Source organism: Streptomyces sp. NPDC001889 (assembly GCF_053594535.1).
In genome coordinates this window covers 57,672-115,342 of record NZ_JBSFER010000022.1, presented here as the reverse complement: position 1 = coordinate 115,342, position 57,671 = coordinate 57,672, and the positions used below count along the sequence as shown (strand labels likewise).

Annotated in this window: 47 protein-coding genes and 1 tRNA gene (2 of these 48 cut by a window edge); 26 read left to right on the top strand and 22 right to left on the bottom strand. The window is 72.2% G+C overall.

From position 1 onward, the window contains the following. Positions 1-707, bottom strand: partial view of a GNAT family N-acetyltransferase gene (locus tag ACWCRA_RS25405; RefSeq protein WP_451068682.1) — the 5' portion only. Its footprint begins 418 nt before the window's first position; only the first 707 of its 1,125 coding nucleotides appear in the window; it begins with the start codon at positions 705-707; its stop codon lies beyond the left edge, outside the window. A 522-nt stretch (positions 708-1,229) separates the two neighbouring features. On the opposite strand from ACWCRA_RS25405, the gene ACWCRA_RS25400 reads away from it, so the two are divergent. From ACWCRA_RS25400 to ACWCRA_RS25370, 7 genes are all read left to right on the top strand, one after another. Next, positions 1,230-3,872: an ATP-binding protein gene (locus ACWCRA_RS25400; protein WP_451068681.1), complete on the top strand. Its 2,643-nt coding sequence runs from the start codon at positions 1,230-1,232 to the stop codon at positions 3,870-3,872. Next, a complete protein-coding gene (locus tag ACWCRA_RS25395; RefSeq protein WP_351557362.1) occupies positions 3,869-4,315 on the top strand; it encodes a roadblock/LC7 domain-containing protein in 447 nt (148 codons plus the stop codon). Before ACWCRA_RS25400 ends, ACWCRA_RS25395 begins: the two co-directional genes overlap by 4 nt. Further along, entirely contained in the window at positions 4,312-4,671 is a 360-nt protein-coding gene (locus ACWCRA_RS25390) for a DUF742 domain-containing protein (RefSeq protein ID WP_351557359.1), read from the top strand. Before ACWCRA_RS25395 ends, ACWCRA_RS25390 begins: the two co-directional genes overlap by 4 nt. Continuing rightward, complete coding sequence (locus ACWCRA_RS25385) at positions 4,649-5,386, top strand: GTP-binding protein (protein ID WP_351557356.1); 738 nt, start codon at positions 4,649-4,651, stop codon at positions 5,384-5,386. Before ACWCRA_RS25390 ends, ACWCRA_RS25385 begins: the two co-directional genes overlap by 23 nt. Then, on the top strand, positions 5,383-6,672 hold the full coding sequence (locus ACWCRA_RS25380) for a cytochrome P450 (RefSeq protein ID WP_351557353.1): 1,290 nt from the start codon (positions 5,383-5,385) through the stop codon (positions 6,670-6,672). Before ACWCRA_RS25385 ends, ACWCRA_RS25380 begins: the two co-directional genes overlap by 4 nt. A 114-nt stretch (positions 6,673-6,786) precedes the next feature. Further along, a complete protein-coding gene (locus ACWCRA_RS25375) occupies positions 6,787-8,061 on the top strand; it encodes a cytochrome P450 family protein (protein ID WP_451068680.1) in 1,275 nt (424 codons plus the stop codon). A 90-nt stretch (positions 8,062-8,151) separates the two neighbouring features. Continuing rightward, positions 8,152-9,018: an NAD(P)H-binding protein gene (locus tag ACWCRA_RS25370; RefSeq protein WP_451068679.1), complete on the top strand. Its 867-nt coding sequence runs from the start codon at positions 8,152-8,154 to the stop codon at positions 9,016-9,018. A gap of 319 nt (positions 9,019-9,337) precedes the next feature. Here ACWCRA_RS25370 and ACWCRA_RS25365 read toward each other — a convergent pair whose 3' ends face one another. Together ACWCRA_RS25365 and hutI are read right to left on the bottom strand one after the other, a co-directional pair. Further along, positions 9,338-9,706 carry a hypothetical protein gene (locus tag ACWCRA_RS25365; protein ID WP_351557344.1) on the bottom strand — a complete coding sequence of 123 codons (369 nt, stop codon included), beginning with the start codon at positions 9,704-9,706 and terminating at the stop codon, positions 9,338-9,340. Between the two features lie 216 nt (positions 9,707-9,922). Next, positions 9,923-11,101 carry an imidazolonepropionase gene (gene hutI, locus ACWCRA_RS25360; RefSeq protein WP_351557341.1) on the bottom strand — a complete coding sequence of 393 codons (1,179 nt, stop codon included), beginning with the start codon at positions 11,099-11,101 and terminating at the stop codon, positions 9,923-9,925. 243 nt (positions 11,102-11,344) lie between these two features. On the opposite strand from hutI, the gene ACWCRA_RS25355 reads away from it, so the two are divergent. Further along, positions 11,345-12,433 carry a methyltransferase domain-containing protein gene (locus ACWCRA_RS25355; RefSeq protein ID WP_351557339.1) on the top strand — a complete coding sequence of 363 codons (1,089 nt, stop codon included), beginning with the start codon at positions 11,345-11,347 and terminating at the stop codon, positions 12,431-12,433. A gap of 75 nt (positions 12,434-12,508) precedes the next feature. Here the strand turns inward: ACWCRA_RS25355 and ACWCRA_RS25350 are convergent, their stop codons facing one another. The 4 genes from ACWCRA_RS25350 to hutU are packed head-to-tail and all read right to left on the bottom strand — an operon-like array spanning position 12,509 to position 17,188. Continuing rightward, positions 12,509-12,943: a VOC family protein gene (locus ACWCRA_RS25350; protein WP_351557336.1), complete on the bottom strand. Its 435-nt coding sequence runs from the start codon at positions 12,941-12,943 to the stop codon at positions 12,509-12,511. A 20-nt stretch (positions 12,944-12,963) separates the two neighbouring features. Next, positions 12,964-14,313 (bottom strand): formimidoylglutamate deiminase, encoded by a 1,350-nt coding sequence (locus ACWCRA_RS25345; protein WP_451068678.1) that lies wholly within the window; start codon positions 14,311-14,313, stop codon positions 12,964-12,966. After that, a complete protein-coding gene (locus ACWCRA_RS25340; RefSeq protein WP_451068707.1) occupies positions 14,304-15,494 on the bottom strand; it encodes an allantoate amidohydrolase in 1,191 nt (396 codons plus the stop codon). Before ACWCRA_RS25340 ends, ACWCRA_RS25345 begins: the two co-directional genes overlap by 10 nt. A gap of 35 nt (positions 15,495-15,529) precedes the next feature. Further along, complete coding sequence (hutU, locus tag ACWCRA_RS25335; protein WP_451068677.1) at positions 15,530-17,188, bottom strand: urocanate hydratase; 1,659 nt, start codon at positions 17,186-17,188, stop codon at positions 15,530-15,532. A gap of 138 nt (positions 17,189-17,326) precedes the next feature. Here hutU and ACWCRA_RS25330 point away from each other — a divergent pair, with 138 nt between their 5' ends. From ACWCRA_RS25330 to ACWCRA_RS25320, 3 genes are all read left to right on the top strand, one after another. Beyond that, positions 17,327-18,646 carry a type III PLP-dependent enzyme domain-containing protein gene (locus tag ACWCRA_RS25330; RefSeq protein ID WP_351557327.1) on the top strand — a complete coding sequence of 440 codons (1,320 nt, stop codon included), beginning with the start codon at positions 17,327-17,329 and terminating at the stop codon, positions 18,644-18,646. 65 nt (positions 18,647-18,711) lie between these two features. Further along, positions 18,712-19,191 carry an SRPBCC family protein gene (locus tag ACWCRA_RS25325; RefSeq protein WP_451068676.1) on the top strand — a complete coding sequence of 160 codons (480 nt, stop codon included), beginning with the start codon at positions 18,712-18,714 and terminating at the stop codon, positions 19,189-19,191. Between the two features lie 115 nt (positions 19,192-19,306). Continuing rightward, positions 19,307-20,680, top strand: a complete 1,374-nt coding sequence (locus ACWCRA_RS25320) for an APC family permease (protein ID WP_351557321.1) — start codon at positions 19,307-19,309, stop codon at positions 20,678-20,680. Positions 20,681-21,080: 400 nt separating this feature from the next. On the opposite strand, the gene ACWCRA_RS25315 is transcribed toward ACWCRA_RS25320, so the two are convergent. After that, complete coding sequence (locus ACWCRA_RS25315) at positions 21,081-21,656, bottom strand: hypothetical protein (RefSeq protein WP_451068675.1); 576 nt, start codon at positions 21,654-21,656, stop codon at positions 21,081-21,083. Positions 21,657-21,763: 107 nt separating this feature from the next. Continuing rightward, complete coding sequence (locus ACWCRA_RS25310) at positions 21,764-22,600, bottom strand: MurR/RpiR family transcriptional regulator (RefSeq protein WP_351554414.1); 837 nt, start codon at positions 22,598-22,600, stop codon at positions 21,764-21,766. Between the two features lie 206 nt (positions 22,601-22,806). Here ACWCRA_RS25310 and ACWCRA_RS25305 point away from each other — a divergent pair, with 206 nt between their 5' ends. The 5 genes from ACWCRA_RS25305 (at position 22,807) to ACWCRA_RS25285 (ending at position 26,932) form a co-directional block, all read left to right on the top strand. Continuing rightward, entirely contained in the window at positions 22,807-23,856 is a 1,050-nt protein-coding gene (locus ACWCRA_RS25305; protein WP_351554417.1) for an ABC transporter ATP-binding protein, read from the top strand. Between the two features lie 178 nt (positions 23,857-24,034). Further along, positions 24,035-24,739, top strand: a complete 705-nt coding sequence (locus ACWCRA_RS25300) for an ABC transporter permease (RefSeq protein WP_451068674.1) — start codon at positions 24,035-24,037, stop codon at positions 24,737-24,739. Beyond that, complete coding sequence (locus ACWCRA_RS25295; protein WP_451068673.1) at positions 24,732-25,505, top strand: ABC transporter permease; 774 nt, start codon at positions 24,732-24,734, stop codon at positions 25,503-25,505. Before ACWCRA_RS25300 ends, ACWCRA_RS25295 begins: the two co-directional genes overlap by 8 nt. Next, on the top strand, positions 25,502-26,452 hold the full coding sequence (locus ACWCRA_RS25290; RefSeq protein ID WP_451068672.1) for an ABC transporter substrate-binding protein: 951 nt from the start codon (positions 25,502-25,504) through the stop codon (positions 26,450-26,452). The genes ACWCRA_RS25295 and ACWCRA_RS25290 overlap by 4 nt, the downstream gene beginning before the upstream one ends. A gap of 42 nt (positions 26,453-26,494) precedes the next feature. Further along, positions 26,495-26,932 (top strand): hypothetical protein, encoded by a 438-nt coding sequence (locus tag ACWCRA_RS25285; RefSeq protein ID WP_351554426.1) that lies wholly within the window; start codon positions 26,495-26,497, stop codon positions 26,930-26,932. 432 nt (positions 26,933-27,364) lie between these two features. Here ACWCRA_RS25285 and ACWCRA_RS25280 read toward each other — a convergent pair whose 3' ends face one another. Further along, complete coding sequence (locus ACWCRA_RS25280) at positions 27,365-28,762, bottom strand: cystathionine beta-synthase (protein ID WP_351554429.1); 1,398 nt, start codon at positions 28,760-28,762, stop codon at positions 27,365-27,367. 171 nt (positions 28,763-28,933) lie between these two features. Between ACWCRA_RS25280 and ACWCRA_RS25275 the strand changes: the two genes are divergently transcribed. The 3 genes from ACWCRA_RS25275 (at position 28,934) to ACWCRA_RS25265 (ending at position 33,019) form a co-directional block, all read left to right on the top strand. Beyond that, positions 28,934-29,914: an SGNH/GDSL hydrolase family protein gene (locus tag ACWCRA_RS25275; protein WP_351554539.1), complete on the top strand. Its 981-nt coding sequence runs from the start codon at positions 28,934-28,936 to the stop codon at positions 29,912-29,914. 726 nt (positions 29,915-30,640) lie between these two features. Beyond that, positions 30,641-31,861 carry an acetyl-CoA C-acetyltransferase gene (locus tag ACWCRA_RS25270; protein ID WP_351554432.1) on the top strand — a complete coding sequence of 407 codons (1,221 nt, stop codon included), beginning with the start codon at positions 30,641-30,643 and terminating at the stop codon, positions 31,859-31,861. Between the two features lie 228 nt (positions 31,862-32,089). Beyond that, entirely contained in the window at positions 32,090-33,019 is a 930-nt protein-coding gene (locus ACWCRA_RS25265; RefSeq protein ID WP_451068706.1) for a hypothetical protein, read from the top strand. A 25-nt stretch (positions 33,020-33,044) separates the two neighbouring features. On the opposite strand, the gene ACWCRA_RS25260 is transcribed toward ACWCRA_RS25265, so the two are convergent. After that, a complete protein-coding gene (locus ACWCRA_RS25260; protein ID WP_351554438.1) occupies positions 33,045-33,371 on the bottom strand; it encodes a hypothetical protein in 327 nt (108 codons plus the stop codon). A 98-nt stretch (positions 33,372-33,469) separates the two neighbouring features. Here ACWCRA_RS25260 and ACWCRA_RS25255 point away from each other — a divergent pair, with 98 nt between their 5' ends. After that, the gene (locus ACWCRA_RS25255) at positions 33,470-33,700 is read left to right on the top strand and encodes a DUF4287 domain-containing protein (RefSeq protein WP_351554441.1); all 231 of its coding nucleotides are present in this window, start codon (positions 33,470-33,472) and stop codon (positions 33,698-33,700) included. A gap of 105 nt (positions 33,701-33,805) precedes the next feature. On the opposite strand, the gene ACWCRA_RS25250 is transcribed toward ACWCRA_RS25255, so the two are convergent. The 3 genes from ACWCRA_RS25250 to ACWCRA_RS25240 all read right to left on the bottom strand — a co-directional run bounded on the left by ACWCRA_RS25250 (position 33,806) and on the right by ACWCRA_RS25240 (position 42,692). Further along, complete coding sequence (locus tag ACWCRA_RS25250) at positions 33,806-34,690, bottom strand: Bax inhibitor-1/YccA family protein (RefSeq protein ID WP_451068671.1); 885 nt, start codon at positions 34,688-34,690, stop codon at positions 33,806-33,808. Positions 34,691-35,196: 506 nt separating this feature from the next. After that, positions 35,197-35,769, bottom strand: coding sequence for a suppressor of fused domain protein (locus tag ACWCRA_RS25245; protein ID WP_451068670.1), 573 nt, complete (start codon positions 35,767-35,769; stop codon positions 35,197-35,199). After that, complete coding sequence (locus ACWCRA_RS25240; RefSeq protein ID WP_451068669.1) at positions 35,766-42,692, bottom strand: RHS repeat-associated core domain-containing protein; 6,927 nt, start codon at positions 42,690-42,692, stop codon at positions 35,766-35,768. The genes ACWCRA_RS25245 and ACWCRA_RS25240 overlap by 4 nt, the downstream gene beginning before the upstream one ends. Before the next feature lie 281 nt (positions 42,693-42,973). On the opposite strand from ACWCRA_RS25240, the gene ACWCRA_RS25235 reads away from it, so the two are divergent. After that, complete coding sequence (locus ACWCRA_RS25235) at positions 42,974-46,111, top strand: FG-GAP repeat domain-containing protein (protein ID WP_451068668.1); 3,138 nt, start codon at positions 42,974-42,976, stop codon at positions 46,109-46,111. A 246-nt stretch (positions 46,112-46,357) separates the two neighbouring features. Here the strand turns inward: ACWCRA_RS25235 and ACWCRA_RS25230 are convergent. Then, positions 46,358-46,440, bottom strand: a tRNA-Leu gene (locus ACWCRA_RS25230). A gap of 604 nt (positions 46,441-47,044) precedes the next feature. Between ACWCRA_RS25230 and ACWCRA_RS25225 the strand changes: the two genes are divergently transcribed. Together ACWCRA_RS25225 and ACWCRA_RS25220 are read left to right on the top strand one after the other, a co-directional pair. Beyond that, the gene (locus ACWCRA_RS25225; protein WP_351554542.1) at positions 47,045-47,821 is read left to right on the top strand and encodes an ABC transporter ATP-binding protein; all 777 of its coding nucleotides are present in this window, start codon (positions 47,045-47,047) and stop codon (positions 47,819-47,821) included. Between the two features lie 67 nt (positions 47,822-47,888). Then, entirely contained in the window at positions 47,889-50,441 is a 2,553-nt protein-coding gene (locus ACWCRA_RS25220) for an ABC transporter permease (RefSeq protein WP_451068667.1), read from the top strand. Positions 50,442-50,570: 129 nt separating this feature from the next. Here the strand turns inward: ACWCRA_RS25220 and ACWCRA_RS25215 are convergent, their stop codons facing one another. The 5 genes from ACWCRA_RS25215 to ACWCRA_RS25195 all read right to left on the bottom strand — a co-directional run bounded on the left by ACWCRA_RS25215 (position 50,571) and on the right by ACWCRA_RS25195 (position 55,192). Further along, positions 50,571-51,851 (bottom strand): cyclopropane-fatty-acyl-phospholipid synthase family protein, encoded by a 1,281-nt coding sequence (locus tag ACWCRA_RS25215; protein WP_351554459.1) that lies wholly within the window; start codon positions 51,849-51,851, stop codon positions 50,571-50,573. 278 nt (positions 51,852-52,129) lie between these two features. Then, entirely contained in the window at positions 52,130-53,518 is a 1,389-nt protein-coding gene (locus tag ACWCRA_RS25210) for an NAD(P)/FAD-dependent oxidoreductase (protein WP_351554462.1), read from the bottom strand. A gap of 456 nt (positions 53,519-53,974) precedes the next feature. Further along, positions 53,975-54,163: a DUF397 domain-containing protein gene (locus ACWCRA_RS25205; protein WP_451068666.1), complete on the bottom strand. Its 189-nt coding sequence runs from the start codon at positions 54,161-54,163 to the stop codon at positions 53,975-53,977. Then, complete coding sequence (locus tag ACWCRA_RS25200) at positions 54,160-54,369, bottom strand: DUF397 domain-containing protein (protein ID WP_451068665.1); 210 nt, start codon at positions 54,367-54,369, stop codon at positions 54,160-54,162. The genes ACWCRA_RS25205 and ACWCRA_RS25200 overlap by 4 nt, the downstream gene beginning before the upstream one ends. Next, complete coding sequence (locus ACWCRA_RS25195; protein ID WP_451068664.1) at positions 54,362-55,192, bottom strand: helix-turn-helix domain-containing protein; 831 nt, start codon at positions 55,190-55,192, stop codon at positions 54,362-54,364. Before ACWCRA_RS25195 ends, ACWCRA_RS25200 begins: the two co-directional genes overlap by 8 nt. A 324-nt stretch (positions 55,193-55,516) precedes the next feature. Between ACWCRA_RS25195 and ACWCRA_RS25190 the strand changes: the two genes are divergently transcribed. The 3 genes from ACWCRA_RS25190 to ACWCRA_RS25180 all read left to right on the top strand — a co-directional run bounded on the left by ACWCRA_RS25190 (position 55,517) and on the right by ACWCRA_RS25180 (position 56,455). Further along, entirely contained in the window at positions 55,517-55,735 is a 219-nt protein-coding gene (locus ACWCRA_RS25190; protein WP_351554467.1) for a hypothetical protein, read from the top strand. Positions 55,736-55,916: 181 nt separating this feature from the next. Further along, positions 55,917-56,189: a type II toxin-antitoxin system Phd/YefM family antitoxin gene (locus ACWCRA_RS25185; RefSeq protein WP_351554469.1), complete on the top strand. Its 273-nt coding sequence runs from the start codon at positions 55,917-55,919 to the stop codon at positions 56,187-56,189. After that, positions 56,186-56,455 (top strand): type II toxin-antitoxin system RelE family toxin, encoded by a 270-nt coding sequence (locus ACWCRA_RS25180; protein ID WP_351554472.1) that lies wholly within the window; start codon positions 56,186-56,188, stop codon positions 56,453-56,455. The genes ACWCRA_RS25185 and ACWCRA_RS25180 overlap by 4 nt, the downstream gene beginning before the upstream one ends. A gap of 24 nt (positions 56,456-56,479) precedes the next feature. Here the strand turns inward: ACWCRA_RS25180 and ACWCRA_RS25175 are convergent, their stop codons facing one another. Beyond that, a complete protein-coding gene (locus ACWCRA_RS25175) occupies positions 56,480-57,397 on the bottom strand; it encodes a Ppx/GppA phosphatase family protein (protein WP_351554475.1) in 918 nt (305 codons plus the stop codon). A 30-nt stretch (positions 57,398-57,427) separates the two neighbouring features. After that, positions 57,428-57,671 carry the final stretch of a DUF501 domain-containing protein gene (locus tag ACWCRA_RS25170; RefSeq protein WP_351554478.1) on the bottom strand. It continues 287 nt past the right edge of the window, so the window shows 244 of its 531 coding nt (coding positions 288-531); the start codon falls outside the window, past its right edge — the gene reads right to left on this strand; the stop codon is at positions 57,428-57,430.

Here is a 57,671-nt window from a genome sequence, read left to right as displayed (position 1 = left end):
CGGGTCTTGTGCAGCAGCCGGACGAGATCGCTGATCCACCGCTGGGCGAAGCGGTCGCCGCGGCCGGTTCTGCGGTACTGGGCGGACTTCCACTCCATCAGGGTGCGCAGGGCCGCGGGGTCGCGCTCGTCGAAGACGAACCGGACCCCGCCCTGCGCCCGGCCGAGCCGGCGCTCCTTGGCGAGGGTGGAGCGGAGGAAGGTGGGCGACTGGGCGCGCAGCTCCTTCTCGTACGTCTCGTACCCCGCGCCGAGGTCGATCACCGGGGAGTCGAATCCCTCGGCGCCGCCGGGGAGGAAGAGGTCCTGGCCGGCCTCCAGGTTGTCGTACCGCCAGGCGGAGAGGGAGCAGGCGCGCAGCAGCCGGGGCGCGGTGATCTCCAGACCGGGGCGCAGGACCGCGCCCTGGCTGTCGGAGACACCGAGGCCGATCGCCCGGCCCTGGCCCCAGGGGCCGGTCTCGTACGGGAAGTAGCCGGCCCGCTCGCCGCCGAGGCCGAGCAGCGCGACCCGGGCGGCGGGGCGCACCCGGCCCACGGCGACGGTGAACTCGGGTTCCATGAAGGGGCTCGCGGGCATCCTCGACTCCGCGCGCAGCAGCCGCCAGGAGGCCAGTTCGCCGGGGCCCAGCTCCCCCGGCCGCACCACATCGACCCGTACGTCCCCGTGTCCCCGGGCACCGCTGTCCCGAACGCCGCTCACCCTCATCCCCCCGGTCCTCCCGAGCCTTCCCCCACGGCCCGGCCCGCCCGGCTCCCCGGACGCGACCGTACCGGCCCGTACCCCTCCAGGGTAGGGAACCCCGGCCGCATTGTGGCGAATTCGTGAAGACAGCGATGCCTGAGTGACACCTGATGTTCAAGTGGCGGATGTGACATAGCACGAATGGCCGCCGAGCGCAGCAATAATCCGACGTGACTTGCTCAACCAATATTCGAACGCGGTCAGTTGATCGTAGGATTCGGAATGCTCCCGATATCCCCCGCGGGAGGCGTGCGTGTCCCGGCCCCGTGTCCCGTGGGGCCCGGACGTTCCGCAAGTCCTCGTGAAAGGCTCGGTCTCCGTGGTCGTGGTCTACGTCGTGGTCTCCTCGGACATCAGGTCGAGCAGGTCGAACAGGTCGGGGCGGTCGAACAGGCCGGGCCGGACGCATGAGCCGGGAGGCTCGCCGGTCCGGCGGGCGGGGGCGCCGGCCGGGTGTGCGGGCGCGCCGGCCGGCCCGGGGCGCTCATGGTGAGGCCGAAGGGCGCCGGACCGGGGCGGGACGCCCGGGGCCCCTCCCTGTGGTGGCCGCTGGCGGTCCTCGCCGCGGTCGCCGGGGCCACCGCCCTGGCCGACCAGTACACCCGCACCGGCACCCGTCAGCTGCTGGCCTGGGCGTGCGCCGCCCTCGCCGTGCTGGCGCCGCTCTGGGCCCTCGGCCTGGTCCGGCGGCTGCGCGCCGAGCGGGCCCGCCACGCCGAGTCCCGCGCGACGGCGGAGGCCAGGGCCGCCGAGGTGGTCCATCTGGCGGCGGTGCGGCTGCCCGCGATCAGCGAACGGCTGCGCACCGGCCGCCGCCCCGACTCCGTGCCCGGCCCTCTCGCGCCGGCCGCCGACACCGGCGACGCGTTCGCCCGGGCACTGGAGACGGTCGTGGAGGCGCTCGGCTCGGACGAGGGGGTGCGCAGGGAGCGGGTGCTGCGGGACTCCGTCCAGGCCGCGTTCGAGTCCGTCGCCCGCAATATGCACGCCATGGCCACGGTGCAGCAGCAGGTGCTCGACCGGGTCGAGCGGACCATCGAGGACCCCCGGCTCATGGCGGAGGTGATGAAGGCCGACCACGCCGCCGCGCAGATGACCCGCAAGGCCCAGACCCTGCTGGTGATGTGCGGCATCTGGCCGGCCCGCCGGGAGACCCGGCCGGTCTCGCTGTTCGACTGCGTCCGGGGGGCGCAGTCGCGGATCGTGGAGTTCACCCGGATCGAGGTGCACGGCGGGCAGACACTGTACGTGGTGCCGCCGGCCGTCGAGGGGCTGATGCACGCCATCGCCGAACTCCTGGAGAACGCGACGGTGTTCTCGCCCTCGCGCACCCAGGTCGTGGTGACTGTGCGCGAGGTGGGCGCCGGGGCGGTGGTGGAGATCGACGACGCGGGGCTCGGCATGCCGCCGGACGTGCTGCGCCAGTCGACGGCCCGGCTCCGCGACGAACTGGACCTGGCGGAGCTGGGCGCGGTGCCCCGGCTGGGGCTCGCGTGCGTGGGCCGCTGGGCGCGGGAGCTGGGGTTCACGGTGGAGCTGACGGGGACCTCGGCGTACGGGGGGACCCGCGCGGTGGCCTTCGTGCCGTACCGCCTGCTGACGGAACCGCTCTCCCACTTCGCGGGCGGGGCGTCGGGGCTGCCCCGGCGCGGGAGGGTCGCCTCCGGCGCGGGCCGGGTGAACGGCTCGGGGGGCGGGCCGTGGGCCTCCGAGGCGGGTGCGGGTGCCGGTGCCGGTGAGGCGGGCTACCCGAAGGCGGTTCCGCCGCCGTTCCCGGGCGCGTACCGGGACACGGGCCCGGGCTCCGGCTCCGGGTCCCACCAGGGCCCGGGGGCAGCGGGCCCGAACACGGACTCGGCCGAGGGCCCGGGCGCCTACCGTGACGCGCCGGCGGCCGGGCTTCCGGAGGCGTACCGGGAGATGCCCTTGGGCGGGCAGCCGGACACGAACTGGGAGACACCCTCCGGGGGACAACCGAACACGTACCGGGAGACACCCTCCGGCGGACAACCGGACACGAACTGGGGTGCGGACGCTCACCCCGGTGCCGGCCGGGGCGCGGGCCCGGGCCCGGGGGGATACCCCGGCACCCACCGGGACACGGACGCCGGCGGGCGCGACGGCACGTACCCGGACAGCGGCCGGGGCGCGGGCACCGGCGAGTACCCCGGCGACGGCCGGCACACGGACCCCGGCGAACAGCAGAACGGCTACCGACGCACGACAGCGGACCAACACCCGGACGCCCACCAGGACCCGGACGCGTACCCCGGAACCGGCCGGAGCGCGGGCCCGGGCCCCGGGGGATACCCCGGCACCCACCGGGACGCGGACGCCGGCGGGCGCGACGGCGCGTACCCGCGCACCGGCTCCGACGGGCAGCCGGGCAGCCAACGCCCCGGCGGGGGGCCCGGCGCGGGCCCGGACAGCGGCCGGAGCGCGGGCCCGGGCCCGGGGGGATACCCCGGCACCCACCGGGACGCGGACGCCGGCGGGCGCGACGGCACGTACCCGCGCACCGGCCCCGGCGGGCGCGGCGGCGGCGAGCAGCGCGGCCCCGACGGGGCGCGGGCTCGTGAGGCGCGCTTCGGGGAGTTCGGGGAGTACGCCGACAACGGCTCCCCGGGGGCCTCCGGGGTGTTCCGGAGCGGCCGGGCGGACGACGGGTCCGGGGCCGGGGGGCGTGAGGGGGCCGACGGGCCGCGGCACGCCGCGCCGCCCCGGCAGCACGAGCGGGACGGCGGCCAGGACCGGCACCCCGGCGCCTACCTCGGGACCGTGCGGGTCTCCGGGTCCTACCCGGACACCCCCCAGCACTCCACCGCCCACCACGAACTCCCCCACCGCCCGGCCGCCCAGCACCCGCCCGAGGCCGGGACGGGCGCCGGGACAGGGGCGCTGCCCCGCAGGCGCAGCCGCCGGGGCGCCGCCGTGGAGGCCGCCGCCCAGACGGCCCTCCAGCCGCAGCCCCCCGCCGCCCCTCCCCTCCCGGAGGACCGCCCCGCCTGGACCCCCGAGGCCGCGCGGGCGTCGGTCGCCAGCGTGGTCTCCGGCTCCCGGCGCGGTCGCGCGGCGCTCGCCGCCACCGACCCCACCCACCCCGACACGCACCATGGAGGCCGGCCTTGACCGGGACCATCACCAGACTCCCCGACCTGGGCTGGATGCTCCGCCCGCTGACCGAGATCCCGGGTGTCCGGCACGCCGTGGTCGTGTCGGAGGACGGTCTGCGGCTCGGCCACGCCTCCGCCGAGAAGCTCACCGGGCCCGTGGCCTCGCTCAGCGTGGGCGAGGCCGAGGCGCTCTCCGCCGCCTGCGCGGCGATGACCATGACCGGCCGGTCCACCGCGGCGCTGCTCTTCGGCCGGGGCGCGGGCGTGCGGCAGCTGATGCTGGAGTCCGAGCACGGCTTCGTCCTCTTCACCCACGCGGGGATCGGCGCGCACCTGGGCGTGGCCACGGACACCGAGGCGGATGTCGGCCTGGTGGCCCAGCGGATGCAGCTCCTGGTGGCGAAGATCGGCGCCCATCTGAGCAGCCAGCCCAGAGACCCGGTGACCGGCTCCTCATGACGGGCCGTCCGGAGGATCGGACCCCCTCGGCGGTGCGCCCGTACGTGATCACCAGAGGCCGCTCGGACACCGGCGGTGAGCCGCTGGCCTGGGAGACCCTGGTGATGGCGACGGACGCCGCGTTCCCGCCGTCCCTCCAGCCGGAGCACCACCGCATCCTGACGCTCTGCCAGGGCCTGCTGTCGGTCGCCGAGGTGGCCGCCCATCTCGGCCAGCCGCCGTCGGTGGTCCAGATACTCCTCTCCGATCTGGTCGAGTGGGGGCTGATCGTGATCCGCCCGCCCATCCCACCGGCCGAACACACCGATGTGACCATGCTCAGAAAGGTCCTCCATGGCCTCGAAAGCCGTCTCTGACGACCCGGACCGGGCGTCGGGACAACCGGGCCCGCACCAGGCGCCGTTCCGGGACATCCCCGGCCCGGGCCCCCAGCCCGGGAAGTACGTCAGCGCCAGTGTGGTGGGCGCGGCGAAGATCCTGGTGGTCGGCCCACTGGGGGTGGGCAAGACCACGCTCATCGGCACCGTCTCGGAGATCAAGCCGCTCTCCACCGAGGCGATGATGACGCAGGCGTCGGCCGGGGTGGACACGGTCACGACCCCGGGGAAGACCACCACCACGGTCGCCCTGGACTTCGGGCGGATCACCATCGACGGCGCGCTGGTGCTCTATCTCTTCGGCACGCCGGGCCAGCAGCGGTTCCTGCCCGCCTGGCGGGACCTGGCCCGGGGGTCGCTGGGCGCGCTGGCCCTGGTCGACACCCGCGATCTGGCGGCGTCCTTCGACGCGCTGGGCAATCTGGAGGACCTCGGGCTGCCGTTCGCGGTGGCGGTCAATGTCTTCCCCGGCAGCCCGCAGTACACGGAGGGCGAGCTGCGGGCGGCGCTGGATCTGCTGCCGGAGACCCCGCTGGTGGCGTGTGACGCGCGGAGCGTGCGCTCCTCGGTGCAGGCGCTGATCGCGCTGCTCGGCCATCTCATCGACACCGTCCCCCCGGAACCGGGCCCGGGCGGCCCCTCGCCGGCGGCGGCCCCGCCGCCCGTCGGCACGACCGTCACGGAGTCCTCATGAGCCTGCCGCCGCACTCCCGGCCGCCCGGGACCGGCGGTGGCCGCTCCCCGGCCGCGACCGCGCTCTATGGGCCGGACCTCGACGGGGACGCGATGCCCGCGCTGTACGAGCGGCTGCGCCGGGCGCACGGCCCGGTGGCGCCGGTGACCATCGCGCCGGGGGTGGGGGCGTGGCTGGTCCTCGGTCACCGGGAGCTGCTCCGGCTCACCCGCGAGGAGCAGGACTTCTCGCACGACCCGCGCCGGTGGACCCTGCTGCGGGAGGGCCGGGTGCCGCCGGACTCCCCGATCATGCCGATCATCGGCTGGCGCCCGGCGCTGCTCTTCGCCGACGGGCAGCAGCACCGGCGGATGCGCACGGCGGTGTCCGACGCGCTCGCCGGGATCAACGGGCACGAGCTGCGCCGCACCGTGAAGGCGGCGGCCGAGCGGCTGATCGCGGACTTCGCCGACCGCCGCGAGGCCGATCTGGTGGCGCACTACGCCCGGCGGCTGCCGGTGCTGGTGATCATCGGTCTGCTCGGTCTCGACGAGCGCGTCGGGCAGCGGCTGGCGCAGGCCATCACCGGGATGGTGGTGGCCAACGCGGACTCGGTCAACGCCAGCGAGCGGATGAACACGATCCTGCTGGAGCTGATCAGGGAGAAGCGGGAGCGGCCCGGGGAGGATGTCACCTCGGCGCTGCTGCACCACGCGGCCGGGCTGACGGACGAGGAGGTGCTGCACAACCTGGTGGTGATGTTCGTCGCCGGTCAGCAGACCACCGTGAACTGGATCTCCACCACCCTGCGGGTGCTGCTCTGCGACCCGGCGTTCCGCTCCTCGCTGACGGTCGGTCACCTCAGTGTGGACGACGCCCTGGACCTGGTGCTGTGGCGCCATCCGCCGACCCAGAACTTCCCCGCCCGGTACGCCACCCGCGATCTGGACTTCGGCGGCCAGCGCATCCGGACCGGGGACATGCTGCTGCTGGGGCTCGCGGGGGCCAACCAGGACCCCGCGGTGCTGCCGGAGGACGGGGCCCCGGTGATCGGGAACCGTTCGCATCTGGCGTTCGGCGCCGGTCCGCACTCCTGCCCGGCGCAGGACCCGGCCCGGCTGATCACCCGTACCGCCGTGGACACCATCCGCCACCGGCTGCCGGATCTGGAGCTGGCGGTGCCCGAGTCCCAGCTCTCCTGGGTGAAGTCGCCCTGGAGCAAGGGGCTCGCGGCGCTGCCGGTGCGGTTCACCGAGCCGCAGCTGCCGTACGAGGGGGAGCCGCCGGACCGGTCCGCGGCCCCCTGAAGCACGCCCGAAGCACGCCCGACGCCGTCCGAAGTCCGCCCGAAGCACGCCCGACGCCCGTCCGAAGCCCGTCTGATGCCCTTGCCCGCTTCCCTCGCTGTCAGGAGAGCCGAGTTGAGCACCGAGCCGAGCACTGAGCCGAACACTGAGTCTTCCCGCGCCGCCACCACCGCTCCGTACCGTCTGGACCCGAAGGGCGGCTGCCCGCACGCGGCGAACGCCCGGCTGCTCGCCCGGGGCGCCGTCACCGATGTCGTCCTGCCCGGCGGGATCGCGGGCAAGATGGTGCTGGGCCACGAGGCGCTGAAGGACTTTCTCTCCCGCCCCGATGTCGCCAAGAGCCCGGCGCACTTCACCGCGCTGCGGGAGGGCGCGATCCCCCCGGGGTGGCCGCTGCTCACCTTCGCCGTGGTGCCCGGGATGATCACGGCGGACGGTGACGACCACCGCCGGCTGCGCACGCTGGTGAGCCGGGCGTTCACCGCGCGGCGGGTGGAGGCGATGCGCGCGGGCATCGAGTCGGTGACCGCCGCGCTGCTGGACTCGCTCGCGCGGGAGGCGGCGGCCGGGGACGGGGTGGTGGATCTGCGGACGCGGTTCGCGCTGCCGCTGCCGCTGAGCGTGATCTGCACCCTGCTGGGGCTGGACGAGGAGTACCGGGAGCGGCTGCACGAGCTGTCGAACCAGGTGGTCAGCACCACGATAGAGCCGCAGGCGGCGATCGCCGCGAACAAGGAGATGATCCAGCTCCTGGCGGCCATCGCGGCGATCCGGGCGGAGCGTCCGGGGGACGATCTGACCAGCGCGCTGATCGCCGTCCGCGACGAGGACGGCGACCGGCTCAGCCAGGAGGAGCTGATCGGCACCCTGATGCTGACGGTGGTCGCGGGCCATGAGACCACCCTCAATCTGATCAGCAACGCGGTACGGGCGCTCTGCGGGCACCGCGATCAGCTGGAGGCGGTGCGGTCGGGGAAGGCGGGCTGGACGGATGTGGTGGAGGAGACCCTGCGCTGGGACGCCCCGGTGAGCTACTTCCCGTTCCGCTACCCCGTCGAGGACATCACGGTCGACGGCACCCTGATACCCAAGGGGACCCCGGTCCTGGCCGGTTACTCGGCGGCGGGCCGCGACACGGAGGCGCACGGCCCGGACGCCGGCCGCTTCGACGTCACCCGGTCCGGCGGGTCCCGGCATCTGTCGCTGGGCCACGGCGCGCACTTCTGCCTGGGCGCGCCGCTGGCGCGGCTGGAGGGGGCGATCGCGCTGGAGCGGCTGTTCACCCGCTTCCCCGATCTGGATCTCGCGGTCCCGGAGGCGGAGCTGGAGCGGCACGCCAGCTTCGTGGGCAACGGGGTGGACGAGCTGCCGGTGCGGCTGACGCGCTGAGCGGCCCGCCGCCCGGAGATCCGGGGGCGGCTGGACGACACTTGTCCCGTACGTGTGCGTCCTGACCGCCGAGGAGAGTGGAAGCAGCCCATGCGCCCCGTCATCGCCGTCACCGGAGCGAGCGGAGGGGTCGGCGGCCGGGTGGCCCGCCGGCTCGCCGCCGCCGGAGCCGCTCCCCGTCTGCTGGGCCGCGACCCGGAACGGCTGCCCGTGCTCCCGGGCGGCTCCCTCGCCCCGCCCGCCGCCTATGGGGACGGCGCGGCGATGCGCGCCGCGTGCGACGGCGCGCGGACGCTCTTCCTCGTCTCCGCCCGGGAGGCCCCCGACCGGGTCCACGACCACCGCACCGCCGTGGACGCGGCGGTCGCGGCGGGGGTGGAGCGTGTGGTCTATGTGTCCTTTCTGAGCGCCGCGCCCGACGCCACCTTCACGTTCGCCCGCGACCACTGGCACACGGAGGAGTACATCCGCGCCTCCGGGCTGCGCCACACCTTTCTGCGGGACAGCTTCTACCTCGCGTCGCTGGCGGGGATGGCGGGCGCGGACGGGGTGATCCGGGGTCCGGCGGGCGGGGGTGCCGTCTCCGCCGTGGCGCACGACGACATCGCGGACGCGGCGGTGGGTGTGCTGCTGGGCGAGGGCCACGACGGCCGCACCTACGACATCACCGGCCCCCGGGCGCTGACCCTGGCGGAGGCGGCGGCCGAGCTGAGCCGGTTCGCCGGGCGGGAGATCCGCTATGTCCCCGAGACCCGGGAGGAGGCGTATGCCTCCCGCGCCGGCTACGGCGCCCCGGAGTGGGAGCTGGCAGGGTGGGTGACCTCGTACGAGGCGATCGCGACGGGCGAGATGTCGCTGATCTCGGACGCGGTGCCCCGGCTGGCGGGCCGGGAGGGGATCGGCTTCACGGAGTACCTGCGGGAGAACCCGGAGGCGTACGCCCATCTGCGCGGATGAGCCCACCGGAAACCCGCGCCCCCCGGGCACGGCGAACCGGTCGGTGCCATGCGCCCCACGGCACCGGCACCGGTGGGCCGCCCCGGCCACGCGCCCCACCGGCGCGGGTCGGCCGCCCGGCCCGGGCCCACGGCCCGGTGGGCGGCAGCAGCGGAACACCGTATCGACCGCGCCCCGGAATGCTCTCACCCGGAACACTGAATTCACCGCCGTCGGCCATCACGCGAATTCCGCTTTCCGCCACGAAGGACGCGGCGCGCCACCCCGCACAATTACCGCCGATGCGGGGTGGCGCGCCGCGTCCGGAAAGCGGACGGGATTAGTTGTCGTTCACGAAGTACGCGGTGTCGTCGCAGTACCCGGTCTGGTTCTCCTTGTGGAGACAGACTCTGAGCTTGTAGCGGGCACCCTCGGTCAGATTGTATTTGCCGCCCATGCTGGCGCGGCCGGTCTCGGTGCTGTTCACGCCTCCGACCTGGAGGGTGTAGCGGGTGCTGCCATCGGAGTTGAAGACCCAGCCCTTCACACCCCAGCCGTCGGCCTCCTGGTCCTTGATGGTCACCACGTCGCCGTAGAGCGTGATGGAGATCTTTCCGCCGGGATCTCCGTCATCGGTCTGAACCGAGTAGTCGGCGGCCGACGCCTGGGTGCTCGCGAAGAGCGTGAGCGCCATGGCCGAAGCCGTCACTCCGAGAATCCTTCGAACGTTCATCAAGCAACTCCCGTCCGGTCTTTCTTTCCCCTGTCGAGCGTGCAGAGCGACCGTAGCTTTTTCGGCTGTTGGCCTGAAGCGAACTCCGCGCGTGATAGGCGACCGGTGGGCGCCTCCGGCCGATGACATCGATATACGGGGCTTTTCGGCAGCCGTATCGCCACGGGAGGCGGGCGGTGATATGCCGTGCGATTACCGTGTGATGGTCCTGCGGCCCCGCCGCCAGACCTCGGTGACCAGGGGGACCCCCGGGCGGTACGCGAGATGGACGGGGCTCGGGGCGTCGAGGAGCGCGAGGTCGGCGCGGGTGCCGGGGGTCAGGCGGCCGATGTCCGTGCGGCGCAGGGCGGCGGCGCCGCCCGCCGTGGCCGACCAGAGGGCCTCGTCGGGGGTCATGCCCATGTCCCGTACGGCCAGGGCGACGCAGAACGGCATGGACGAGGTGAAGGAGGAACCGGGGTTGCAGTCCGTGGAGAGCGCCACGGTCACCCCGGCGTCCAGCAGCCTGCGCGCGTCGGGCCACGGGGCGCGGGTGGAGAACTCGGCGCCGGGCAGCAGGGTGGCGACGGTGGTGCCGTTCGCGAGGGCGTCGATGTCCGCGTCAGTGAGATGGGTGCAGTGGTCGGCGCTGGCCGCCTCCAGTTCGACGGCGAGCTGGACACCGGGCCCGGGGCCGAGCTGGTTGGCGTGGACGCGCGGGATCAGCCCCTTCGCCTTCCCCGCGGTGAGCACGGCGCGCGCCTGGTCGCCGTCGAAGGCCCCGCGCTCGCAGAAGACATCGACCCAGCGGGCGTGCGGGGCGCAGGCGTCGAGCATCTCGCCGGTGACGAGGGCGACATAGCCGGCCGGGTCGTCGGCGTGGTCGGGGGGCACGATGTGCGCGCCGAGGTAGGTGACCTCGTCGGTGTGGCGGGCGGCGATCTCCAGGGCGCGGGCCTCGTCGCGGACGGTGAGCCCGTAGCCGGACTTGGTCTCGAAGGTGGTGGTGCCCTGGCGGAGGGCCTCGCCGAGGTAGCGGACGAGACCCGCCTCCAGCTCGGCGTCGGAGGCCGCGCGGGTGGCGGCGACGGTGGTGCGGATGCCGCCGGCCTCGTAGCGGCGCCCGGACATCCGGGCGTTGAACTCCTGGGTGCGGTCGCCGCCGAAGAGCAGATGGGAGTGGGAGTCGACGAACCCGGGGATCACGGCGGCGCCCCCCGCGTCATGGACGGTGTCGGCCGCGGGGGCGGACCCGGCGGGGCCGGCCCAGGCGACGAGGTCCCCGTCGATGAGGAGCGCGGCGTCGGGGATGGCGCCGAGGGGGGACCCGTCGCCGAGGGCCGGATCGTTGGTGACGAGAACGCCGATACGGGTGATGAGGGTGGTGCTCATGAGGTCCTCTCGCTGATCGACCGCCGTCCGTCGCGGCGGGGTCCGGGGCCGCCCGCCCCACGGTACGGGGGAGCCTGCGGCGGTCCGTGGGGCCGGTGTCACCCGGATGGCCGTCTACCCCCGCCGTGTCACCGTGCGCCACCATGTGCTCACAGACCTCTGTTGAAGGGGAAAGCACATGGGCACGGTCGCGCAGTCGCCACCCGGGGGTTCCGCCGTCCGCGAGGCCAAGCGGTAGCGGGGGTGGCCCCCTTCGGCGAGCGGCCCCGGCGCGAAGCGGACACCGCGGCCCGGGGCGTCGCCCGGCCCGAGGACTCGCCGTGGGTCCGTGCGGCGGTGGACGCCCTGCCCCGGCACCTGTTCGCGGCGGACCGGCCGGGGCGGCCGGGCACCACCGCCCCGCCCTGTCCGCGCACGGTGGTGGACCTGCTCGACTCGCTCCGGCTGAAACCGGGCCACCGGGTCCTGGAGCTGGGCACGGGCTCCGGCTGGACCGCCGCCCTGCTGGCCCACCGGGCCGGACCCGGCCGGGTCACCAGCGTCGAGGCGGACCCCGGGCGGGCAGCCGCCGCCCGGAGACGGCTGGCGGCGGCGGGGGCCGGACCGGCGGTGGAGGTGGCCGACTCCGCGGCCGGGTGGCCGCGCGGCGCGCCGTACGACCGGGTCGTCTCGGCCCGCGCGGTGGACCGCGTCCCCTGGGCGTGGGTGGCCCAGACCCGGCCCGGCGGGCGGATCGTCACCCCCTGGGGCCGGCTCGGCCATGTGGCCCTCACCGTCGCCGCGGACGGCCGCTCGGCGAGCGGCTGGGTCCAGGGCGCCGCCTGCCGCACCCCCGCCCGGGCCGAGGACACCGGTTCCGACGGCTTCGCCCGGGTCCGCGGCGCCGGCCCCGCGGCCGGCGAACGCCCCTGGTCCCGCGACCCGGCGGCCCTCCGGGAGGACCGTCATCTGCGGTTCGCCCTGAGCGTCGCCCTCCCGGGGGTCCGGGTCACCGTCGCCGCCGCCGGCCACGGCACGGGCGCGCGGCTCCACGACGGCGTCTCGTCCTGGGCCACCCTCTCCACCCTTCCCGACGCCACCGCCCTGGCCGCCCAGGGCGGCCCGCGCCGCCTCGCCGACGAACTCGAACTGGCCTGGGACGGCTGGCTGGAGGCGGGCAGCCCGGATCTGTACGAGTTCGGCCTGACGGTGGAGTCCGAGGAGCTCCAGTACGCCTGGGCCCTCGACCAGGAGACGGGACCCCGCTGGCTGCTGCCGGCCCCGGCGGACCCGGGCGCGGCGCCCGGGGACGGCCCCTCCCCCGACGACCCGGCCGGACGGCGCCGGCGGTGACGGGGTGAGGCGCGCACGGGGCGGGTGGGGACGGGCGGGGCCGGTACGGGCGATACGGCCCACCGCCCGGCCGGATCAGTGCCCGTCCGGGGTCGGGCGGTGGTGAACGTACTCCACGACCGTCCCGTCCGGGTGGCGGGCGTTGAAGCCCGCCCCGGTGGGGACCTCCTGGAGCGGGAAGAGAATCTCCGCTCCCGCCGCGACCAGGCGGTCGTGGTAGGGGCGCACATCATCGACCAGCAGTGTCCCGACGGTGGAGCGGAAGGGGCGCAGGTCCTCCTCGGAGCCCTCGATGAGGAGGAACGCCCCGACCATCGCGAGCCTGAGGTTCTTCGCCGGGAAGCCGAACCGGCCGTCCGCCTCGACGGCCTGGAGCCTCTCGTGGAAGGCGATGCTGTCGTCCAGCTCCCCCGGTGCGACGAACACCCGGATGAGGACACGGGGTTCGGCGAGGCCGGAGGAGTCGGTGCGCTTGCGCCACACGTCCGGGCGCCCCTGGTCTGCGGTCATCCGGTCAGTCTGGCACGGGCTCACGCGCGCAGCGCCCCGATCGCCGAGGCCAGCTCCCCCGCCGCGTCCGGGATCAGGGTGTGCGCCCCGGACCTGACCACCCGGCGGCCCGCGACCACCACATCGGTGACGTCCGCCGCCGACGCCGCGAACACCGCCGTCTCGGCGGCCAGCCGGGCCACCGGGCCCGCCGTGCGGACGGAGGTGAGGGAGACGGTGGCGAAGTCGGCGGGGGCGCCGGCGCGCAGCCGCCCGGCCTCGGGCCAGCCGAGGGAGGTGTGACCGGTGGCGGTGGCGGCGCGCAGGAGCGCGGCCGCGGTCCAGTGGCCCCGGGTGCGGGTGCGCAGCCGCTCGTCGAGTTCGAGGGCCCGGGCCTCCTCCAGGAGGTCGATGACGGCGTGGCTGTCGCTGCCGAGGGAGAGCGGGGAGCCGGCCCGCTGGAGCGCGGCGGCGGGGCCGATGCCGTCGGCGAGGTCCCGTTCGGTGGTGGGGCACACGCAGACCCCGGCGCCGGCGCCGCCGAGCACCCCGATGTCGTCGTCGGTGAGATGGGTGGCGTGGACGGCGGTCACCGTCGGTTTCCAGAACCCGGCGCGGTCCAGGAGCCGGGTGGGCGTACAGCCGTGGACCGCCTGGCAGGCCGCGTTCTCGGCGGGCTGTTCGGAGAGGTGGAGATGGACGGGCAGACCGTCGGTGCGCTCGGCGAACCGCTCGTACCCGTCGCGGTCGGAGAAGGCGCGGACCGAGTGGAGTGCCGCGCCGATCCGCGCGTGGTCGCGGGGCTCCAGCCGGCTGAACCGCTCCCACCAGCCGTCGGCGCCGCCGTCGCCGAACCGGAGCTGGGGGCCTTCGAGGGGCTGGTAGCCGTCGCGGGTGAGGCCGCCGTGGAGATAGGCGGTGTCGAGCAGGGTGATCCGGATGCCGGCGTCCGCCGCCGCCGCGATCAGCGCCTCCCCCATCGCGTTGGGGTCGGCGTAGGGCACACCGCCGGGCCCGTGGTGCAGATAGTGGAACTCCCCCACCACGGTCACCCCGGCGAGCGCCATCTCCGCGTACACCGCCCGCGCCAGGGCGTGGTACGTCTCCGGGGTGAGCCGGGCCGCCGTCGCGTACATCACCTCCCGCCAGGTCCAGAACGTGCCGGTGCCGACCTGGACGGTGGAGCGCAGGGCGCGGTGGAAGGCGTGCGAGTGGGTGTTGGCGAGGCCGGGGACGGTCAGCCCGCGCAGGATCTCCGCGCCCGGCGGGGGCGCGGGGGTCTCCTGGCGCAGGGCGGCGATCCGGCCGTCGCGCACCTCCAGCAGCACACCGGGTTCGACATGGGTGCCGAGCCAGGCGTGTTCGGCCCAGTACGTCACGGTCAGCGGCACGCGAGCCCTTCCAGTACGTCGGCGAGCGCGAGCACCCCGGCGGCGCAGTCGTCCTCGGCGGCGCTTTCGGCCGGGGAGTGCGAGACGCCGGTGGGGTTGCGCACGAACAGCATGGCGGTCGGTACGGAGGCGGAGAGGATTCCGGCGTCGTGTCCCGCTCCCGTGCCGAGGACGGGGAGGGCGCCGCCGAGGAGCCGGTTCAGCTCGTCCCGGAGCGCGTGCTGGAACTCGACGACCGGGGTGAAGGACTCCCGTACGACGGTGAGGTCGACGCCGTCGCGCCGGGCGTGCTCGCCGGCGGCCCGCTCGATCGCGGCGACGACCGTGTCGAGGCCGTCCTGATCGGCGGCGCGGGCGTCCAGCCAGCCCCGGACCAGGGACGGGATGGCGTTGACGCCGTTGGGTTCGACGGCGACCTTGCCGAAGGTGGCGACCGCGCCCGCGAGCCGGGCCTCGCGGCGGGCGGCGAGGACGGTCTCGGCGTAGGTGAGCATCGGGTCGCGGCGGTCGGCGAGGCGGGTGGTGCCGGCGTGGTTGGCCTCGCCCGCGAAGTCGTACCGCCAGCGGCCGTGGGGCCAGATGGCGGACGCGATGCCGACCGGGTCCCCGGAGAGGTCGAGGGCGCGGCCCTGCTCCACGTGCAGCTCGACGAACGCGCCGACGCGGGCGAGGCGTTCGGGGTCGGGGCCCAGCGCCGACGGGTCCTGTCCCGCGGCCTCCATCGCCTGCGGGAGGGTGGTGCCGCCGGCGTCCCGGAGCGCGTACGCCTGCTCCCGGGTGAGCCGTCCGGCGGTGAGCCGGGAGCCGACGCAGGCGAGGCCGAAGCGGGCGCCCTCCTCGTCGGCGAAGTTGGTGACCGCGATCGGGCGGGTGGGGCGGGCGCCCCGGCGGCGCAGCTCGTCGAGGGCGGCGAGGGCGGAGACGACGCCGAGGGGGCCGTCGAAGGCGCCGCCGTCGGGCACGGAGTCGAGGTGCGAGCCGGTGACCACGGCGTCCGTGCCCCTGGGGTCGCCGAGCCAGGCCCACTGGTTGCCGTTCCGGTCGGTCTCGTGCGCGAGGCCCCGGGCGAGGGCCTGCTCCCGGAACCAGGCCCGGCAGTCGGTGTCGGCCCCGGTCCAGGCGTACCGGCGGTAGCCGCCGGTCGAGGAGGACCGTCCGATGGTGGCGAGTTCTCGCCACATCTCCTGGAAGGAGGCCGCTCCGGGCGCGGGGGAGGTCACTCGGACTCCCTCATGGGGACGCGGACCGCGCGCTCCGCGGCGACGGCCCCGGCGGATTCGTATCCCGCGTCGACATGGCGGATGACCCCCATCCCGGGGTCGTTGGTCAGCACCCGCCGGATCTTCTCCCCGGCCAGCGCGGTCCCGTCCGCCACCGTCACCTGCCCCGCGTGGAGCGAGCGGCCCATCCCGACGCCGCCGCCGTGGTGGATCGAGACCCAGGAGGCGCCCGATGCCACATTCACCATCGCGTTGAGCAGCGGCCAGTCCGCGATGGCGTCCGAGCCGTCGAGCATCGCCTCGGTCTCGCGGTACGGGGAGGCCACCGAGCCGCAGTCCAGGTGGTCGCGGCCGATCGCCAGCGGGGCCGTCAGCTCGCCCGACGCCACCATGTCGTTGAAGCGCTCGCCCGCGCGGTCGCGCTCGCCGTAGCCGAGCCAGCAGATCCGGGCGGGCAGGCCCTGGAAGCGGACCCGTTCGCCCGCCAGGGTGATCCAGCGGCGCAGGGACTCGTTCTCGGGGAAGAGCTCCAGCATCGCCCGGTCGGTCCGGGCGATGTCGGCGGCGTCCCCGGAGAGCGCGGCCCAGCGGAAGGGGCCCTTCCCCTCGCAGAACAGGGGGCGGATGTAGGCGGGGACGAACCCGGGGAAGTCGAAGGCCCGGCCGTATCCGGCGAGCCGGGCCTCGCCCCGGATGGAGTTCCCGTAGTCGAAGACCTCGGCCCCCGCGTCCAGGAACCCCACCATCGCCTCCACATGGCAGGCCATCGACTCGCGCGCCCGGACGGTGAAGTCGGCCGGCTTCTCCGCCGCGAGGGAGGCCATGTCGTCGAAGGGGACCCCGAGCGGGAGGTAGGAGAGGGGGTCGTGGGCCGAGGTCTGGTCGGTCACGATGTCGATGGGGGCGCCCGTCTCCAGGAAGTACGGCAGCACCTCGGCCGCGTTGCCGAGGACCCCGATGGAGAGCGGGCGGCGGGCGTCCCGCGCCTCGGCCGCGAGGCGCAGGGCGTGGTCCGGGGAGTCGGCGCGGACATCGAGGTACCGGTGCCCGATCCGGCGCTCGATGGCGCGCGGGTCGCAGTCGACGCAGATCACGACCCCGTCGTTCATGGTGACGGCGAGCGGCTGCGCGCCGCCCATCCCGCCGAGACCGGCCGTCAGGGTGATCGTCCCCGCCAGGGTGCCGCCGAACTTCTTCGCGGCGACGGCGGCGAAGGTCTCGTAGGTGCCCTGGAGGATGCCCTGGGTGCCGATGTAGATCCAGGACCCGGCGGTCATCTGCCCGTACATGGTCAGCCCGAGGGCCTCCAGGCGCCGGAACTCCTCCCAGTTCGCCCAGTCGCCGACCAGGTTGGAGTTGGCGATGAGAACGCGCGGGGCCCATTCGTGGGTCCGCATCACACCGACCGGGCGGCCGGACTGGACGAGCATCGTCTCGTCCTGTTTCAGCGTCCGCAGGGTGCGCACCATGGCGTCGAAGGAGCGCCAGTCGCGGGCCGCCTTGCCGGTGCCGCCGTAGACGACCAGGCGCTCGGGGTGCTCGGCGACCTCGGGGTCCAGATTGTTCTGGAGCATGCGGAGGGCGGCTTCCTGCTGCCATCCGAGGGTCTGGAGTTCCGTACCGCGCGGGGCCCGGACGGGGCGGGGTCCTGACATGGGCAGTTGCCTCCTCGCGACAGCGGCGGGCATCCGTGGCGGAGCCGGCTGTTCACCTCGGTTATTCACATCCTGACGAGATGAATAGTTCTAGTCAACAGGTGTGCCCCGGCCGCCGGGGGTGGTTGGCTGGCCCATATGACCGCCGAACGAAGGAATCAAGCCGTACGAGCCGCTGTCGCACAGGGGCTTCTCACCGAGGAGCGGCCGGTGGCCGCCCTCCTGGACGTGGCCGGAATACGCGATTCGGCGGCGGAGCTGCGCGCGGCGTTCGCCGCCGTCACCGACGCGCCGGTGCTGCACGCCTTCGCGGTGAAGGCCGCGCCCCTGGTGCCGGTGCTCGCGCTGCTCGGCGCCGAGGGGATCGGGGCGGAGGTCGCCAGCCCCGGGGAGCTGGCACTGGCGCGCGCCGCCGGCATCCCGCCCGAGCGCACCGTGCTCGACTCCCCCGCCAAGACCCCGGGCGAACTGCGCGAGGCGCTCGCCCTCGGGATCGCGATCAACGCCGACAACCCGCAGGAGCTGGCCCGGATCGGTGAACTCGCGGCGGCCGGGGCCGATCCCGGCGCCCGCTCCCCGCTCGGGCTGCGGGTCAATCCGCAGATCGGCGGGGGCTCCATCGGGGCGCTCTCCACCGCGACGGCCACCTCGAAGTTCGGGGTCGCCCTGCGGGACGCGGGGGCGCGCGAGGCCGTCGTACGGATGTATCTGGAGCGGCCCCGGCTGACCCGGCTGCACACCCACTCGGGTTCGCAGGGCGTGCCGCTGGAGCGGATGGCCGAGGGGGTGCGGGAGGTGTACGCGCTCGCCGAGGAGATCAACGCGGCGGCCGGGCGACAGCAGATCGACACCGTCGACATCGGCGGCGGGCTGCCGGTGAACTTCGCGTCCGACGAGGTGACACCCACCTTCGCGGAGTACGCCGAGCTGCTGAAGGAGCAGGTCCCGGGGCTGCTGGACGGGCGGTACGGGCTGGTCACCGAGTTCGGGCGGGCGCTGCTCGCCAAGCACGGCACGATCCTCGCCCGGGTGGAGTACGCCAAGGTCTCGGGCTCGCGCCCGATCGCGGTCACCCACGCGGGGGTGCAGGTCGCCACCCGTACCGTCTACGACCCGGTCTCCTGGCCGCTGCGGATCACCGCCCACGACGGGCGGGGGGTGCCGAAGACCGGGCCGGACGTGGTGCAGGACATCGCCGGGCCGGCGTGTTTCGCGGGCGATCTGCTGGCCGAGGGGCGGGCGCTGCCGCTGCTGGAGCAGGGGGATGTGATCGCGGCCCTGGACACCGGGGCGTACTTCTTCTCCAGCCACTACGGCTACAACAGCCTGCCCCGCGCCGGGGTGCACGGCTTCCGGGTGCGGGACGGGGCGGTGGAGTTCTCGCTCGCCCGGGAGCCGCAGAGCGTGGCGGAGATCGTGGCCGAGTCGGGGGGCGGTCTGGCGGGCGCGCTGCTGTAGCCCGGCCGGGGGCGGTACGGGCTCGTCCGGGGGCGGTTGTCGGTGGCGGCTGGTTTCCTGGAGCCATGGCGGACAGGGAAGTGGTCGTCGAGCGCAGGATCGCGGCGCCCGCCGAGCGGGTCTGGCGGGTGCTGACCGATCTGGCGGGCGCCCCGGCGGTGCTGAGCGGTGTGGAGGCGGTCGAGGTGCTCTCCGATGGGCCCTTCGGGGTCGGCACCCGGTGGCGCGAGACCCGGCGGATGCTGGGGAAGGAGGCCACCGAGGAGATGTGGGTGACCGCGAGCGACCCGCCGCGCGGTTACACGGTGGAGGCCGCCTCGCGCGGGGCGGCCCACCGCTCCCGGTTCACCCTGCGGCCCGCCGGGCCCGGGGCCACCGATGTCCGGATGTCCTTCACGGCCGTCCCGCCCGGCGGCGCCGCCGGGCTGCCGGCGAGGGTGTTCGGCGCGCTGGGAGCGCGGCTCGTGAGCAGGGCCGTCGCACGGGACCTGGCGGATGTGGCGGCGGCGGAACGGGCCGGCCCCGGCTCCCCCGGGACCGTCTGACCCCCCGCGCCCCGCGCAACGGACGCATTTCCTGCACATCCGCGGCGCATCACCCGGGAGCTTCCGGGCAGTCCTCCTCCCGTACCGCATCCGCACCGCCCGGGGGAGGGCCCCTTTGACCAGCGCACCCGCCACCGACCGCAGTACCGGGACGCCCGAGGGCGAGGGCCCGCTCAAAAGGGTCCTCGGGCCGAAGCTGCTGATCCTCTTCGTGATCGGCGACATCCTCGGCACCGGTATCTACGCCACCACCGGCAAGGTCGCCGGGAAGGTCGGAGGTGCGCTGTGGCTGCCGTTCCTGATCGGATTCCTCGTCGCGGTGCTGACCGCGGCGTCCTATGTGGAGCTGGTCGGCAAGTACCCCAGGGCGGCGGGGGCCGCGCTCTACACCCAGAAGGCGTTCAAGGTCCCCTTCGTGACCTTCATCGTCGCCTTCATGGTGATGTGCTCCGGGCTGGCCTCGGCGAGCGCTGCGGCCCGCGCCTTCGGCGGTGACTACTTCCACGAGTTCACCGACGCGGTCCCGCCGACACTGATCGCGGTCGTCTTCATCCTGGTGCTCGCCGCGCTGAATCTGCGCGGGGTCTCGGAGTCCGTGAAGACCAATGTGGTGCTCACCGTCGTGGAGCTGACGGGCCTCGCGGTGATTCTCGCGATCGGCGCGTGGGCGGTGCTCTCGGGTGACGGCGAGCCCGCCCGGCTCACCGAACTGGAGACGTCCGGGACCGGGTTCGCGCTCTTCACCGGGGTGCTGGGGGCAACGGCGCTGGCGTTCTTCGCCTTTGTCGGCTTCGAGGACTCGGTGAACATGGCGGAGGAGACCAAGGACCCCGTCCGCACCTTCCCCAAGGCGATCTTCATCGGGATCGGGGTCACCGGCACGATCTACATCCTGGTGGCCCTGGTCTCCTCGCTGCTGGTCGACCACCGCACCCTCGCGGGGTCCAGCGGGCCGCTCCTGGAGGTGGTCAAGGCGGGCGGGCTCGGCTTCCCGCCCAAACTCTTCGCCCTGATCGCGCTGTTCGCGGTCACCAACTCGGCGCTGATCAACATCATGATGGCCTCGCGGCTCTGCTACGGCATGGCCAATGAGCGGATTCTGCCGAAGGCGATGGCCCGGGTGCTGCCCAACCGGTGCACCCCGGTCGTCGGGATCGTCTTCGTGTCGGTGCTGGCGATCGGTCTCGTGCTGACCGGGGAGATCGAGGGGCTCGGCGACACCACGGCGTTCCTGCTGCTCTGTGTGTTCGCGGTGGTCAACATCGCGGTGCTGGTGCTGCGCCGCGACAAGGTGGAGCACCGGCACTTCCGGACGCCGACGGCGCTCCCGGTGCTGGGCGCGATCACGGCCCTGGTGCTGGCGAGCCCGCTGGCGGACCGGGATGCGGAGGTGTACATCCGGGCGGGGGTGCTGTTGGTGATCGGGGTGGGGTTGTGGTGGGTGAACCGCCTGGTGATGCGCTCACGCGGCGAGTCCCCTTCCCCCTGAGCCCGGGGGCGCCGGGCTCACGCCGGGGGCGCCTCGTGCGGGGTCCTGTGCCCCAGGGTCCGTCCTCAATCTCCCCCAGAGCTGCCTCTGGGAGGTGCCCCCGGACAGGCTGGGTGGTTCAGCCCCTCCGGCGACCTGATCCGCACCACCCCGGCCCCTCCGGCGACCTGAGCAACCCAAGCCCCTCCGGCGATTGAGCCGCACCACCCCGGCCCCTCCTGCGACCTGAGCCGCCCCCCTCCCAGCCCCGCCGGCGACCTGAGCAAACCAAGCCCCTCCGGCGATTGAGGAGCGGGGGTTCGGGGGCCGGCCCCCGACCGTGGCCCGCACCGTGCGGGGCTCCTGGCGCACAGGGTCCGTCCTCAGGCTTCCCCAGAGCCGCCTCCCTGCCGGGCGCGGGTCACGGGCGGCGGCGGGTGCCGCCGGGGCGGGCGTCGCCGGCGGCCGGGCCCGTGGCGCGGAACGACTCCACCCGCCGCCCGGCCGGACTCCCCAGCGCCCGGTCCGCCGAAACCCACAACAACCTCTCCGCACCCCGCTCCCACCACCCGAGCCACACCGCCTTCCCCCACAACCCGGCCCCCGCCCCCGCCAGCACCATCCCCCCGGCCGCCGGCACCACGAAGGCCGACCCCACCGCCACCACGAATCCCCCCAGCAGCCCCCACCGGTGCGCCCGCCGCCACCTCCGCAGGGTCACCCTCCGGTCCTGGAGATAGTCCCCCCGCCCCGCCCGGCCCGCCCCCTCCGCGAGAGCGGCATAGCGGCTCCGGCGCGCCAGCGCCGTCACCGCCGCCGTGACCAGCAGCAGCGCCGCCCCGCTCAGCACCCCGATCCGGCGCCCGGTGAGCCCCGGCACCAGCGCCCCGATCGCCGCGGCCAGGACCCCCAGCCACCACAGGGGCGCCGCCCCGGCCCGTACCACCACCGCGACCCTCGCAAGCGACTGCGACTGCGACTGCGCCCCGCGACCCACGTCCGTACTCCCTCGTCTCCGCGCCCACGTCCTGTTGCGGGCGGAGATTAACCCCGGTTTCTGAGCGGCGTCTGAGAAACCCGGAAACAGCCCCGGAAGAGCCGGTCTCACTCGGCGAAGAGCCCCCGGGCCGCCGCCCTGCCGTCGAACTCCTCGAGGCGCGCCTGCGCGTCGGGCAGCTCGTCGCACATCGCCTCCAGCAGCACCCGCCCCAGCAGCATCGGCGCGCACGCCGTGTCGAAGGAGAGCCCGGTGCCGACGGCCGCCGGGATGAGCAGATCGCTGTGGCCGGCGACCGGGGCGAACGCCGAGTCGGCGACGGTCACCACGGTCAGCCCCGCCGAGCGGGCGGCGGCCAGGGCCTCCAGGACCTCCCGGGGGTGGCGGGGCAGCGCGAAGCAGAGCAGCGCGCTCGCACCCGCGCGCCGGGCGCCCTCGATCCGGTCGGCGAGCAGGCTGCCGCCCTCGTCCAGGAGGCGTACATCCGGGTGAACCTTGGCCGCGAAGTAGGCGAACCCCCGGGCCTGGGCCGCGGCGGCGCGCAGCCCGAGGACCGGCAGCGGGCGGGATGCGGCGAGCAGCCGCCCCGCGCGGAGGACCGGGGCGGGGTCGGCGAGGAGTTCGGCGAGCCGGCCCAGGTTCTCGATCTCGGCCCGGACCGCCTGCTGGTACTCGTTGGGGACGGCCTCGGTGGGCGCGCCCGGCGGCGGCGCGATCTCCCGGAGGTGGCGGCGCAGCGCCGGATACCCGTCGAAGCCGAGGGCTACGGCGAACCGGGTGACGGACGGCTGGCTCACCCCGGCGACCTCGGCCAGCTCCACGCTGGAGAGGAAGGGCACATCGGCGGCCCGGCGCACCATGCTGTGGGCGATCCGCCGCTGGGTGGGGGTGAGCCGGTGGCCCTCGAAGAGCTGCTGGAGCCGTGCGGCGGGGCTCTCGCTCATCCCGTCCCTCTCGTCGTCGGTCTCACCGTGCTCACGGTCCGTCCCCGTCCTTCGTTCCGCCGCCGCCCGGCCCTGGTGCGTTTCACGGCCCGGCCGGGGCATGGAGAACCTGTTCGGACATCGGCTCCGGACAGCTCCAGCGTATTCAGGCATCAAAAACATCAAAAACTCTGCATAACAGTATGCAGCCGGGCGAGGGACGACTGATGATCGAGTTCCATGCGGTGAACAAACGCTTCCCCAACGGCACCACGGCGGTCCACGACCTCACCCTGGAGTTACCGGAGGGCGCCGTCACGGTCCTCGTCGGCCCCTCGGGATGCGGCAAGACCACCACTCTGCGCATGATCAACCGGATGGTCGAGCCGACCTCCGGCACCGTCCGGGTCGGCGGCCGGGACGTACGGCGGCAGGACGCGGCGCTCCTGCGCCGCTCCATCGGGTACGTCATCCAGCAGTCCGGCCTCTTCCCGCACCGCACGGTCGCCGACAACATCGCCACCGTGCCGCTGCTGCTCGGCTGGGGACGCCGCAGGGCGCGGGCGCGGGCGGCGGAGCTGCTGGAGACGGTGGGGCTCCGCCCGGAGACCGGCGCCCGCTATCCGCACCAGCTCTCCGGCGGGCAGCAGCAGCGGGTGGGGGTGGCGCGGGCGCTCGCCGCGGACCCTCCCGTCCTGCTGATGGACGAGCCGTTCGGAGCGGTCGACCCCGTGGTGCGCGGTCAGCTCCAGGACGAACTGCTCAGGCTCCAGGAGGGCCTGGGCAAGACCATCGTCTTCGTCACCCACGACATCGACGAGGCGGTGCGGCTCGGCGACCGGATCGCGGTCTTCGGCACCGGCGGGCGGCTGGTGCAGTGCGCGGGCCCGGCGGAGCTGCTGGCCCGCCCGGCCGACGGCTTCGTGGCGGACTTCTTGGGCGCGGAGCGCGGGCTGAAGCTGCTCTCCCTCTCCCCGCTGGCGGAGCTGGCCCCGTCCCCGGCACCCTCGGGCGGACGCTGGCGGCTGGAGCTGGACGCCGCCGGCGCGCCGCTGGGCTGGCGCGACAGCCGGGCGCCGGGGACCGCGCCGCTGCTGCCGGTGCGCCCGCTGCGGGACACGGACTCGCTGCTGTCCGCGCTGAACGAGTCGGTGGCCTCGCCGGCCGGTCTGGTTGCGCGGGTGGACGCGGCGGGGGCGCTGACCGGGGTCACCTCCCGCGAGGAGATCCACGAACGGGCGGGCGCCGCGCACGCGACGGCCCGGACCGCCCGGTGACCGCCGGCACGGGCCGGGGTCGCCCGCTGACCGCCGGCACGGGCCGGTTCCGCCCGCCTGCTCCGGCCACGGTCACGGGCCCGGTCACGGCCCCGGTCGCGGGCCCGGTCACGGCCCCGACCCCGGCCCCGGTCGCGGGCCCGGTGGCCGGTGGAGCCGGTGCCGGGAGGCCGCTGCCATGACCGTCGATGTCGACTGGGCCTGGATCGCCGACCACAGCGGCGAGCTGGCCGCCCTCACCGTCAACCACCTCCAGGCGGCCCTGACCGCCGTCCTCGTCGGGCTGGCCCTCGCCCTCCCGCTCGCCGTCCTCGCGCACCGCGTCCGGGCGCTGCGCGGGCTGCTGCTCTCCCTCGCGAATGTGCTCTTCACCGTCCCGTCGATCGCGGTCTTCGTGCTGCTGCTGCCGGTCTCGGGCCTGACCCGCACCACCACCGTCATCGGTCTCGCGGTCTACACGCTGGTCGTGCTGCTGCGGAACACCGTCGACGGTCTCGACTCGGTGCCCGCGCACGCCAAGGAGGCCGCCACGGCGATGGGCACCCGCCCGCTGCGGACCCTGCTCACCGTCGAACTGCCGCTCGCCCTGCCGGTGATCGTCGCCGGGGTGCGGATCGCGACGGTCATGTCGATCTCGCTCGTCTCGGTCGCCACGTACATCGGCGACGGCGGTCTCGGCCAGCTCTTCACCGACGGGTTCCAGCGCGACTTCCCCACGCCCGTCGTCGCCGGTGTGGTGCTGACCCTGCTGCTCGCGCTGGCCGCGGACGCGCTCCTGGTGGCCGTGGAGTACCTCCTCACCCCCTGGAACAGGGGCAGGGGCCGGAACAGGGGCCGGCGGCAGCCCGGCGGGAGCGGAAGCGGGGCGGTGCGGGGTGGGTGAACTGCTGAGGGACCTCGGCGCCTGGCTCACCAGCGGCGACCAGTGGTCCGGCGCCGACGGGATCGCCGGCCGCCTCGCCGAGCACCTGGAGTACTCCCTTCTCGCGACCGCCGTCGCCGTGGTGATCGCCCTCCCGGTCGGGCTGCTCATCGGACACACCGGCCGGGGCGCGTTCCTCGCCGTCAACCTGGCCTCGTTCGGCCGGGCGCTGCCCACCGTCGGTCTGGTCGTGCTGGTCTTCCTGGCGGGCGGGCTCTCCATGACCCCGGTGTATGTGGCGCTGGTCGCGCTCGCGGTCCCGGCCGTCGTCACCAACACCTGGGCGGGGATCTCCGCCGTCGACCCGGAGGTGCGCGACGCGGCCCGGGGCCAGGGGATGCGGGCGCACCAGGTGCTGCTGCGGGTGGAGATCCCGCTCGCCCTGCCACTGATCATGACCGGGGTGCGGCTCGCCCTGATCCAGGTGGTGGCGACGGCCACCATCGCCGCCCATGTCAGCTTCGGCGGCCTCGGCCGCTATGTCTTCGACGGGCTGGCCCAGCGCGATCTGGTGCAGGTGCTCGGCGGGGCCGTCCTGGTGGCGGCCCTCGCGATCGCCCTGGACCTGGTGCTCGCCTGCGTACAGCGGCTGCTCTCCCCGCCGCGCGCCCGGAACCACCACCCCGGCACCCACCCGTCCGGGACCCACCCCGCACCGACCCACCCCGCACCGACCCACCGCGCACCCACCCACCGCGCACCCACCCACCGACAGGAGACGTCATGAGACGGCGCACCCTCCTCCGCGGGCTGACGGCCGCCGCCTCCGTCCCCGCGCTCGCGGCCTGCTCCGGCGGCATCACCTCCCTGGAGGGCGGCGGCGAGCTGTCCGGCGGCGGCGGGTCGAGCGAGGGCGGGATCACCATCGGCACCGCCAACTTCACCGAGAACCAGATCCTCGGCCATCTCTACGCCGCCGTGCTGACGGCGGCCGGGGTGCGGACGGCGGTACGCCCGAACCTCGGCACCCGCGAGATCCTCGTCCCGGCCCTGCGCCGGGGGGACATCGATCTGCTCCCCGAGTACCAGGGCGCGCTGCTCCACCACCTCGACCCGCAGGCCCGCGCCACCGAGGAGGGCGAGATGCAGAACGCGCTCGCCATCGCCCTCCCCCGGGGCCTCCAGATCCTCCCGTACGGCCGGGCCGAGAACTCCGATGTCTTCGCCGTCACCCGGGAGACCGCCGCCGCGTACGGCCTGAGAGGCCTCGGCGACCTCGCCCGGCACAACGGGAAGCTGGTGCTGGGCGCCGCCCCCGAGGTCAGGACACGGACCGTGGGCGTGGTGGGGCTGAAGAAGGTGTACGGGGTGGAGTTCGCCGGGTTCCGGTCGCTCGACTCCTCCGGGCCGCTGGTCAAGGGCGCCCTGAAACGGGGCGATGTCGATGTCGCCAACCTCTTCACCACGGACACCGACATCGCGGCCGAGGGGTGGGTGGTGCTCACCGACCCCAGGAACCTCATTCCCGGCCAGCGGGTCGTCCCGCTGATCGCCGACCGCAGGGCCGACTCCCGGGTGCGCAGGGCGCTCGCCCGGATCGGGGCGGCCCTGACGACGGCGGAGCTGACCGAGCTGAACCGCCGGGTCGACAAGGACAAGGAGGACGCCGAGGACGTGGCCCGGGAGTGGGCCCGCGCCAAGGGCCTGACGGGGAAGGGGGAAAGGGGGGGGTAGCCCCACTGACGGCGGGGCCGGCCGTCCGTAGCGTTGAGTCGTATGGAAGCCCGCGACCCGGAGCTCAAGAAGGAGCTCGACGCCACCCTGCACGCCCGCCGGGAGCTGGGGGAGGAGTATGAATCGGCCCTGGTCGAGTCCTTTCTCGCCAAGGTCGAGCAGCGGCTCGACGGCACGGTGGACCGCCGGCTGCGCCGCCAACTCGCCGAACAGCAGATGGCCGTCGCCCGGGGGGTGCGTTCGCCGCAGCACTCCGCCGACCCGAACTTCGGCGAGCGCTTCGGCTTCGGGATCATCTCGCTGATCCTCGCCGTGCCGCTCTCGGCCATCGCGGTGGTGAACGCCGATCTGAAGGGACTGATCGTGACCTGGGCGGGGATCGTGGGGGTGAACGCGATCCACTCCTCGGGCGGGCTCTCCTGGCTGCGGCGCCGGGGTGGCGGGGAGCCGGCATCGCCGTCCTCCGACTGGGAGGACTGACCGGCCGCACGGGTCTCACGGGCCGCACCGGTCGCACGGGTCTCACGGGCCGCAGCGGGCGGAGGAATCGCACCGGCGCGGGGCGGATCGCCACGGACGCGCGGACGGAGGAAGTGGACGGAGGAAGTGGACGCGGGGGCCGCCGCTACCCCTGGCCGCCGGCCAGGGGGCGGGACGGCGACGGTCCCCGCGTGGGACACGCTCCCGGGTCAGGGCCGGTCGCCGCGTCCAGGGCGCCCGGGCTCCGGGAGCCGCTCCGGAGGTCAGGACGCCGTTCGTGGTGCCGGCGGGTCTCCCCACCGGCACCCACCACTGTGCGGGACGTGTGTTAAGCCGGTGCTGCCGGGACGTGACAGCCGCGTACCGAATGCGCGAAGCTCCGGCGTGCGGGCGCGGGCGCCGGCCGGCCCCGCGCGGGCCGGCCCGTGGGGGTCACTTCGTACCGCTCGAACCGCCGGCCAGGAACGACAGCAGGTCCTGGCGGCTGACCACGCCCGTGGGCCTGCCCTCCACCAGGACGATCGCCGCGTCGGCCACGCCCAGCACGGCCATCAGATCGGCGACCGGCTCACCGGAGCCGACCTGCGGGAGCGGGTCGCTCATATGCTTCTCCAGCGGGTCGCCGAGCTGGGCCCGCCCGCCGTAGAGCGCGTCGAGCAGCTCCTTCTCGACGACCGAGCCGATGACCTCGGCGGCCATCACATCGGGGTGCCCGGCGCCGCGCTTGACGATCGGCATCTGGGAGACGCCGTACTCGCGCAGCACCTCGATCGCCTCGCCGACGGTCTCCTCCGGGTGCATGTGCACCAGATTGGGGATCGCGCCGCCCTCCTTGTGGCGGAGCACATCGCCGACGGAGGCGGAGGGTCCGGAGTCCTCCAGGAAGCCGTAGTCCGCCATCCACTCGTCGTTGAAGATCTTCGAGAGATAGCCGCGCCCGCTGTCCGGGAGCAGGACCACGACGACGTCGTCGGGACCGAGCGGCTCCGCGACCCGCAGCGCGGCCACGACCGCCATACCGCAGGAGCCGCCGACGAGGAGGCCCTCCTCCTTGGCCAGCCGGCGGGTCATCTGGAAGGAGTCCTTGTCGGAGACGGCGACGATGTCGTCCGTCACGGACGCGTCGTAGGCGCTCGGCCAGAAGTCCTCGCCGACCCCCTCGACCAGATACGGACGGCCCGAGCCGCCGCTGAAGACGGAGCCCTCGGGGTCGGCGCCGATCACCTTGACCACCCCTCCGCTCGCCTCCTTGAGGAAGCGGCCGGTGCCGGAGATGGTGCCGCCGGAGCCCATACCGGTGACGAAATGGGTGATCTTTCCGTCGGTCTGGTCCCAGATCTCGGGACCGGTGGTCTCATAGTGCGAGCGGGGGTTGTTCGGGTTGGAGTACTGGTCCGGCTTCCAGGCACCCGGGATCTCCCGCACCAGGCGATCGGAGACCTTGTAGTACGAGTCGGGGTGCTCGGGGTCGACGGCGGCGGGGCAGACCACGACCTCGGCGCCGTAGGCGCGGAGCACATTGATCTTGTCGGTGGAGACCTTGTCCGGGCAGACGAAGACACACCGGTAGCCCTTCCGCTGGGCCACGATCGCCAGGCCCACACCGGTGTTGCCGCTGGTGGGCTCCACGATCACACCACCGGGGCGGAGCGCTCCGCTCTCCTCCGCCGCCTCGATCATGCGTACGGCGATGCGGTCCTTGACCGAACCGCCCGGGTTGAAATATTCGATCTTGGCCAGAACAGTCGCCTGGATTCCGGCGGTGACGCTGTTCAGCTTCACCAGCGGGGTATTGCCGATAAGACTGATCATCGAGTCATGAATGCGCACAGTGCTCTCCGGGGTCTCCGTAGTGAATGCGGTCAGAGTATGCCGACCGGGGCGGGATTGGGCGACGGTCTCCACGGGGCAGTTAGCTCATGACCGGCACGGCGGACGAGCGGCAGCGGACTGGCCGGTCGGCGAGGAGCGGAGGTCCGGACGGTGTTGTCGAGAGCGAGGGTGGCGCGGCGCATCGCCGCGGGCGCCGCCTACGGCGGGGGATCGATCGGCCTGATCGGTGTGGCGACGGTGGGGGTGGTGCTGGCGGAGGTGCAGCTGGCGAAGCGTTCGGTGGGCGGCGGGATCGCGCCGCTGCCGCCGCGCGCGGACGGGCTGTACGGGCTGGTCTTCGGGCGCACCGACCCGCTGCTGCTGGGGATGCTGGGGGATTCGACGGCGGCCGGCCAGGGGGTGCGGCGGGCCGGTCAGACGCCCGGGGCGCTGCTGGCGTCGGGGCTGGCGGCGGTGGCCGAGCGGCCGGTGGAGGTGTGCAATGTGGCGCTGCCGGGGGCGCAGTCCGATGACCTGGACCGCCAGGTCACGCTGCTTCTCTCGGATGCCTCCAGGCGGCCGGACATCTGCGTGATCATGGTCGGTGCCAACGATGTCACGCACCGGATGCCGCCGACGCAGTCGGTGCGCCATCTGGCGTCGGCGGTGCGGAGGCTGCGCACGGCGGGGGCGGAGGTGGTGGTGGGGACCTGCCCCGACCTGGGGACGATCGAGCCGGTGTACCAGCCGCTGCGGTGGCTGGCGCGGAGGGTGTCGCGGCAGCTCGCGGCGGCGCAGACGATTGTGGCGGTGGAGCAGGGCGGGCGGACGGTATCGCTCGGGGATCTGCTGGGGCCGGAGTTCGCGGCGAACCCGAGGGAGATGTTCGGGGCGGACAACTACCACCCCTCGGCGGAGGGGTACGCGACGGCGGCGATGGCGCTGCTGCCGACGGTGTGCGCGGCGCTGGAGGTGTGGCCGGAGTCGGACCGGCCGGAGGCGGAGCGGGACGAGGGGGTGTTGCCGGTGGCGCAGGCGGCGGCAGCGGCGGCGCGGGAGGCGGGCACGGAGGTCACCGGCGCTCGCGCGCCGTGGGCCCTCCTGAAACACCGCCGCCGCCGCCACATCCCGGCAAGCCCCCCTCCGAACCTGACCCCCTCCAGCGACTGAGCCCCACCCCCCGAGCCCTTCCGGCACCTGAGCCGCACCACCCGAGCCCTTCCGGGCGGCCCAAGGCACAAAACCCAGCCCCTCCGGCGACTGAGCCGCACCACTCCAGCCCCTCCGGCACCTGAGCCGCACCACCCCCACCCCTCCGGGCGGCCCGAGGCACAAAACCCAGCCCCTCCGGCGACTGAGCCGCACCACCCCCACCCCTTCCGGCGACTGAGGCGCACCACCCCACCCCTCCGAGCGAGCCGAGGCACGAAACCCAGCCCCTCCGGCGACTGAGCCGCACCACCCCCACCCCTCCGGGCGGCCCGAGGCACAAAACCCAGCCCCTCCGGCGACTGAGCCGCACCACTCCAGCCCCTCCGGCGATTGAGGAGCGGGGGTTCGGGGGCTGGCCCCCGACCGGGACCCGCACCGTGCGGGCACCTGTGGACCAGGGTCCGTCCTCAAACGCCGGACAGGCTGAGAACGCTCGGGCCACCCGTGACCCCGGGGCCGTCCTCAAACTCCCCCAGAGCTGCCTCTGGGAGATACCCCCAGACGGGCTGGAGTTGCTCGGGGCACCCGTGGCGTGGGGTGCGCCGGGAATCCCGGCGGGGACGGGCACACAAGTGAGCAACCGCTTAGGATTGAGGCCCTCATCACACCCCGCCCCCCGTGACCCCACCACTACCTACAGGTAACTTCCCACGCAACCCCCTTCCCCTCCCCAGGAGCCCCCCGATGCCCGAAGCCGTCATCGTTTCCGCCGCCCGCTCCCCCATCGGGCGTGCCTTCAAGGGCTCCCTCAAGGAGTTCCGTGCCGACGATCTGACCGCGGCGATCATCCAGGCCGCGCTCGACAAGGTCCCCGGGCTCGACCCGGAGGACATCGACGACCTGATGCTCGGCTGCGGCCTCCCCGGCGGCGAGCAGGGGCACAACCTGGGCCGGATCGTCGCCGTACAGCTCGGCATGGACCATCTCCCCGGCTGTACGGTCACCCGCTACTGCTCCTCCTCCCTCCAGACCTCCCGGATGGCCCTGCACGCCATCCGGGCCGGCGAGGGCGATGTCTTCATCTCCGCCGGCGTCGAGATGGTCTCCCGGTTCGGCAAGGGCTCGTCCGACGGGCTGCCCGACACCCAGAACCCGCTCTTCGCCGAGGCGCAGGCCCGGACCGCGCGGACCGCCGAGGGCGGGGCCGGCTCCTGGCGCGACCCGCGCGAGGACGGCCTGCTCCCCGACGCGTACATCGCCATGGGCCAGACCGCCGAGAACCTCGCCCGGCTCAAGGGCGTCACCCGCCAGGAGATGGACGAGTTCGGCGTACGCTCCCAGAACCTCGCCGAGGAGGCCATCGGGAAGGGCTTCTGGGAGCGGGAGATCACCCCCGTCACCACCCCCGACGGCACCGTCGTCACCCAGGACGACGGCCCCCGCGCGGGCGTCACCCTGGAGGGCGTCCAGGGCCTGAAGCCCGTCTTCCGCCCGGACGGCCTGGTGACCGCCGGCAACTGCTGCCCGCTCAACGACGGCGCCGCGGCCCTGGTGATCATGAGCGACACCAAGGCGGCCGAGCTGGGCCTCACCCCGCTGGCCCGGATCGTCTCCACCGGGGTCTCCGGCCTCTCCCCCGAGATCATGGGGTACGGCCCGGTCGAGGCCTCCCGGCAGGCGCTGACCCGTGCCGGGCTGACCATCGGCGACATCGACCTGGTCGAGATCAACGAGGCCTTCGCCGCCCAGGTCATCCCCTCCTACCGGGACCTCGGCATCGACATCGACAAGCTGAACGTCAACGGCGGGGCGATCGCCGTCGGCCACCCCTACGGCATGACCGGCGCCCGGATCACCACCACCCTGATCAACAGCCTCCAGTTCCACGACAAGCAGTTCGGCCTGGAGACGATGTGCGTGGGCGGCGGCCAGGGCATGGCCATGGTCATCGAGCGGCTCAGCTGAGCCGATCACGGGCCGGAGCCCAAGTCGTGACCGAAACTCCCCCAGGATGTGATCTGACTCCCGGGGGAGCTTCATTTCCCCAGGTCAAACCCATCCCCTGGTAAACACCGGGCCAAAAGACCTGTCCCTTTCGTGACGTAATGCACTGACAGGGGGCGCGCGCTCCCCGCAAGCTGATGTAGGAAGTCGGGGTTGTCGAAAAAATCCGGGAGTACGTCAGTGAGCGCCATGTCTCTTGCCCTGCTGGTGACCACCGCCGCTGCCACGGCCGTGGGCGCCGCCGCCCTGCACGCCGCCCACGGGCTCCGCAAGCAGGTCACGGCCCTGCGCACCGAACTGTCCGCCGCCACCGGGACCGGCCCCCACCTCGCCGCCCGGACCGCCCCGGCCGCCTCCGTGCCCCAGGCCCGGCAGACCCCCGCCGCCGAGATACGCGCCGCTGTCGCCGAGGCCCTCGCCGAGGAGCGGGAGCGGGAACTCGCCGAGGCACGGGCGTTCTGGGCCGCGCAGGAGAGCCGTGAGGGCACGGACACCCCGGTCCGGCTCGGCGGCGAGCCCCCGCTGCCCCTGCTCGGCGGCGCGGGGATGGACGCGCCCGGCGAGGAGCTTCCGTTCTATGTGCCCCGCCAGAGCGACTTCGCGGGGCTGGAGTCGTACCGGCCCGAGACGGACGGGGACGCCATGGAGGTGCTCGACGACCTGGCGGGCCTGGCCGAGCTGGCCGACTTCGCCGACTTCTCCGAGGTCGCGGAGTACGCGGAGTACGCGGAGTACGCCGAGGACTCCCCCGAGCTGGCCGCGGCCCGCCGCCGGCACCCCTCGCACCCGGACTTCGTCCCCGTGCAGACCCCGGTGGTCACCGACCACGAGCGCACGGTCCGCCGCCTGGAGGAACTGTCCGCGGCCCGCACCGAGCTGGCCGATGTGCGGCCCGGACCGCTGGGCACGCTCGACGTCTACGTCTTCGCCGACGGCACGACCCTGTGCATGACCCCGGGCCACCGGGAGACCGCCGAGCGGCTCGCCGGGGCGCTGCGCTCCGGTGACGTCCCGGTGCTGCTGGGCGGCTCCAGCATCTCCGGCGCGTACGCCCTGACCTTCGTCTGCGGCGAGGAGACCGTCTACATCCTCGCGGACCGCGTCATCGCCTCGTTCTGACCGGCGGCGGCCGGGCGCGGGCCCGTCACATCCCCGCGCGCCCGGCGGCCCCGCGTACCAGCCCCACGGCCTCGTCCACATCCGCCCCGGTGCGGGACGGGGCCGTTCTCAGCGCCTCGGCCAGATCGTTTCCCGCCACCATCAGCTGGTCCGCGACCGCGAACACCCCCGCGTCCGGCATGGTCTCCGGGGTCCGGCCGGGCATCTCGACGAGCTGGGCACGGAGTGCCAATTCCCTGGCCAGCCCGAGCGCCTCGGCCGCCGCACCCCGCTGGAGACGGCTCTGCGGGGCGGCCCGCAGCCGGTCGGCGAAGCGTTCCACTGCGGCGGTCAGTTCGGTCGTATCGAGCACACCGCGACCCTATGCGCACCCCGGGGGCTGTTGCCAATACGCGAACGCTCAGGCACGGTGGCGGGAAGAGCACACGCGCAACGCGTCCGGAGGCGCCGATGTCCCCAGTCTTCTCCGAAGAGACCCACCGTAATCTGCTCTCCCGAATCCCCCAATGCACCGGTCGTGAGATCTCCGACTGGCTCCGCGCCGTCGAGGACGGCCCGTCCCTCTTCCGCTTCGAGGAGAAGGTCAGCTGGCTCCGGAGCGAGCACAATCTGTCGCACGGACACGCCAAGGCGATCATCCACGAGTACGACCTGAGGCGGGCCGCGCGCAAGCTGCTGTAGTGCCCGGGACGATCCGGAGGACGCGGAAGGGCCCGCAGGCGGAGTGCCTGCGGGCCCTTCCTGTCGGCCGCCGGTCCGTCGGACGCCGGCCGCCGGGGTGACGCGCTAGTCGTTACCCGTGATGATCGACACCAGTCGCAGCATCTCCAGGTAGATCCACACCAGGGTCATGGTGAGGCCGAAGGCCGCCAGCCAGGACTCCTCGCGGGGCGCGCCGTAGGTGAGACCGTCCTCGACCTGCTTGAAGTCCAGGGCGAGGAAGCAGGCACCGAGGATGACGCCGATCACTCCGAAGAGGATGCCGAGGCCACCGCTGCGGAAGCCCAGGCCGTCGCCGCCGCCGATGACGGCGAACAGCAGGTTGACGGCCATCAGCAGCACGAAGCCGATGGCGGCCGCCATCACGAAGCCGAAGAAGCGGTGGTTGACGCGGATCAGACGCGTCTTGTAGGCGATGAGCACACCGGCGAAGACCGCCATGGTGCCCAGCACCGCCTGCGGGACCGCTCCCGCGCTGATGTGGGTGGTGACCGCGCTGGAGAGCACGCCGAGGAAGACACCCTCGAAGGCGGCGTACGCCAGGATCAGGGCCGGGACGGGCTTGCTCTTGAACGCCTGGATCAGTCCGAAGACCATGGCGATCAGCGCGGCGCCGATCGCGATGCCGTAGGACTTGCCGACGTTGTCGGTGTCCACCGGCAGCATGAACCAGGAGAGCGCGGCGGTCAGGACGACGGTGCCGAGGGTGATCGCGGTGCGCGTCACCACATCGTCGATCGTCATCACACCGCGCGCGGGCGCCTGCGGGCCCGCGCCGAGCTGGGTGTCGGCGGGCGCGTACGGGTTGGTCGCGTACGGGTTGCCGGTGGTGCTCGTGTCGTAGGGGTTTCCTGCGACGGGGCCCCCGGCCTGCGGCTGCGCGTTGAAGCCCGCGGGGCCGTTGTCGCGGCTGAACCCCCGTCGCGAGAAGACCGGGTTGCTGCTCCTCATCTCACTCCTCCATGGCCGCACTGCGCGGCCTTGCGTCAAGAGTAATCGGCGTGCAAAGGAAGCACCCTAGTGCCAGGGGAGGATCTTTCCGGATTGTGACCTCGGATCACGGGTTCGGACGAGCGCGGGGCCGGGCACGGGCGGGTGCCCGAGGCGGACGGGGCGGGTCGCGCGGCGCCCGGCTCCGCCCCCGGACGGGTGAGCAGGTTCACTCCTCGGGCTCGCCCCACGCGCGGGGCATCCGCAGGACGACCACCCCGCCGGAGAGGCCCACCGGCCCCGACGGGGGTCGGTGTCACCCGGGTCGGCGTCGCCCGCCCCGTCGAGGGTGATCTCCAGCAGCAGGGGCGTGAGCAGGCCGAATCGCCGTGGAGCCCCGCCGGAACGTGTTCCGGCGGGGCTCCACGACGGGGTTCTGGATCGCACGGCGGCGATGATCAGCCAACCGTGCGCAACCACTCGCTTGACGGCTCGCGTGACGAGCCGTCAAGCAAGAAGGCTTTCCCTCAGACGATTGGATTTCGTTGGGAATCCAGCACGTTCACGCCTTCCGCGTCCAACCTGGATTCGAACTCCTCAAGACCCTCGCGCCTGACGAACTCGGCTTCACTCTGATAAATCGGAAGAAGCCACAGGAATCGCGCGCTCCCCGCCTCCGCCGGCGCCCATTCAAGTTCGGGACCGTAGGGATAGGGAAGGCTCACCAGAAGACGATCCATGCGGGACTCGGGCATCCACGGACGACCGATATTCACGATCGATCCCACATCCAGCCGATGAGCCTCAAACGAGTGGAAGTGACTCACCATGGCCAAAGTTTCCGAATGGGTTTCGGCAGGCGTGGGCGACATGAGGAAAAACTCGGTTCCACCGGTTTCAGATCCGTCGACCGAGGACCCCACCGTTACGTAGACCCAAGCCTCACCGGCACGCTGAGGGAAGACTCGATAGGCGGTGAAATTCGGAACTCGCTCCAGAATCGGCCCGTGGTCCCATGGCGCGGATTCCACGATATGGCCATCCCAGAATTTCCGCACATGCCTCTCAAGAGCTTCCAGCCGCTCACCTTCTTCGATCACAGATTCAGTTTCCTTTTAATCGTCTTGGAGACCTTTGACATTTCAGCCCCCTGGGCCGTCTGGCAGACCCTGCATGCAGCACCATTGATACCGTCATTCTTGGCATAGGCTCTGCGCTGCTTGTTCGTCATCGCTGCCCCTCCACCACGATAGTAGTGAAGAACCAGCGGCGGGTCGTGTTCAGGAACAGGAGCGTTGGCGGTTCCAGAAACCATCGTTGTGCCGCATTCCGGACACGGTTGCCCCTCCCCCGCAGCTCGCGCCGCGCGCCCGGCGGGCCCAGTCGTCTGGGAGCCACCGTAGTGCTTGGCCCGGTTGTAGGGCTCGGTTGCCGTGACCGGGTTTTCCCGGTCATTGGTGAGCCCGCTGGAATCGACTTCGAACCTGGCCTCGCCACAGTTGTGAACGAGGACCGGGGTCTCGCCCGCGAGCACATAGTACGTGCGCGTGTCATTGACCGTGAGGTTGAAGACAGGCTGCTCGGCAGCCCACGAATCGACCGCCTCAATCCTGACCCACGTACCGAAAGCGGTCTTGAGCGACTGACCCGGTGTGAGTTCACCCGCGTCAACCCACCTGCCCAGGGACTCGACCCAGTAGGGGTGCCCTTCCGTAGCGGTCATCGACGACTGGGGAACCCACTTGTCGCCGTCGCCGGAGACGGCCAGAGCCGTGGAGGCCGGACCATCGGCGCGTTCACGGATGGTGATCTTGACCAGTTGCTTGTACCCACCACCGGTGATCGTGGCGGAGACCTTCTGCGCCCTGGTCTCGCCCGTCTTCGGGTCGGTCGCGAGGACCCGGTCACCGATCTTGACCTTCTCGATCGGCTTCTTCGAACCGTCCGCCATCAGAACCAGGGTTCCCGAGACGAAGCTGTTGATCTCACACGTGGCGTTGGTGGCCTCTTCCCTGACGGCGCTCCGAGCCTCGCTCTTCGCCTCCTTGACCACCCTCTGCGCCGGTCGCTTCGCCTGGGAGGGCTTCGGCCTGGGCTTGGGCTGTGCCCTCGGCCTGGGCTTCGGCTTCGGCCGCGCGGCAGCCTTGCGGGCGGCGGCCCTCTTGGCCGAGGCCTTGCGGGCAGCGGCGCGCTGCGCCTTGGCACGGGCCTGGGCTGCCGCTCTCTTCTGCGCCGCCTTCTTCTGCGCGGCACGCTGGGCGGCGCGTTTGGCGGCGGCGCGCTGGGCCGCGGCCCTCTTACGGGCCGCCTCGCGCTTGGCCTTGGCGGCCGCGCGCTTCTTCGCCTCCAGGGCCTTCTTGCGGGCGAGGGCCGCGGCACGGCGGGCCTTCGCCTGAGCGGCCTTGCGGGCCGCGATCTGGGCGGCCCGGCGGGCCGCCGCCTTGAGCGCGGCGCGGATGGCGATCCGGGCCGCGATACCGATCACGATCGGGAAGAAGAGTCCCGAGGGGTCGGAGAACGTCGCCGGAGCGTTGTTGCTGTAGGCGTACGGGTTCATCGTGGCCGGCTCGTCGTAGTCGACCATGGGGTCGACGGAGATGAACCTGCCGGTCGCCGGGTCGTAGTCCCGGGCACCGACCCTGGTCAGCCCGGTGTCCTTGTCCACGATCCCGCCGACGAAGCCGCGGGAGCCCGGCCAGGTGGTCGGCGCGGCGCCGCGCTCCTCACCGAACGGCATCGACTTGCGCCGGGTGACACTCATGTCCGCGCCGACCATGTCGACCACGGTGTTGGAGGTGCCGTGGTGGTCGGCCAGCAGGAGCTGACGCCCGCCACCGGTGGAACGGACCGTGGTGGACCCGTCGGGGTGGCCGTAGAACCTTTCGGCCTTCTGGCTCTGCAGATTCGCGCTGACCGTTAGTTCCGCCTCGCCCAGATACAGCGTCTTGCTGCCGTCGTGGGCTGTGCGGATCAGTCGGTCGCCACCCGCGTCGTACAGGTACTTCGTCGTCTTGGTGCCGCCGCCCTCGACCGGTTCCGAGATGGAGCGAAGCTGCCCCTCGACGTCCCAGTCGAGCGTCTGCGTGGTGCCGTTGTGCTGACGGGTCTTCGTGTTGCCGGACGTGTCATAGGTGAACTCGTTGTGCCGCTCACCCCCCGGCCCGGCCGACTTGATCGTGGCGAGGGCGTTGGGCCCGCCCACTCCCGGCTTGCCGTAGGCGTACTCACGGGTGACGTTCTGCGTGGTGTCGCCCGTGATGTCGTGCTCGGTCAGCTTGCTGCGGTTGCCCGCCTCGTCGAACTCGTAGCTCTGCCAGTAGGCGTCCGGACCTCCGACGGTCTCCTTCGACGGGCCCGCCGGGTCGCAGGTCTCCTTCGTGGTCGTCCAGGCCGACGTCATCTGACGCAGCTTGTTGTGGACGAAGCACTGGGTGTCGGTCTTGCCCTCAGCCATCACCGCGGCGCCGGGCGTGTCCGAGATCTGGGTGACGTTGCCCGCTTGGTCGTAGGTGTAGCGGGTGTCGCTGATCTGGCCGGGAGCGACGGACCGGTCGTACGTGGTCCGCATCATGCGACGGGTGAACTCGTCGTAGATGTAGGTGCCGTAGACCCGCTTCGTCGCCGGCCCCGCCTCGGTGCGCAGGATCTCGCCGAACGCCGAGTACGAGACGTTGTTGAGGTACGTCGTGGCACCGGCGATGGTCATGGGCAGACCGTCGGGCGTGTAGCGGAAGATCACGCGCTCGGTGGTCAGACCACCGAGACCGGGAACCTGCGCCGTGGCGAGGTTGCCGGTCGGCGTGTACGTGTACTGGTACGCGTACTCACCGCCCAGCCCCTTCTCCTCGGCCGGGATGACGGTCTTGGTCGACTTCACCCGGTAGGCGTTGTCGTAGGCCGTCACCTCGTCGCGGTACTCAAGGCCGTTCTCGTGGCGGATGGTCGCCGTCGGCAGGCCCTTGATGAGCGAGTCGTACGTCCACTCGATGCGCTTCGGCCCGGTGGGGCCGTCCTCGCGGAGGAACCTGGGGCGCCCGTTCTCGTCGTACTCGGTGAAGAGGGTGTTGCCCCGCGCGTCCGTGGTCGAGACGACCTCGTCCGTGTCGTCGTACGTGTAGCTGGTCCGGCCCGCGTCGGGGTCGGTGACCGCCGTCTGACGGCCGCGGCCGTCGTACTCGAAGGTGGTGGCCGCGCCGCCGGGGGCGGTGACCTTCACCAGGTTGTCGAGGTCGTCGTACTCGTAGAGGGTGTCGCGCCACTGGGTGCGGGCCTCGTTCGTGTACTCGCGGAGCTTCTCGACCTGGCCCTCGGCGTTCTCGTAGGTCGCCGTGACCGTGTCGCCGCCGGGCGGGATCGTGGTCGAGACATCGCCGTCGTGCTCGGTGGTCGTCCGGAGCTTCTCGGTGCCCCGGTAGTAGGTGACCTCGGCACGGGGCTGGCCCATGCCGTCGAACTCGGTGCGGTTCTGCGAGGGGACCTCGTTGTCACCGACCTGGAGCAGCTCGGTCTTGGGGTCCAGCTCGTTGTAGTAGCCGTCGTTGGTCTTCCACGCCCGTCCGGCGGTGTCGTAGAAGGTGTCGTTGACGATCCGGCCGGGGCCGACGGCCTCGTCCTGGGTCTGCCGCTCGCGCAGCAGTCCGTCGAGCAGCTCGTAGGAGACGGCGTACTCGCCGTTGTCCTTCAGAGTCCGGCTGGTGACGATCGTCGGCTTGTCGCGGCTGATGGTGTAGTCGTACGTCGCGTTCGGCGTCTGCGTCGCCGGGTCGCGGTCGATCTCCCACACCTTCAGGAGCCGGCCCAGCGGGTCGTACTCCATCGTGGCGCGCTTGCCGTTGGCGTCGATCTCCGCCAGCGGCATACCGCGGGCGTCGTCGAACTCGGTGGTCTCCGTCAGGCCCATCGGGTCCGTGGAGACCTGCTTGGTGGGACGGGCGACCGTGGCCGGGACGTAGTCGACCTTGGTCTTCTTGTCCTTGGCGTCGTACGTGGCCGTCTCGCGGCCGTGGATGTCGTACTCGGTGCGGTCGATGGTGAGGTAGCCGTCGCCGGCGGCGTTCAGCTCCTCCACCTTCGTCGGCAGGCCCTTCGTCGGCGCGACGCCGAACGCCTGGCCGTCGAAGTGCGTCCGGGTGTCCTCGATGACCTTGCCGCCGGTGGTGCCGCAGGCACCGAGGACGGTCTTCTCACGGGACACCGACTCCACCAGATGCGCGCCGGTGTTGCGCAGATAGGTGCTGGTGGAGCACATCCGCTTGCCGCCGGTGGTGGTCTCGTCCACCTCGGTCGGCAGACCGTACGTGTCGTACTTCGTCGTCTCCGTCGAAGTGCGCCAGAGATCGCCCTTGACCCGCTCGCGCGTCGACACCGTCTCCGGACGGGTCATCCACGCCTCCAGCGGCGTGGTGCCGGGGCGGGCGCGGGTCGCGGTCTTCACCGCCTTGGGGGTGGTGAGCGTCGAGGAGTCGACGGCGCCGCCGTCGGACTCGTAGTCGATCTGCTCGCGCAGCTGTCCCTGGTAGTGCGGGAGGTCGTCGTACGAACCGCCGCGGGAGTCCTCGATGACCGAGGTGCGGGTGCCGGTGGGCAGCTTGTCGCCGTGCATGCCGCGGAAGTAGCGGTGCTCGGAGAGCTGCTTGGCATCGGTGCCGGAGCCGAGGCGGGTGCGGACCCGCTCGTAGCCCCGGTACTGCGACCAGGTGCGGTACTTCTTCTCCGCGAACTCCGAGTCGTCGAACGCCCACGCCGGGGAGCCGAGGAACTCATAGCTCGTGACCTTGGCCTGGGCATCGCTGACCAGGTCGATCTCCTGGACCTCGGTGACGAGGTACTTGTGGAACCAGTCCTCCTGCATCTTCAGGGCGCCCTTGGGCATCCAGTACTGCGGGAAGCAGCGCATCGTGTTCGACTCGGGCGACGCGGGCATCTTCCTCGGCGCCAGGGCCGAGCACTCGCGCGGCGAGTACGTCACCCCGATCCGGCCGCCGGTCTCCGTGTCGATCGCGTTGATCCGGTAGCGGGAGAACGGCGGCAGACCCTCGACGCCGTCGACCCGGTTGTCGAGCTGCACACCGGCGAAGGTGACCTTCGGCATCGACGCCGTACCGCCGGCGCCGTGGCCGGTGCGGGTGATGGAGTCCAGCCACAGCGCCGGGGACGTGCCGTCACCGGTCGCCGGGAAGGAGCTCTCCAGCGTCCACGAGTCGACGTTCTTCAGCGCGGTCCCGACCAGCACCTGGGTGGTGATCTTCGCCAGGCGCTTGGTGGACCAGAACGTCGGCGAGAACTTGTCCGTGCACTTCGCCCCCGCCAGGCACTCCTGGTCCAGGGGGGTGTCCGGCCAGTGCTTGGCGTTGGCCTTGGTCCGCTTGGACTCGGCGCAGTCGAAGCCCGTGCTCGGAACACAGCGCTCGGCGACGGTGAAGTTGACCCGGCCCGCCGGCAGCCCGGTGAACAGGGCGTCCGAGCGCTGGCCGTAGTCGATCCGGGCCAGGTAGGAGCCGCGGTCGTACTTCACCTGCTGGTCGGCCTTCATGTTCAGGCCGTAGTGGTTGGTCTCCTTGTTCCACCACAGGGTCATGGCGTCGCCCAGCGGGTCGACGACATAGTCCAGGTTCCAGCGGTACGCCTGGGTGCACTCCGAGTCCGTGAACGCCGCGGCGTAGCAGGGCTCGCCGGGGTGGTTGCTGACCACCGGGACGGTCTGGACCGAGTTGGTCCGCTTGTCGGCGGGCGCGCCCGGGAGCTTGTTCAGGCCGAAGTGGTACTGCACACCGTCGGTGCCGGTGACCACCCAGTACTCGCCGGTCTTGTCGCCGTTGTCGGCGCCGGTCTTGCGCTGGACGCGGGTGCCGTCGTCATCGGCGGGGCGCCAGGAGCCGTCGGCGTCCTTGACCAGCTCGGTGTTGTTGCCGCCGAGCGACATCGACACATGGTCGGAGCCGTAGCAGAGGTCGCCGCTGTCGCCCTTGTTGTTGGGCTTCTTGCCGTCGTCCTCGCCCTTGTCGTCGGAGCAGGAGCGGTAGCGGCGCTCGATGAAGCCGGGCTCGTAGTCCCAGCCCTCGGCGATCCACGACGACTGGCCGTTGGTGGACGCGGTGCGCCCGTCGACGGCCTGCGAGGAGTACGAGAGCGCGACCTCGGGCTGCGGACCGCCCGGAACCTCCTGCGCCTCGATCGGATACGTCCAGGAGAAGCCGCCGGACGAGCTGCCGGCCATCCAGGAACCGGAGGGCTGGAGGGAGGTCGCCGTATGGCTGCCGCCGGGGCCGGAGGCCGAGGCGGTGGCGGCGAGCACCCGGGGTGCGGCGGAGCCGCGGGCCTTCGGGGCGGAGCCGAGGTCCACGGTCGCGCTGACCGTGTGGTCCTCGGGGTCGTTGGCGCCCTTCAGCTCGGTCGGGGTGCGGCACTCCGACTTCTGCGGGGTGGTCAGCGCGCAGGCGGGCAGCTCGACCAGACGGAGCCGGGAGCCCCAGTCGCCGCCGTAGGAGTCCTTGATGGACGCGTAGTCCAGCTCGATGTCCACGGTGCCCGACGCGGCGTCGGCCGTACGGGACGCGGCCGGGGCGGCGGTGAGGAGTACGCCCTCGACGCCGGCCTTGCGGGCCGTCTCCGCGTCCTTGACCTGGATGCGCGCGGTGGTGCCGGGGGCCGCGGGGGCCTTCGGGGACTTCCGCGCCGTGGGCCCCGCGGGGGCCTGGGCGGCCGGCTTCGCGGTGGCCTTCGCCTGGTGGAGGCGGACCGGCAACTCCTCCAGGGAGCGCTCGGACTGACCGAGCGTCGTCCCGGAGGGGGTCTTCAGAGCCGAGCGGGCGGCTTTCCCGGGGGTTCTGCCCTGGGGGCCGGTGACCGGGACCAGATAGTCGCCGGCGGGTATCCGACCGGCGACCGGACGCCAGTCCTTGGCGGCGTCGTTCCTGACCTCGGGCCGCTTCCGCTCGAAGTCCTCGCCGGAGACCGAGGGTTCCCGCTTGAGGTCTTCGAGGTCCGGACCGATACCGGTGGCGGCGGCCGGGTCGTCCGGCACGAAGTTAATCATAAGCGCCATGAAGACGACAAATGAGACAGATCTATGCCAGTGACCCAAATAGCGCAACTGGCGCAAGAGTTGTTGCACGAACCCTTCCATTCTATGCAGATGAACACATGATCGAATTGACCTTAGAGTTAACAAATCCCACGAGCAAGCTGGGCAGACAGCAATACATACGGCCTAGATGGGACATAGAGAGAAATTTGCAGCTTGGGGCCGTGTACTGTTCCGCCGATGTTGCTCTCGAAGCAGAAGGGTTCAAGGGTTTTCCACCCATGTCAGACATACGCATGAAGAGACGGGGCGCGGGTCGCACCGCGCGCGCGGCACTCGCCGCGGTGCTCGTCACCGGCGCGCTGGGGATCGCCCCCGTCGGCCTCACCACCCCGGCGGCGGCCGGGGAGAGGGCGCGGGAAGCCGGGGCGTCCACCGCGCCCGCCGGTTCGGAAGCGCACGCGATGGACGAGGCCAAGCGGACCGGCAAGCCGGTCGAGGTGACGGCCGAGCGCTCCGAGACCAGCGAGACCTACGCCCTCCCGAACGGCAATATCCGCCACACCCAGCACACCTCCCCGGTGCGGGTGAAGCGCGAGGGCTCCTGGCTGCCGGTCGACACCGACCTCACCGAAGCGGCCGGCCGGATCGCCCCCAAGGCCGCCGCAGGCAATGTCACCTTCTCGGCGGGCGGTGACGCCCCCCTGGTCGTCCTCGCCGACCAGGGCCGCAAGCTCTCGCTGAGCTGGCCGCGCCCGCTGCCCGCGCCGGTGCTCGACGGCGCCACCGCCACCTACCGGGAGGTCCTGCCCGGGGTCGATCTGTCGGTCGCCGCGAGCGTCGACGGCTTCAGCCAGGCGCTGATCGTCAAGAACGCCGAGGCCGCGGCCAACCCCGAACTGGCGACGATCGACTTCGGCCTGCGCGCCGACGGTCTGACGATGAAGAAGGACGCCGAGTCCGGTGTCGTCAGCGCGCTCAACCCGGCCGGCCAGACGGTGTTCTCGACCTCCACGGCCCGGATGTGGGACTCGTCCGGCACGGAGGTCCAGCCGCCCGCCCCTCTGATGAAGAGCCGCAAGGCCGCCGCACCGGCGCAGACGCCGCCGTCCGACCTCTCCCCCGGCACCAACAGCGCCGTGGTGGGTGTCCAGGTGACGGACGAGCAGCTGCGGCTGACCCCGGACCAGGCCCTGCTGGACTCCCCGGAGACCACCTACCCGGTCTACATCGACCCCCGGATGACCGGCACCCGCCAGGCCTGGACCATCGCGTACAAGCCCCATCCGACCGACAGCTACTGGAACGGAACCGGCTGGAGCGGCGGCACCACCAGCGAGGCCCGCGTCGGCTACGAGAGCAGCTCGGGAGGGACCGCCCGGTCGTTCTTCCAGGTGGACTCGAAGTTCCTCGCCGGTGTGAAGGTGGTCGACGCGCAGTTCCAGATCACCCAGACCCACTCCTGGTCCTGCACCGCCAAGCCGGTCGAGCTCTGGCTGACCGACCCGATCAGCTCCAAGACGACCTGGAAGGTGCAGCCCACCTGGGACACCCGCCAGGACACCCGCAGCTACGCGCACGGCAACGAGAGCGTCGGCTGCCCGGACAAGGCGATCGACCTGTCCGCCGACCACGCGGCGAAGAAGGCGGCTGCCTCCAAGCTCGGCAACCTCACCTTCGGTCTGCGGGCCCCGCAGAGCGCGGAGGACGCCAAGGACGCGTACAGCTGGAAGAAGTTCAAGCCGGACGCCAAGCTGATCGTCGACTTCAACCGTCCGCCGAAGGCGGCCTGGGGACTGGACACCATCCCCACCACCAAGGTCGGGACCGAGTGCGGCAACGGCAGCACCTATAAGACCCTCGGCAACACCACGGTGCGGCTGGCGGCCCGGGTCTGGGACCCGGACGGCGGCTCGGTCACGGCGCAGTTCCATCTGTGGGCGACCGGTAAGCACGACACCGGGCCCAAGGTGTTCTTCGACGAGAGGGTCACCAGGACCGTCTCGGCGAAGGACCCGAAGGGTTCACCCGTGTACGTCGACGTCCCCAAGGAGCTGCTGGTCAAGCATCTGGCGGCGAGCGGGGGCCAGTTCTCCTGGAAGGTGCAGGCCGAGGACCCGGCCGACTCGGCATTCGCCTCGGACTGGACCCCGACCCAGGGCGCGCCGGGCTGCCGCTTCGGCTATGACCCGCACGGCCCCGGCGAGACCGATCGTCCGAAGGTCACCTCCGCCGACTATCCGGAGCGGAGCCCCGAGTCCGAGGGGGAGGGCAAGGAGGCCGGGACCCCGGGCACCTTCACGTTCACGGCCCCGACCATCCCGGACGTCTCCTACTACATGTGGGGCCTGGACCGGACCCCGCCGAACAACAGGGCCGACCCCGCGGGCAAGGGCAAGCCGGCGGTGGCCACCGTGAAGCCGCTGACCCCGGGAACGCACACGCTCTATGTCGTCGCCTATGACGCGGGCGGCAATGTCAGCAAGCCGTACGAGTATGTGTTCGTGGTGAAGAGCCCCGGCATCGCGGGCACGCCGGGCGATGTCCACGGCGACGGCAAGCCGGACATGTTCGCGATCGACGGCAGCAACCATCTGCGGCTGTACGGAGGCACCGGCAACGGCTCGGTGGCCGCCTCCGTCGTGGTCTCCAGGAGCGAGATCTGGAACGGGGCGCTGGTGGCGCACCGCGGCACCCTGGACGGGACCGAGTCCGAGGATCTGCTCGTCCTCACCGGCAAATCCGCCACCACGGCCGGCCGGAAGGACCTCATGGTCTACCCGAACAACGGGGTGAGCGACTTCGAGGACGCCACGAGGTACTCGGTGGAGCGCCTGCCGAACTGGGAGACCGGTGAGGAGCACGACCTGGACGCGATCAAGCAGATCGTCTCGGTCGGCGACATCACACCGGACGGCGAGAACACGGAGTCGGACCTGGTGGCCGTGATCGGCGACCAGCTCTGGTTCCTGCCCGGCGCTCCCGGCGGTGCCGTCGAGTACGGCTACCCGATCGGTGACAGCGGCTGGGGCAGGATGACCCTCGCCTCCCCCGGTGACATGAACGGTGACGGCCTCACCGATCTGATCGCCCGCGACACCACCAACGGCACGGTCTGGCTCTACGCCGGCAAGGGCAACGACCTCAACGGCAACGGCAAGGCCGACGACGGCACCGAGCCCTCGTCCCTGGGCGAGTCCGCCAACCGGACGGTGTACGCCACCGGCTGGACCCCGGCCGCCCGGCCGCTGATCACCGCGAGCGGTTCCTCCAACGAGGACGCGTTCCCGGACCTCTGGACCACCACGGCGAACGCCACGGCGGGACTGGAGTTCTTCCCCGGCAACAAGGCGGGCACGGTCGGCACCCCGACCGTCGTCGGCTGGGGCGGCTGGCAGGCGATCAAGCTGATCTCCTGACCGCCCGCCCGTGAGGGTCCGCCGCCGAGCGGCGCTCCTCCGGGCCCGCACCCGGGAAACAACGGCCCGGCCCCCGCGATCCACGCGGGGGCCGGGCCTCTCTCCCGAACCACACAGAACGTCCGGTCGGGGGCGTTCCGCACAGGGGTTCACAGGGGTGGGCAACGAGAGGAGGAAATGCGACTATGTGACCCCTGTGACGGTCCAGGTTTCAACTACCCGGTGCCGATATCCGGTCACGGAGAGTGCCCGGAGCCGGACTCGAACCGGCACGGCCATGAAGGCCAGCGAGGTTTAAGCTCGCCGTGTCTGCATTCCACCATCCGGGCCAGGTGCGTGGCTCCGCGTAAGCACATGAGCCTATCCGGGGTGATCCGGAGGCCGGCCGGCCCTTGGCCCGATCTTGTCTTATTTTATTGCCGCTTGAGGGTGCGTCAGCCCAGGTGGCAGAACCCCCGGAGGGGACTGTCCCAACAGGTGGGCCGTCACGCCCCGGGACGTGATTGACGGAAACTCGTCGCATCGGAACCACGCGTCACGCGCAAGCGAGCCATACCGGACAGTCGGCCCGCTCCCGCACGGAGTCCGCCACCGGGTGCTACCCGGCGGGCACCGGGCGCTACCGGGACGCACAGGACCCCCACCGAATCCGCCCTCTCCGCGCGCACCCTGTTCCCCTCCCCGTTCCCCTCTTCGCTCCTGTCTTCGCTCCCCTCTTCGTTCCTCTCCTCACCCGCCCCGGCGCGCGGCCCCGGCGACCGCCCCGGCCTCAGGGGCGCCGTCATACCAGAGGAGGAGGAGCGGCCCGGCCGATGCGACCAAAGAGTGTCCCGGGAACGGGCACGGGGACTGACGTCCGGCGGGCCCGGCGGTACCAGGATGGACATCACACCGACCGAGCGCCACGCCGCCCCGAACCAGGAGTTCACTCTCGTGACCACCACGCCCCTCGCACACCGCGCCACCGCCACCGCCGTGGCCGCCCGCGCCACGGATCTGTCCAAGGTGTACGGACAGGGCGAGACCCAGGTGGTCGCCCTGGACCGGGTCAGCGTCGACTTCCGGCAGGCCGAGTTCACCGCGATCATGGGCCCTTCCGGCTCCGGCAAGTCGACCCTGATGCACTGCGTCGCCGGCCTCGACACCTTCAGCTCCGGATCGGTCCGCATCGGCGAGACCGAACTCGGCTCGCTGAAGGACAAGCAGCTCACCCAGCTCCGCCGGGACAAGATCGGCTTCATCTTCCAGGCGTTCAATCTGCTCCCCACGCTCACCGCGCTGGAGAACATCACGCTTCCGATGGACATCGCCGGCCGCAAGCCCGACAAGCAGTGGCTGGAGAACGTCATCAGCATGGTCGGGCTGCGCGACCGGCTCGGCCACCGGCCCACCGAACTCTCCGGCGGCCAGCAGCAGCGCGTCGCCGTCGCCCGCGCGCTCGCCTCCCAGCCCGAGATCATCTTCGGTGACGAGCCCACCGGAAACCTGGACTCCCGCTCCGGCGCCGAGGTCCTCGGCTTCCTCCGCAACTCCGTGCGCGAGCTGGGCCAGACCGTCGTGATGGTCACCCACGACCCCGTCGCCGCCTCCTACGCCGACCGGGTGATCTTCCTCGCCGACGGCCGGATAGTGAACGAGATGCTCCACCCCACCGCCGACGGCGTCCTCGACCAGATGAAGGCGTTCGACGCCAAGGGCCGGACCAGCTGACCCGGCCGGATCAGCCGACCCGCAGCCGCCCCGCAGAACCCCGGCTCTCACCCCAGGACTGACTGACATGTTCCGTACCGCCCTGCGCAATGTGCTCGCGCACAAAGCCAGGCTGCTGATGACCGTCCTCGCCGTCATGCTCGGCGTCGCCTTCGTCTCCGGCACCCTGGTCTTCACCGACACCCTCGGCAACGCCTTCCGCAACCAGACCGCGAAGAGCTTCGACAACACCGCCGTCGTGGTCACCAGCCCCACCAGCGACAGCGGCGGCGGCGTCACCAGCGACGGGCTGCCCGCCGCCACTCTCAAGAAGATCCAGGGCGCCGACGGGGTCGCCGAGGCCACCGGCCGGGTCTCCGGGTTCGCCGGGGTCGCCGACCCCCAGGGCAAGCTGATCGGCAGCAGCTGGTCCAACACCGGGGCGAACTACTCCCCCGGCAAGGACGGCAAGGACGCCTCGTACGACTTCACCGACGGCACGGGCCCCGCCGAGGCCGGGCAGATCGCCCTCGACCGGAAGACCGCCGGGAAGGGCGAGTACGAGGTCGGCGACACCGTGCGGGTCTCCACCAACGGACCGGTGCAGGAGTACACCCTCTCCGGGATCTTCACCACCGAGGACGGCGCGGTCAACGCGGGCGGCTCGCTGGTGCTGTTCGACACCGCCGTGGCGCAGAAGCTCTACCTCAAGCCGGGGCTCTTCACCGAGATCAACGTCTCCGCCGCGCCGGGCGTCCCGGACGGGAAGGTGCTGGCCGCGATCGAGCCGCTGCTGCCCGAGGGCGCCGGCGCCGACACCGGCACGGCCCTCGCCGACGAGCAGGCCAAGGCCATCGAGGACGGCCTCGGCAACCTCAACACCATGCTGCTCGTCTTCGCGGGCATCGCCCTCTTCGTCGGTGTCTTCCTGATCGCCAACACCTTCACCATGCTGGTAGCCCAGCGCACCAAGGAGCTGGCGCTGCTGCGCGCCGTCGGCGCCTCCCGCGGCCAGGTCAAGCGCTCGGTGATCATGGAGGCCGCGGTGGTCGGCGTGCTCGCCTCCGTCGTCGGCTTCGTCCTCGGGCTCGGGCTCGCGGTCGGACTGCGCGGCGCGATGTCCTCCTTCGGTGCCGAGATGCCCGCGGGTGAGCTGATCGTCGCCCCCACCTCGGTGCTGGCCGCCCTGGTCGTCGGTGTGCTGATCACCGTGTTCGCCGCCTGGCTGCCCGCCCGCCGGGCCGCTCGCATCGCCCCGGTGGCCGCGATGGGCAGCGCCCACGCGGTGGCCACCACCAAGTCCCTGGTGGTCCGGAACTCCATCGGCGGTGTCCTCACCCTGGCCGGCGCCGCCGGGATCGTCGCGGGTGCCGCCTCCGGCGACAGCACGGGACGGATGCTGATCGGCGGCGGGGCCTTCCTCGCCCTGATCGGTGTGATCGTGCTGATCCCGCTGCTCTCCCGCCCGGTGATCGCCCTGGTGCGGCCGGCGCTCCAGCGGCTCTTCGGGGTCTCCGGCAAGCTCGCCGCGCAGAACGCGGTCCGCAACCCCCGCCGTACCGGAGCGACCGCCTCCGCGCTGGCCATCGGGCTCACCCTGGTCACCGGTCTGACCGTCATCGGCGTCACCCTCAGCCAGGCCATCGACAAGGCGACGACGGACAACATCCGCGCCGACTACATGGTGATGATGGCGAACGGCGGCATCATGGACTCCTCGGCGCTCGCCGCCCTGGAGAAGGCCAAGGGCGTCGAGGCGGTCTCCGGCCAGCAGGCGTTCTATCTGAAGGTCAAGGGCGAGGAGCGGGCCGCCTCCGCGGTCAACGGCCCGGACGTCGCGAAGGTCTTCAACCTGGAGCCCGTCTCCGGCTCGCTGGCCGGTCTCGCGGACGGCCAGGTCGCCATCGCCGAGAAGACCGCCGACGAGCACGGCTGGAAGCCCGGCGACACCATCCCGGTCTCCTTCGTCAAGGAAGGCGACGACGCGCGGACCGAGAAGAAGGATCTGAAGGTCGCCGCGGTCTTCGCCGAGAACGAGTTCGTCTCCCCGTACGTCGTCGACGCCTCCGTCACCGCCGCCTACGACTCGACCCCGGACATCCGGGAGGTCTGGCTGACGATGGACGGCGGCGAGACCGGCGCCAATGAGCAGGCCCTGGTGGACGCGCTGGGCAACAACCCCGGCATGACCGTCATGGACAAGCAGGACATCCGCAACTCCTTCGGCGGCATGATCAACCAGATGCTGAACATCATGTACGGCCTGCTGGGCATGGCCCTGATCATCGCGGTCCTCGGCGTCGTCAACACGCTGGCGATGTCGGTCTTCGAGCGCCAGCAGGAGATCGGGATGCTGCGGGCGATCGGCCTGGAGCGCGGCAAGGTCAAGCGCATGATCCGTCTGGAGGCGGTGGTGATCTCGCTCTTCGGCGCCCTGATCGGAGTGGGCCTCGGCTCCTTCCTCGGCTGGGCGATCGGCGAGACCCTCAGGAGCTCCATCCCCGGGTACGCGCTCGTCGTCCCGTGGGAGCGGATCGGACTCTTCCTGCTGCTCGCCGGTGTGGTCGGGGTGCTCGCCTCGCTCTGGCCGGCCCGCAGCGCCGCCCGGCTGAACATGCTGACGGCCATCAAGACCGAGTAGCCGCCCGGTGGGGCGGGCCCGTGGGCGGGAGCTTCGGCTCCCGCCCACGGGGCTTTCGTGGTTCCCCGTACGGGTCTCGTTCCCCGTGCGGTGTCGTTCCCCGTGCGGTGTCGTTCCCCGTGCGGGTGGTCAGTTCCAGGTACGGGTGCGCAGCGGCAGCCCCGCCCCGCCGCCGGCCGGGGTCTTCACGGCCAGGATCTGGTTGACCCCGATCCGGTTGTGCTCGAAGGCGAGGGCGGAGGCGGCCATGTAGAGCCGCCAGACCCTGGCCCTGCCGGGCGAGGTCAGCCGTACCGCCTCGTCCCAGCCGGCCTCCAGACGGCCCACCCAGTGGCGCAGGGTGCGGCCGTAGTGCTCCCGGATCGACTCGACGTCCCGGGCCTCGAAGCCGGCCTGCTCCAGGAGGGAGACGGTCCGGCCGAGGGGGGACAGCTCACCGTCGGGGAAGACATAGCGGTCGATGAAGGAGTCCACCCGGTAGGCGGCCTCGTCGCGCTCCGGGCGGCGGGCGATCTGGTGGTTCAGCAGCCGGCCGCCGGGCCGCAGCAGGGAGTGGAGCCGCTGGGCGTACTCCAGATAGCGGACCGAGCCGACGTGTTCGGCCATGCCGATGGAGGAGATGGCGTCGTAGGGGCCGTCGTGGACGTCCCGGTAGTCCTGGACGCGGATGTCGATCCGGTCGGTGAGCCCGGCCTCGGCGATGCGCTTGCGGGCGTAGGCCGCCTGCTCGCGGGAGAGGGTGACGCCGGTGACCCGGACGCCGTACTCGCGGGCGGCGTGCACGGCCATCGAGCCCCAGCCGCAGCCGACGTCGAGCAGGCGCTCGCCCTCGGTGAGACCGAGCTTGCGGCAGACCAGGTCGAGTTTGGCGGTCTGGGCGTCCTCCAGGGAGGTGGTGTCGTCCGCGAAGTAGGCGCAGGAGTAGACCATGGAGGGCCCGAGGACCAGTTCGTAGAACGGGTTGCCCACGTCGTAGTGGTGGCTGATGGCCTTGCGGTCCCGCCATCTGGTGTGGGACGAGCCGCCGTGCCGGCGGGCCTCCTCGGCGGGCGGGCGCGGCGGGGGCAGGGCGCCGCCGAGCCGGGCGAGGGCGCGGGCGGCGGTGCGCAGCCGGGCGTCGCGCAGGGTCAGGGGCGGGGTGTCGCGCTGCCAGACGAGACCGGCGAGCCGGTCGAGCGCGGTGTAGAGATCGCCCTCGATGTCGATCTCACCGGCGACCCAGGCGCGGGCGAGTCCCAGCTCGCCGGGGCGCCACAGCAGCCGGCGCAGGGCCCGGCGGTGCCGGACGACCAGGACCGGGCCGCCGGGGGGTCCCGACTCGGAGCCGTCCCAGGCCCGGACGCGCAGGGGGACGGGTGATTGGAGCAGTTCCTCGGCGAAGGACGTCAGCCGCAGTGCGGCATCGGCCATGGCGCACACCTCCGTGGTGGTGGTTCCTGAGCGCGGTTCCTGAGCCAGGGGGCGCCGGTCTCCGGCACCCCCGTCCATTTTCATGAACAACTCGACCACTGTGGGTGCTTCCCGCCACGGCGTGATCTCCCACGGATTCCGGCGCGCACCCCCCGCACGGCGGTGATCCGGCACGACCGGCCGGGTGTCCGGGAGCCCGAATCCGGCCAGGGCATGGCGAAGGGCCGTCCGCACCACGGATGGCGGACGGCCCTTCGTTCAGCGCGCTGTCGCGGCGGTCAGGACGCCTTGGCCTTCTCCGGCGCGGGCACGGTGACCGCGGCGGGGGCGGGGGCCGGCTTGGCCGCCTCGTAGAACTCCTCGCGCGGGGACTCGATCGCGCCGAGCGAGACCACCTCGCGCTTGAGGAACATCTGGAGCGTCCAGTCGGCGAAGATCCGGATCTTGCGGTTCCAGGTCGGCATCGCCATGCCGTGGTAGCCACGGTGCATGTACCAGGCGAGACGGCCGCGGAGCTTGATCTTCATCTTGCCCATGACGATCATCGCGACGCCCTTGTGCAGGCCGAGACCGGCGACCGCACCCTTGTTGGCGTGGCTGTACTCCTTCTGCGGGAAGCCCCGCATACCGGAGATCACATTGTCGCCGAGGACCTTCGCCTGACGCAGCGCGTGCTGGGCGTTCGGCGGGCACCAGGCGTTCTCGACCCCGGCCTTGCGGGCGGCGACATCCGGGACCTGGGCGTTGTCGCCGGCGGCCCAGACGTAGTCGGTGCCCTGCACCTGGAGCGTGGTGGCGGTGTCCACGTGGCCGCGGGGGCCGAGCGGGAGGCCGTAGCGGGCGAGCGCCGGGTTGGGCTTGACGCCGGCGGTCCACACGATGGTGCTGGAGTCGACCTCCAGGCCGTTCTTGAGCACCACACGGCCGTCGACACAGGAGTCCATGGAGGTCGAGAGGTAGATCTCGATGCCCCGGCCCTCCAGGTGGTCCTTGCCGTAGGCGCCGAGCTTCGGCCCCACCTCGGGAAGGATTTTGTCGGCGGCGTCGACCAGGATGAAGCGCATGTCCTCGCGCTTGACGTTGGTGTAGTACTTGGCCGCGTCGCGCGCCAGGTCCTCCACCTCGCCGATGGTCTCGGCGCCGGCGAAGCCGCCACCCACGAAGACGAAGGTGAGCGCCTTGCGGCGGACGGCCTCGTCGGTGGTCGAGTCGGCCTTGTCGAGCTGCTCCAGCACGTGGTTGCGCAGCCCGATGGCCTCCTCGATGCCCTTCATGCCGATGCCCTGCTCGGCGAGGCCGGGGATCGGGAAGGTCCGGGAGATCGCGCCCAGCGCGACGACCAGGTAGTCGAAGGGCAGCTCGTAGGCGTCGCCGACCAGCGGGGCGATGGTGGCGACCTTGCGGTCCTGGTCGATGGTGGTGACACGGCCGGTGAGCACTTCAGCCTTCGGCAGCACGCGTCGCAGCGGGACGACGACGTGCCGCGGCGAGATGCTGCCTGCGGCGGCTTCGGGGAGGAACGGCTGGTACGTCATGTACGAGCGCGGGTCGACGACCGTGACGGTCGCCTCGCCGTACCGCATCTTCTTCAGAATGCGGCGCGCCGCGTACAGGCCTACGTACCCACCGCCTACGACGAGGATCCTGGGACGCTCCGTGGTGCTCATGCCATCGAGTATCCACCCCGCCCCCGGGGGGTGCTCGTGAGCCCCTTCACAAGGTGTGGGGTGACCTCTGCTACACTGCGCGGCTCGCTTTGCGCGGATCATGGTGGCGCGAGGGGACCACTGTGCTGGTGAGGGCGGTGTGAACCCCCTGTGAGCTGGCACTTAACCGTTCCTTACAAGGGAACCACCGGCTGGTTTCACATGCCCGTAACACCCCTTGAACCCCGCACTTCTCCCCCCGGAGGGCCCAACGGCCCACGAAAGGGGGGCTTTCGGCCCCCCAGAGCGCCCATCAGGGCGCTTTTCCTTGTGAAGAACTTCACGAACTTGTTCGCGGAAGGGTGCGGGGAGGGGGGCGCCGGCCCCGCTGACCTGCGCTCCACAGCACGGCGGCCCACCCCGGTTCCGGGGTGGGCCGCCGCTGCCGCGCCTTGTCCTGAGCGGTCTTGCTCCGTCTTACGCGGGGGTGCGCCGCGCCATCTCCACGAGCCCGGCGAAGGCGGCCGGGGAGACCATCAGCACCGTGCCGGGTGCCTTACTGTCCCGAACCGGGACGACACCGTGCGCCGAGGCGTGGGCAGGGGCCCATTCGACGCAGTCTCCGCCATTGGGCCCGCTGTAGCTGGACTTGACCCACTCACTCAATGGGTGCCTCGCCGCGCCATCTCCACCAGCCCGGCGAAGGCGGCCGGGGAGACCATCAGCACCGCGCCGGGCGCCTTACTGTCCCGAACCGGGACGACACCGTGTGCCGAGGCGTGGGCAGGGGCCCATTCGACGCACTCTCCGCCGTCGGGCCCGCTGTAGCTGGACTTGACCCACTCAGCGGCTATCGCGAATCCCTTACTCATGGGCGTACTCCTCAGAGAGGTCCTGAATGCGGGCGATTGAAGCATCGCGGCCCAGGGCCTCAGCCCGCAAGTAATCGTAGGCCTCAAAGGCCGCAGCCACGGCCCTGGGAGCGTCGTGCGAACGCCCGCCCTGCGGACCCTCCGCGTACACAATGGACGGCTTGCCCTCGAAGGCCATCAAGGTAAAGGCCCTGCCGACAGCCGGTGGCCCCGCCTCCAAGGGCATGACCTGAAGGGTGATGTGCGCGGTCTCCGCGTCCCGAACGAGAGAGCAGAGTTGTCGGGCCATCACTCCTCGATCGCCGACCACGATCCGCAGGCAGGCCTCGTGAAGCACCACCCACACCGCAGGGGGCGCGGGGTACTCCCGTTCGAACAGGTCTCGTCGGCGAACCCGGGAGGCCACCCTGGCTTCGACTATCGCGGCGGTCTCCCGGGGGACACCTGCTCGCAGAACCGCCCGCGCGTACTCGGCGCTCTGAAGCAGTCCGGGCACATACAGCGTCGAGTAGAAGAAGACCTTGTCCGCCCGGCGCTCAAGCTGGATGTAGGGCTCGAACCACGTCGGATGGTCACCCTCGACCGCGAGCTGACGAGCCTTCGCCATCAGATGGCCGGTACCGAACGCCACATCGCATCCGGCGGCGAATCGTTCGCTGGGAAGCTGCCTCGCGGTCTCCACCTTGGAGACATAGCTCTCCGAGTACCCCGTCGCCCTGCCCAGTGCCCTGAGCGTCAGCTGCCGCTGCCTGCGCAGCTGTCTGACATCGACACCGAAGGACTCAAGAGGGCTCAAGGCGCCACGAGCCTCATCGTCTTCCATCCGCCTGACCTCCTGCTTCGCCTGCGACGAAGGCGCATTGATTGGCAACTGCACTTGAGAGAGACCGACTCAATGACCCCAGCTCCAGGGGCAGTTGTGTTCATCTGGTCACGCAATGGAACCAAGGGGGGCCGAGCGAAGGAGGCCATATGCACGACCCTCACCCGCCAGGTGGAGATCTCGCCGAACTCATCGCACATGTTTACGTCCACGGGCCCCGAGGGCTTGCCTCCTGGGCGCCGAGGCAGGGGTGGGCGCCCCGGTCGCGGGGGCTTCTGCTCGCCGCCGAGGCAGGGCTCCGCACCCACCGGGAGCGGGTGCGCGATGAGCGAGGCTGACCTCACGGCGGGCGGCCCGGAGCCGGCCCGTCTCGTCCGGGCCGCCGACTTCCCGCCCTGCGAGTGCCCGAACCCCGACTGCCCGGAGAAGATCACCCCACCGCCGGACGCCGAAGGCGACAGCCCTCTCCTCGCCGCTCTCCGCAGCGATGTGCGCGCGCGGAACCGGGAGCGCAGGATCTACGGCGACTGGGGGCGCACATGACCGGCCCCGGAAAGGGCTGGGTGCCGGTCGCGGTGGGCGCCGCCGTCTGGGGGCTCATCGTCGGGTTCCTGGCGTCCGGGGCGGTCGGCAGGCTCTGACCCGGGCCACCGTGCGGGGGGCGGCCCGGACCGAGTTCCTCGCCGCCTCCCCCGTGTACACGCTTGCGCGTACACTTCTCTGTATGACCGACAGCACTGTGACCGTCCGCGAGGCCCGCGCCCACCTCGCGGACCACATCAACCGTGCCGAGCAGGGCACTCCCACGGTGATCACACGCAATGGCCTGCCAGTGGCCGCCGTCGTGCCGATCGCGGACTTCGACGCACTTGAGGAGGCCGCCGATGTGCTGCTGGCCCGGGAAGCGGAAGCGGTCCTGGCCGAGGGCGGCCCGACCGTGACCATGGCGGAACTGCTGGCCGACCTGTTCACCGAACACGAGGACGACGCGGCGTGAAGTACGCGTTCCGCTTCACCACCGCCGCTCAGCGGCAGCTCCGCGCCATCGACCGGCCCGCGGCCATGCGCATCCTCGCAGCGCTGACCGCGCTCGGCGACGATCCGTACCGCGAGGACGCCGACATCAAGAAGCTCACAGGCCCCTCAGGGCTCTACCGGCTCCGAGTCGGCAACTACCGGATCGCCTACCAGGTCGAGGACGGCGCACTCACCATCCTCGTCGTCAAGGTGGGCGACCGGCGGAACGTCTACCGCGACCTCTGACCGCTGACGCGGCCCGTGGCCGCGTCAGCGGGCGATCGACCAGGCGATGCCGTCCAGGATGTCGTGCTCGCTGACCACGACCTCCGTGGCGCCGGTCCGCTCCATGATCGAGAGGAGGACGATCGCGCCCGCCACGATCACATCGACCCGGCCGGGGTGCATCACGGGGATCGCCGCGCGTTCGGCGTGGGTGGACTCCGCGAGAGTGCGGGTGATCTCGGCGACCCGCGCGTGCGGGACGCGGGCGTGGTGGATCGCCCCGGAGTCGTACTCCTCCAGGCCCAGCGCGATCCCGGCGATCGTGGTCACCGTGCCCGCCAGGCCCACCAGGGTGCGGGCGCCCGTCAGGGGGACGGTCTCCGACGCGAGGTCGAGGGCCGTCTCCGCGTCGGCGCGGACGGCGGCCAGCTCCGCGGCCGTGGGCGGGTCGCTGCGGATGTGGCGCTCGGTCAGCCGGACACACCCGATGTCGACGGAGCGGGCCGCCTCCACCCGCCCCCGCCCTATGACGAACTCCGTCGACCCGCCGCCGATGTCGACGACCAGCCGCTCCTCCTCGCCCGGCAGCTCCTTCGTCGCGCCGGTGAAGGAGAACTCCGCCTCCTGGTCACCGCTGATCACCTCGGGCTCGACCCCGAGGATCTCCAGCACCCCGCCGACGAACTCGTCGCGGTTCTCCGCGTCCCGGGAGGCGGAGGTGGCGACGAAGCGGACCGTCTCCGCGCCGTGCTCCTTGATCGCCGCCGCGTACTCGCGGCACGCCGCGAAGGTCCGCTCCAGCGCCTCGGGAGCCAGCCGGCCCGTGCGGTCGACGCCCTGGCCGAGACGGACGATGGTCATCCGCCGGTCGAGGTCCACCAGGGACCCCGTGGCGGGGTCCGCGTCCGCGATCAGCAGACGGATGGAGTTGGTACCGCAGTCGATGGCGGCCACCCGGGTCATGCGCGCTCCTGGGGAGGAAGGGATGAGGGGTCAGGCTTCAGCGGGGGCGCACGGGGAGACGCACGGTCCCTTGCGCCACCACTCCGGCAGCATCGCGAGGGCCTCGTCCCCGAGCGGATTGACCCCGGGTCCGGCCGCCAGCGAGTGGCCCACCAGGACATGGAGGCACTTCACCCGGTCCGGCATGCCGCCGGCGCTGGGGAAGCCCTGGAGCACCTCGATCGCGTCGCGGCGCGCGATGTAGTCCTCGTGCGCGGCCCGGTAGGCCGCCGCC

Coding starts and splice junctions, on each gene's coding strand:
- ACWCRA_RS25400 (WP_451068681.1), top strand. CDS start 1,230: ATGGTGAGGCCGAAGGGCGCCGGACCGGGGCGGGACGCCCGGGGCCCC.
- ACWCRA_RS25390 (WP_351557359.1), top strand. CDS start 4,312: ATGACGGGCCGTCCGGAGGATCGGACCCCCTCGGCGGTGCGCCCGTAC.
- ACWCRA_RS25385 (WP_351557356.1), top strand. CDS start 4,649: ATGGCCTCGAAAGCCGTCTCTGACGACCCGGACCGGGCGTCGGGACAA.
- ACWCRA_RS25380 (WP_351557353.1), top strand. CDS start 5,383: ATGAGCCTGCCGCCGCACTCCCGGCCGCCCGGGACCGGCGGTGGCCGC.
- ACWCRA_RS25370 (WP_451068679.1), top strand. CDS start 8,152: ATGCGCCCCGTCATCGCCGTCACCGGAGCGAGCGGAGGGGTCGGCGGC.
- hutI (WP_351557341.1), bottom strand. CDS start 11,101: ATGAGCACCACCCTCATCACCCGTATCGGCGTTCTCGTCACCAACGAT.
- ACWCRA_RS25350 (WP_351557336.1), bottom strand. CDS start 12,943: ATGACCGCAGACCAGGGGCGCCCGGACGTGTGGCGCAAGCGCACCGAC.
- ACWCRA_RS25340 (WP_451068707.1), bottom strand. CDS start 15,494: ATGTGGCGAGAACTCGCCACCATCGGACGGTCCTCCTCGACCGGCGGC.
- hutU (WP_451068677.1), bottom strand. CDS start 17,188: ATGTCAGGACCCCGCCCCGTCCGGGCCCCGCGCGGTACGGAACTCCAG.
- ACWCRA_RS25330 (WP_351557327.1), top strand. CDS start 17,327: ATGACCGCCGAACGAAGGAATCAAGCCGTACGAGCCGCTGTCGCACAG.
- ACWCRA_RS25325 (WP_451068676.1), top strand. CDS start 18,712: ATGGCGGACAGGGAAGTGGTCGTCGAGCGCAGGATCGCGGCGCCCGCC.
- ACWCRA_RS25310 (WP_351554414.1), bottom strand. CDS start 22,600: ATGAGCGAGAGCCCCGCCGCACGGCTCCAGCAGCTCTTCGAGGGCCAC.
- ACWCRA_RS25305 (WP_351554417.1), top strand. CDS start 22,807: ATGATCGAGTTCCATGCGGTGAACAAACGCTTCCCCAACGGCACCACG.
- ACWCRA_RS25300 (WP_451068674.1), top strand. CDS start 24,035: ATGACCGTCGATGTCGACTGGGCCTGGATCGCCGACCACAGCGGCGAG.
- ACWCRA_RS25290 (WP_451068672.1), top strand. CDS start 25,502: ATGAGACGGCGCACCCTCCTCCGCGGGCTGACGGCCGCCGCCTCCGTC.
- ACWCRA_RS25285 (WP_351554426.1), top strand. CDS start 26,495: ATGGAAGCCCGCGACCCGGAGCTCAAGAAGGAGCTCGACGCCACCCTG.
- ACWCRA_RS25270 (WP_351554432.1), top strand. CDS start 30,641: ATGCCCGAAGCCGTCATCGTTTCCGCCGCCCGCTCCCCCATCGGGCGT.
- ACWCRA_RS25265 (WP_451068706.1), top strand. CDS start 32,090: ATGTCTCTTGCCCTGCTGGTGACCACCGCCGCTGCCACGGCCGTGGGC.
- ACWCRA_RS25255 (WP_351554441.1), top strand. CDS start 33,470: ATGTCCCCAGTCTTCTCCGAAGAGACCCACCGTAATCTGCTCTCCCGA.
- ACWCRA_RS25250 (WP_451068671.1), bottom strand. CDS start 34,690: ATGAGGAGCAGCAACCCGGTCTTCTCGCGACGGGGGTTCAGCCGCGAC.
- ACWCRA_RS25235 (WP_451068668.1), top strand. CDS start 42,974: ATGTCAGACATACGCATGAAGAGACGGGGCGCGGGTCGCACCGCGCGC.
- ACWCRA_RS25220 (WP_451068667.1), top strand. CDS start 47,889: ATGTTCCGTACCGCCCTGCGCAATGTGCTCGCGCACAAAGCCAGGCTG.
- ACWCRA_RS25215 (WP_351554459.1), bottom strand. CDS start 51,851: ATGGCCGATGCCGCACTGCGGCTGACGTCCTTCGCCGAGGAACTGCTC.
- ACWCRA_RS25210 (WP_351554462.1), bottom strand. CDS start 53,518: ATGAGCACCACGGAGCGTCCCAGGATCCTCGTCGTAGGCGGTGGGTAC.
- ACWCRA_RS25200 (WP_451068665.1), bottom strand. CDS start 54,369: ATGAGTAAGGGATTCGCGATAGCCGCTGAGTGGGTCAAGTCCAGCTAC.
- ACWCRA_RS25195 (WP_451068664.1), bottom strand. CDS start 55,192: ATGGAAGACGATGAGGCTCGTGGCGCCTTGAGCCCTCTTGAGTCCTTC.
- ACWCRA_RS25190 (WP_351554467.1), top strand. CDS start 55,517: ATGAGCGAGGCTGACCTCACGGCGGGCGGCCCGGAGCCGGCCCGTCTC.
- ACWCRA_RS25185 (WP_351554469.1), top strand. CDS start 55,917: ATGACCGACAGCACTGTGACCGTCCGCGAGGCCCGCGCCCACCTCGCG.
- ACWCRA_RS25175 (WP_351554475.1), bottom strand. CDS start 57,397: ATGACCCGGGTGGCCGCCATCGACTGCGGTACCAACTCCATCCGTCTG.